At 35.2% G+C, this 57,671-nt stretch carries 57 protein-coding genes (1 of these 57 only partly in view); 40 read left to right on the top strand and 17 right to left on the bottom strand.

Going from position 1 to position 57,671, the window contains the following annotated elements; all coding sequences use genetic code 11:
- Together MKX78_RS13265 and sipW are read left to right on the top strand one after the other, a co-directional pair.
- On the top strand, positions 1 to 247 hold the 3' portion of the coding sequence (locus tag MKX78_RS13265) for a hypothetical protein (protein WP_341051294.1). It extends 182 nt beyond the left edge of the window; the window shows 247 of its 429 coding nt (coding positions 183-429); its start codon lies off the left edge, out of view; it ends in the stop codon at positions 245 to 247.
- Positions 248 to 793 carry a signal peptidase I SipW gene (gene sipW, locus MKX78_RS13260; RefSeq protein ID WP_341051292.1) on the top strand — a complete coding sequence of 182 codons (546 nt, stop codon included), beginning with the start codon at positions 248 to 250 and terminating at the stop codon, positions 791 to 793.
- 246 nt (positions 794 to 1,039) lie between these two features.
- Here sipW and MKX78_RS13255 read toward each other — a convergent pair whose 3' ends face one another.
- Positions 1,040 to 2,059 (bottom strand): AI-2E family transporter, encoded by a 1,020-nt coding sequence (locus MKX78_RS13255; RefSeq protein ID WP_341051290.1) that lies wholly within the window; start codon positions 2,057 to 2,059, stop codon positions 1,040 to 1,042.
- Positions 2,060 to 2,102: 43 nt separating this feature from the next.
- Complete coding sequence (locus MKX78_RS13250) at positions 2,103 to 2,417, bottom strand: hypothetical protein (protein ID WP_341051289.1); 315 nt, start codon at positions 2,415 to 2,417, stop codon at positions 2,103 to 2,105.
- A 234-nt stretch (positions 2,418 to 2,651) separates the two neighbouring features.
- Between MKX78_RS13250 and MKX78_RS13245 the strand changes: the two genes are divergently transcribed.
- Positions 2,652 to 3,779: a metallophosphoesterase gene (locus tag MKX78_RS13245; protein ID WP_341051286.1), complete on the top strand. Its 1,128-nt coding sequence runs from the start codon at positions 2,652 to 2,654 to the stop codon at positions 3,777 to 3,779.
- A gap of 287 nt (positions 3,780 to 4,066) precedes the next feature.
- Here MKX78_RS13245 and MKX78_RS13240 read toward each other — a convergent pair whose 3' ends face one another.
- Both MKX78_RS13240 and MKX78_RS13235 read right to left on the bottom strand, forming a co-directional pair.
- Positions 4,067 to 5,515 carry a spore germination protein gene (locus MKX78_RS13240; RefSeq protein WP_341051284.1) on the bottom strand — a complete coding sequence of 483 codons (1,449 nt, stop codon included), beginning with the start codon at positions 5,513 to 5,515 and terminating at the stop codon, positions 4,067 to 4,069.
- Between the two features lie 5 nt (positions 5,516 to 5,520).
- On the bottom strand, positions 5,521 to 6,597 hold the full coding sequence (locus MKX78_RS13235; protein WP_251161709.1) for an endospore germination permease: 1,077 nt from the start codon (positions 6,595 to 6,597) through the stop codon (positions 5,521 to 5,523).
- A gap of 153 nt (positions 6,598 to 6,750) precedes the next feature.
- Between MKX78_RS13235 and MKX78_RS13230 the strand changes: the two genes are divergently transcribed.
- From MKX78_RS13230 to MKX78_RS13185, 10 genes are all read left to right on the top strand, one after another.
- Positions 6,751 to 7,857 carry an ABC transporter ATP-binding protein gene (locus MKX78_RS13230; RefSeq protein ID WP_224936634.1) on the top strand — a complete coding sequence of 369 codons (1,107 nt, stop codon included), beginning with the start codon at positions 6,751 to 6,753 and terminating at the stop codon, positions 7,855 to 7,857.
- The gene (locus MKX78_RS13225; protein ID WP_341051281.1) at positions 7,847 to 8,653 is read left to right on the top strand and encodes an ABC transporter permease; all 807 of its coding nucleotides are present in this window, start codon (positions 7,847 to 7,849) and stop codon (positions 8,651 to 8,653) included. Before MKX78_RS13230 ends, MKX78_RS13225 begins: the two co-directional genes overlap by 11 nt.
- Positions 8,650 to 9,450 carry an ABC transporter permease gene (locus MKX78_RS13220; protein ID WP_224936633.1) on the top strand — a complete coding sequence of 267 codons (801 nt, stop codon included), beginning with the start codon at positions 8,650 to 8,652 and terminating at the stop codon, positions 9,448 to 9,450. Before MKX78_RS13225 ends, MKX78_RS13220 begins: the two co-directional genes overlap by 4 nt.
- Positions 9,447 to 10,523: an ABC transporter substrate-binding protein gene (locus MKX78_RS13215; RefSeq protein ID WP_328198024.1), complete on the top strand. Its 1,077-nt coding sequence runs from the start codon at positions 9,447 to 9,449 to the stop codon at positions 10,521 to 10,523. The genes MKX78_RS13220 and MKX78_RS13215 overlap by 4 nt, the downstream gene beginning before the upstream one ends.
- Before the next feature lie 406 nt (positions 10,524 to 10,929).
- Complete coding sequence (locus MKX78_RS13210; RefSeq protein WP_341051277.1) at positions 10,930 to 11,775, top strand: MurR/RpiR family transcriptional regulator; 846 nt, start codon at positions 10,930 to 10,932, stop codon at positions 11,773 to 11,775.
- Between the two features lie 12 nt (positions 11,776 to 11,787).
- The gene (locus tag MKX78_RS13205; protein WP_341051275.1) at positions 11,788 to 12,924 is read left to right on the top strand and encodes a M20 peptidase aminoacylase family protein; all 1,137 of its coding nucleotides are present in this window, start codon (positions 11,788 to 11,790) and stop codon (positions 12,922 to 12,924) included.
- Between the two features lie 3 nt (positions 12,925 to 12,927).
- Complete coding sequence (locus MKX78_RS13200; RefSeq protein ID WP_307313626.1) at positions 12,928 to 13,764, top strand: GNAT family N-acetyltransferase; 837 nt, start codon at positions 12,928 to 12,930, stop codon at positions 13,762 to 13,764.
- Positions 13,761 to 14,867, top strand: coding sequence for an o-succinylbenzoate synthase (gene menC, locus MKX78_RS13195; protein ID WP_341051271.1), 1,107 nt, complete (start codon positions 13,761 to 13,763; stop codon positions 14,865 to 14,867). Before MKX78_RS13200 ends, menC begins: the two co-directional genes overlap by 4 nt.
- An 89-nt stretch (positions 14,868 to 14,956) precedes the next feature.
- Positions 14,957 to 16,036: a YkvI family membrane protein gene (locus MKX78_RS13190; protein ID WP_341051269.1), complete on the top strand. Its 1,080-nt coding sequence runs from the start codon at positions 14,957 to 14,959 to the stop codon at positions 16,034 to 16,036.
- A 57-nt stretch (positions 16,037 to 16,093) separates the two neighbouring features.
- Entirely contained in the window at positions 16,094 to 16,873 is a 780-nt protein-coding gene (locus MKX78_RS13185) for a divergent polysaccharide deacetylase family protein (protein WP_095373121.1), read from the top strand.
- Between the two features lie 180 nt (positions 16,874 to 17,053).
- Here the strand turns inward: MKX78_RS13185 and MKX78_RS13180 are convergent, their stop codons facing one another.
- The gene (locus MKX78_RS13180) at positions 17,054 to 17,911 is read right to left on the bottom strand and encodes an ATP-binding protein (protein ID WP_180316964.1); all 858 of its coding nucleotides are present in this window, start codon (positions 17,909 to 17,911) and stop codon (positions 17,054 to 17,056) included.
- 559 nt (positions 17,912 to 18,470) lie between these two features.
- Positions 18,471 to 20,168, bottom strand: coding sequence for an AAA family ATPase (locus tag MKX78_RS13175; protein ID WP_341051267.1), 1,698 nt, complete (start codon positions 20,166 to 20,168; stop codon positions 18,471 to 18,473).
- 337 nt (positions 20,169 to 20,505) lie between these two features.
- Between MKX78_RS13175 and MKX78_RS13170 the strand changes: the two genes are divergently transcribed.
- Entirely contained in the window at positions 20,506 to 20,778 is a 273-nt protein-coding gene (locus MKX78_RS13170) for a hypothetical protein (protein WP_095373123.1), read from the top strand.
- A 31-nt stretch (positions 20,779 to 20,809) separates the two neighbouring features.
- Here MKX78_RS13170 and qoxD read toward each other — a convergent pair whose 3' ends face one another.
- The 4 genes from qoxD to qoxA are packed head-to-tail and all read right to left on the bottom strand — an operon-like array spanning position 20,810 to position 24,604.
- Entirely contained in the window at positions 20,810 to 21,100 is a 291-nt protein-coding gene (qoxD, locus tag MKX78_RS13165) for a cytochrome aa3 quinol oxidase subunit IV (RefSeq protein ID WP_095373680.1), read from the bottom strand.
- A gap of 2 nt (positions 21,101 to 21,102) precedes the next feature.
- The gene (qoxC, locus tag MKX78_RS13160) at positions 21,103 to 21,699 is read right to left on the bottom strand and encodes a cytochrome aa3 quinol oxidase subunit III (RefSeq protein ID WP_095373124.1); all 597 of its coding nucleotides are present in this window, start codon (positions 21,697 to 21,699) and stop codon (positions 21,103 to 21,105) included.
- A complete protein-coding gene (gene qoxB, locus MKX78_RS13155; protein WP_307313633.1) occupies positions 21,699 to 23,645 on the bottom strand; it encodes a cytochrome aa3 quinol oxidase subunit I in 1,947 nt (648 codons plus the stop codon). Before qoxB ends, qoxC begins: the two co-directional genes overlap by 1 nt.
- Positions 23,646 to 23,689: 44 nt before the next feature.
- Positions 23,690 to 24,604, bottom strand: a complete 915-nt coding sequence (gene qoxA, locus MKX78_RS13150; protein ID WP_095373125.1) for a cytochrome aa3 quinol oxidase subunit II — start codon at positions 24,602 to 24,604, stop codon at positions 23,690 to 23,692.
- An 869-nt stretch (positions 24,605 to 25,473) separates the two neighbouring features.
- Here qoxA and MKX78_RS13145 point away from each other — a divergent pair.
- Complete coding sequence (locus MKX78_RS13145; RefSeq protein WP_095373126.1) at positions 25,474 to 25,803, top strand: DUF3889 domain-containing protein; 330 nt, start codon at positions 25,474 to 25,476, stop codon at positions 25,801 to 25,803.
- On the opposite strand, the gene MKX78_RS13140 is transcribed toward MKX78_RS13145, so the two are convergent.
- On the bottom strand, positions 25,800 to 25,991 hold the full coding sequence (locus tag MKX78_RS13140) for a small, acid-soluble spore protein, H family (protein WP_095373127.1): 192 nt from the start codon (positions 25,989 to 25,991) through the stop codon (positions 25,800 to 25,802). The genes MKX78_RS13145 and MKX78_RS13140 overlap by 4 nt on opposite strands.
- A gap of 436 nt (positions 25,992 to 26,427) precedes the next feature.
- Here MKX78_RS13140 and MKX78_RS13135 point away from each other — a divergent pair, with 436 nt between their 5' ends.
- Together MKX78_RS13135 and odhB are read left to right on the top strand one after the other, a co-directional pair.
- On the top strand, positions 26,428 to 29,262 hold the full coding sequence (locus MKX78_RS13135; protein WP_095373128.1) for a 2-oxoglutarate dehydrogenase E1 component: 2,835 nt from the start codon (positions 26,428 to 26,430) through the stop codon (positions 29,260 to 29,262).
- A gap of 16 nt (positions 29,263 to 29,278) precedes the next feature.
- Positions 29,279 to 30,526, top strand: coding sequence for a 2-oxoglutarate dehydrogenase complex dihydrolipoyllysine-residue succinyltransferase (odhB, locus tag MKX78_RS13130; protein WP_341051264.1), 1,248 nt, complete (start codon positions 29,279 to 29,281; stop codon positions 30,524 to 30,526).
- A 684-nt stretch (positions 30,527 to 31,210) separates the two neighbouring features.
- On the opposite strand, the gene sda is transcribed toward odhB, so the two are convergent.
- Positions 31,211 to 31,342, bottom strand: a complete 132-nt coding sequence (gene sda / locus MKX78_RS13125; RefSeq protein ID WP_095373130.1) for a sporulation histidine kinase inhibitor Sda — start codon at positions 31,340 to 31,342, stop codon at positions 31,211 to 31,213.
- Positions 31,343 to 31,601: 259 nt separating this feature from the next.
- Between sda and MKX78_RS13120 the strand changes: the two genes are divergently transcribed.
- From MKX78_RS13120 to MKX78_RS13090, 7 genes are all read left to right on the top strand, one after another.
- Entirely contained in the window at positions 31,602 to 32,345 is a 744-nt protein-coding gene (locus tag MKX78_RS13120; protein WP_341051262.1) for a VOC family protein, read from the top strand.
- Between the two features lie 15 nt (positions 32,346 to 32,360).
- Entirely contained in the window at positions 32,361 to 32,864 is a 504-nt protein-coding gene (locus MKX78_RS13115) for a GNAT family N-acetyltransferase (RefSeq protein WP_095373132.1), read from the top strand.
- A gap of 89 nt (positions 32,865 to 32,953) precedes the next feature.
- Positions 32,954 to 33,361, top strand: coding sequence for a GNAT family N-acetyltransferase (locus tag MKX78_RS13110; RefSeq protein WP_341052753.1), 408 nt, complete (start codon positions 32,954 to 32,956; stop codon positions 33,359 to 33,361).
- Positions 33,362 to 33,603: 242 nt separating this feature from the next.
- Positions 33,604 to 35,247, top strand: a complete 1,644-nt coding sequence (locus MKX78_RS13105) for an AMP-binding protein (protein ID WP_341051260.1) — start codon at positions 33,604 to 33,606, stop codon at positions 35,245 to 35,247.
- A 242-nt stretch (positions 35,248 to 35,489) separates the two neighbouring features.
- Positions 35,490 to 36,359 carry a gamma-glutamylcyclotransferase gene (locus MKX78_RS13100; RefSeq protein WP_307313644.1) on the top strand — a complete coding sequence of 290 codons (870 nt, stop codon included), beginning with the start codon at positions 35,490 to 35,492 and terminating at the stop codon, positions 36,357 to 36,359.
- A gap of 72 nt (positions 36,360 to 36,431) precedes the next feature.
- Positions 36,432 to 36,620 (top strand): hypothetical protein, encoded by a 189-nt coding sequence (locus tag MKX78_RS13095; RefSeq protein ID WP_095373135.1) that lies wholly within the window; start codon positions 36,432 to 36,434, stop codon positions 36,618 to 36,620.
- 115 nt (positions 36,621 to 36,735) lie between these two features.
- Positions 36,736 to 36,939, top strand: coding sequence for a DUF6501 family protein (locus MKX78_RS13090; protein ID WP_095373136.1), 204 nt, complete (start codon positions 36,736 to 36,738; stop codon positions 36,937 to 36,939).
- A gap of 256 nt (positions 36,940 to 37,195) precedes the next feature.
- Here the strand turns inward: MKX78_RS13090 and MKX78_RS13085 are convergent, their stop codons facing one another.
- Entirely contained in the window at positions 37,196 to 37,738 is a 543-nt protein-coding gene (locus MKX78_RS13085; protein WP_095373137.1) for a YhcN/YlaJ family sporulation lipoprotein, read from the bottom strand.
- A 96-nt stretch (positions 37,739 to 37,834) separates the two neighbouring features.
- Here MKX78_RS13085 and crcB point away from each other — a divergent pair, with 96 nt between their 5' ends.
- From crcB to MKX78_RS13070, 3 genes are all read left to right on the top strand, one after another.
- On the top strand, positions 37,835 to 38,218 hold the full coding sequence (gene crcB / locus MKX78_RS13080; protein ID WP_341051258.1) for a fluoride efflux transporter CrcB: 384 nt from the start codon (positions 37,835 to 37,837) through the stop codon (positions 38,216 to 38,218).
- The gene (locus MKX78_RS13075) at positions 38,211 to 38,561 is read left to right on the top strand and encodes a fluoride efflux transporter FluC (RefSeq protein WP_307313648.1); all 351 of its coding nucleotides are present in this window, start codon (positions 38,211 to 38,213) and stop codon (positions 38,559 to 38,561) included. Before crcB ends, MKX78_RS13075 begins: the two co-directional genes overlap by 8 nt.
- A 103-nt stretch (positions 38,562 to 38,664) precedes the next feature.
- Positions 38,665 to 39,594 (top strand): lysylphosphatidylglycerol synthase domain-containing protein, encoded by a 930-nt coding sequence (locus MKX78_RS13070; RefSeq protein WP_307313650.1) that lies wholly within the window; start codon positions 38,665 to 38,667, stop codon positions 39,592 to 39,594.
- Positions 39,595 to 39,915: 321 nt separating this feature from the next.
- On the opposite strand, the gene MKX78_RS13065 is transcribed toward MKX78_RS13070, so the two are convergent.
- Together MKX78_RS13065 and MKX78_RS13060 are read right to left on the bottom strand one after the other, a co-directional pair.
- A complete protein-coding gene (locus tag MKX78_RS13065) occupies positions 39,916 to 40,506 on the bottom strand; it encodes a biotin transporter BioY (protein ID WP_095373139.1) in 591 nt (196 codons plus the stop codon).
- 95 nt (positions 40,507 to 40,601) lie between these two features.
- Entirely contained in the window at positions 40,602 to 41,093 is a 492-nt protein-coding gene (locus MKX78_RS13060; protein WP_307313652.1) for a DinB family protein, read from the bottom strand.
- A 157-nt stretch (positions 41,094 to 41,250) separates the two neighbouring features.
- On the opposite strand from MKX78_RS13060, the gene MKX78_RS13055 reads away from it, so the two are divergent.
- From MKX78_RS13055 to nadE, 4 genes are read left to right on the top strand one after another with little or no spacing between them, the layout of a single operon-like run.
- Positions 41,251 to 42,006 (top strand): NUDIX hydrolase, encoded by a 756-nt coding sequence (locus MKX78_RS13055; protein ID WP_095373140.1) that lies wholly within the window; start codon positions 41,251 to 41,253, stop codon positions 42,004 to 42,006.
- Positions 42,007 to 42,020: 14 nt separating this feature from the next.
- Entirely contained in the window at positions 42,021 to 42,563 is a 543-nt protein-coding gene (locus tag MKX78_RS13050; protein ID WP_307313655.1) for a cysteine hydrolase family protein, read from the top strand.
- A gap of 22 nt (positions 42,564 to 42,585) precedes the next feature.
- Complete coding sequence (locus tag MKX78_RS13045; protein WP_095373142.1) at positions 42,586 to 44,061, top strand: nicotinate phosphoribosyltransferase; 1,476 nt, start codon at positions 42,586 to 42,588, stop codon at positions 44,059 to 44,061.
- 17 nt (positions 44,062 to 44,078) lie between these two features.
- Positions 44,079 to 44,900 carry an ammonia-dependent NAD(+) synthetase gene (nadE, locus tag MKX78_RS13040; protein WP_307313659.1) on the top strand — a complete coding sequence of 274 codons (822 nt, stop codon included), beginning with the start codon at positions 44,079 to 44,081 and terminating at the stop codon, positions 44,898 to 44,900.
- Positions 44,901 to 45,249: 349 nt separating this feature from the next.
- Here the strand turns inward: nadE and MKX78_RS13035 are convergent, their stop codons facing one another.
- Positions 45,250 to 45,849: an undecaprenyl-diphosphatase gene (locus tag MKX78_RS13035; RefSeq protein ID WP_307313662.1), complete on the bottom strand. Its 600-nt coding sequence runs from the start codon at positions 45,847 to 45,849 to the stop codon at positions 45,250 to 45,252.
- A 372-nt stretch (positions 45,850 to 46,221) separates the two neighbouring features.
- On the opposite strand from MKX78_RS13035, the gene safA reads away from it, so the two are divergent.
- Positions 46,222 to 46,788, top strand: coding sequence for a SafA/ExsA family spore coat assembly protein (gene safA / locus MKX78_RS13030; protein WP_370873276.1), 567 nt, complete (start codon positions 46,222 to 46,224; stop codon positions 46,786 to 46,788).
- A 470-nt stretch (positions 46,789 to 47,258) separates the two neighbouring features.
- On the opposite strand, the gene MKX78_RS13025 is transcribed toward safA, so the two are convergent.
- Entirely contained in the window at positions 47,259 to 47,708 is a 450-nt protein-coding gene (locus MKX78_RS13025; RefSeq protein WP_095373146.1) for a cupredoxin domain-containing protein, read from the bottom strand.
- Positions 47,709 to 47,845: 137 nt separating this feature from the next.
- Here MKX78_RS13025 and MKX78_RS13020 point away from each other — a divergent pair, with 137 nt between their 5' ends.
- From MKX78_RS13020 to MKX78_RS12985, 8 genes are all read left to right on the top strand, one after another.
- The gene (locus MKX78_RS13020) at positions 47,846 to 49,300 is read left to right on the top strand and encodes a helix-turn-helix domain-containing protein (RefSeq protein WP_307313667.1); all 1,455 of its coding nucleotides are present in this window, start codon (positions 47,846 to 47,848) and stop codon (positions 49,298 to 49,300) included.
- A gap of 29 nt (positions 49,301 to 49,329) precedes the next feature.
- Entirely contained in the window at positions 49,330 to 49,899 is a 570-nt protein-coding gene (locus tag MKX78_RS13015) for an NAD(P)-dependent oxidoreductase (RefSeq protein WP_341051254.1), read from the top strand.
- Entirely contained in the window at positions 49,886 to 50,281 is a 396-nt protein-coding gene (locus MKX78_RS13010; RefSeq protein ID WP_341051253.1) for a 2-hydroxyacid dehydrogenase, read from the top strand. The genes MKX78_RS13015 and MKX78_RS13010 overlap by 14 nt, the downstream gene beginning before the upstream one ends.
- A 427-nt stretch (positions 50,282 to 50,708) precedes the next feature.
- The gene (gene hutU, locus MKX78_RS13005; RefSeq protein ID WP_095373150.1) at positions 50,709 to 52,385 is read left to right on the top strand and encodes a urocanate hydratase; all 1,677 of its coding nucleotides are present in this window, start codon (positions 50,709 to 50,711) and stop codon (positions 52,383 to 52,385) included.
- A gap of 22 nt (positions 52,386 to 52,407) precedes the next feature.
- Positions 52,408 to 53,706, top strand: coding sequence for an imidazolonepropionase (hutI, locus tag MKX78_RS13000; protein WP_095373151.1), 1,299 nt, complete (start codon positions 52,408 to 52,410; stop codon positions 53,704 to 53,706).
- Between the two features lie 78 nt (positions 53,707 to 53,784).
- Positions 53,785 to 55,116 carry a YjiH family protein gene (locus tag MKX78_RS12995; protein ID WP_341051249.1) on the top strand — a complete coding sequence of 444 codons (1,332 nt, stop codon included), beginning with the start codon at positions 53,785 to 53,787 and terminating at the stop codon, positions 55,114 to 55,116.
- A gap of 74 nt (positions 55,117 to 55,190) precedes the next feature.
- Positions 55,191 to 56,390, top strand: a complete 1,200-nt coding sequence (locus tag MKX78_RS12990; protein ID WP_307313672.1) for a DHH family phosphoesterase — start codon at positions 55,191 to 55,193, stop codon at positions 56,388 to 56,390.
- 199 nt (positions 56,391 to 56,589) lie between these two features.
- A complete protein-coding gene (locus MKX78_RS12985) occupies positions 56,590 to 57,534 on the top strand; it encodes a glycine-rich domain-containing protein (protein ID WP_341051247.1) in 945 nt (314 codons plus the stop codon).
- The last annotated feature ends 137 nt before the right edge of the window (positions 57,535 to 57,671 follow it).

Here is a 57,671-nt window from a genome sequence, read left to right as displayed (position 1 = left end):
AAAACGAGAGACAGAAAATGAGCATGAAAAGGAAAATGACCAAGGGATAGAAAAGCAAGAGGATGAAAAGATGCCAAAAGAAGATAAGCAACAGCAGGAGGAGCAAAACGAAAGTACTGAAGAAGAAGAAAAAAAAGTCGATGTTGAACATAACCAAGAAGAACTGGAAGAAGAGGAAGTTAGTAACGAAAAACCATCTTCTGATGACGAAATTGAACAAACACTGGAAGAAGAGGAAGTTGAATAAATGAGAAAGGTACTTAATTGGTTTAGTACGGCTTTGACAGTTTTCTTAATGGTGATAGTTATCGTGTTAGCGGTTGTTGTTGTTGTTGCTAAAGCATCAGGCGGGGAACCAACAATTTTAGGGTACCAATTAAAGTCTGTGTTATCTGGTTCTATGGAACCAACGTTTCAAACAGGTGCAGTTATTGCCGTTAAACCATTAGAGCAGGATGAAAAGCAATCTTTACAAAAGCAAGATATTATCACTTTTCAAAGTGAAGAAGGTCCTGTTACCCATCGTATTCATAATGTTATCCATAGTGGCGTGCACACCATGTATGAAACAAAAGGAGATAATAATAATACAATTGATAAAGATCTCGTACTTTCCGACAATGTAACAGCTAAGTATACCGGCTTTACTATCCCTTACGCAGGCTATTTTACACAATTCGCACAGTCTAGGGAGGGAAGCGCGTTATTATTAATTGTTCCAGGTGTTTTCTTACTTATATATGCTTTATTTTTAATTATAACGGGTTTAAAGTCCATTCAAAATCAACAGTAAGGAAACCTCACGAGAACAAATACCTAGGAGGTTTCTATTTTATATTTCTTATCGATTGTTACTAGGTATTGAGATCAATTTAAAGTAATAAATCGTGTTGAAGCAATATAAATGATGGAATAGACCACATTAATCGGGAGTGTATAAATTCAACTGATCTAACGATAATGTGTCATTCACAGCTAAAGGTTTCAGGAGAAAAATGAAGATAAACGCCGTGCTATATGCACGGCGTTTATCTTATATTTACACTTTTACCGACTTTTTTCCTGTCGTTTGCACATCTAATACATCTAGTAAGAAGACAAACACTGGTATACCGACAATAAGTCCCCATACGCCAAAGAAATGTTCGCCAAAAATCAATACGATAAAAGTATAGAAGACAGGTAAATTGGTTTTTGATGACATTAGCTTTGGATTAAGTATATATGCTTCGATTGCGTGAATAATCATAATAACGACTAATAAATAAATGACTAGCATGAATCCACCAATCGTATATCCGATTAAACTTAATGGCACCAATGATATAATCACGCCCGCAACTGGTATTAAGCCTAAAAAGAAAATAAGAATAGATAGTCCCATTAAATGGGGGAAATCCATTATCCATAGTGCAAATGTTGTTAATGCACAGTTCACAAGGGCAATAATAAATTGTGCCTCAATTACTTTGCCAAAAGTTTGAACAAACTTAGAACCAAAGTAAGCAATCTCATTATAAAATGGTGCAACTTTGCTATATTTGAATTTGTTTGTAAAGGCCATCAATTTCGGCTTCTCTAAAACGAAGAAAATACTTAAAATAAGTGAAATCAAAAATTGTATGCCAAATGAACTTATATCAGAGAAGTATTTCAGTAGAACCGTGACCCCTTGTTCTAAATAAGATGATATTTCATTTCGTTCATATAATTCAGTAATATAGTTCATGATAATATTGTCGTGCTTTTGGCTAAAGAAGCTTTGCATTTGTCCAATCAGTTGCGAGATTTCAAAAATAATAACTGGTAAATATCTGCTGATTCCAACAGTAAATATCGCAATAATGAATAAGTAAAGACCGATTACTGTGAATTTTCGATTTATGTTCACTTTCTTCAAGACAAGATTTACTAAGCGGTCCATTAGAAAGGAAATAATAAACGTAATAAGGATGACATTAATCATACTTCTCATTAAAAATAAAGCGAATACGAGAATTGCAAAAATAATAACTCTTTTAATCCCGCTACTTTGTAACCAATTCTTGAAATTTTCCATTTTCACATTCCCCCTATAAAATCTTCAACAATAAAGCATCTTTTTATATAAGGAGATTAGATAAATAACTGGATTGATACTGGACGGGTAGTTGAAATCGATCCTGTTTTGATTGTTGGTTCTCCTGAATGATGCTATGGGGTTCTTCTAAGCGAACAAAATCATTGATTTTATGTACAATAGGATTATTTTCTTCTGGTATAACCATCTCTGTAGGCCTTTTAAATGTAGCAAAAGTAGCCTTTATTTGAACATCATCATCATAATGTAAAGAACGATGCTCGTTTATATCCTCAGTTAAAAATGGCGTAATGAACATATAGCAAATGAACATCATTGATAAACATATCTTATACAAAACCTACATCCTCTCAGTATTTCCTTATATTTATTATTCTATCCTACTTTTTTTTAATTTCATATATTTTTCTTTAGATAAAAAAATATAATAGCTTGTTCTAACATATGCACAATACGTGTCATAAATGTACTAATTGGAATAAAGTGGTTTAGGACAATTCTACTTTCCATCGAATGATTTTAAGTAAGTCATGACAAAATAAGAATTCATCAAATGTGTTGAGGTGAAATGATGAAAAGTCATATGCGAAAGATAACTGTCGTTTTCTTTATACTTCCTATCATTGGATGGCTCTTGGGTTTATCGCTATTTCCTAGCGCTTATGCCACATCAGCAGCTCCAGTAAAATTACGGATTCTACAAACAACAGATATGCATGGTCATATGATGGATGAAAACGATGAAGGCGAATCTGTTAGCGATTTTGGACTCGTTAGAACCGCAACCTTAATTAAAAGTGAACGTAATGAAAACAAAAATGTCCTGTTATTTGATACTGGTGATATCTTAGAAGGAAATGCATTTGCAGATTATATATTTCAAACAAGATTGATGCATTTAGGACAAACTCACCCGGTTATTCATGTCATGAATACACTACGGTATGATGCCATGACACTCGGAAATCATGAATTCAATTATGGTATCGGCTTTTTAACAGAAAGCTTAAGAGATGTGACTTTTCCAATTGTAAGTAGCAATATATACAATGAGGATATGACGAAAAACATCTTTGATGATGTTTCATATATGAACCCATATGTGATTCTTGATCGGACATTGGTCGATGCAAATGGGGATGAACGTGCAATTAAAATTGGAGTGATTGGTTTTTTAACCCCCATTGTCGCCGATTGGAATAGTAATTACTTTAAGCAAAAGTTAAAAATGAGGACAATTACTGAAACGGCCAATCAGTATATTCCCCAAATGAAAGCAAAAGGAGCAGATATCATCATAGCTTTGGCTCATGTGGGTGTGAATGCGGATAAGGGCCTTGCGGAGCAAGAAGGGAATAGTGTCAATGAATTAAAATCAATTGAGAATATTGATGTGATTCTATTTGGACATAGTCATAATATTTTCCCAGAAAAACCGAATGAATGGCTTCAATCTCAGACAACACCATTCATTGTTCAAGCGGGGCATTGGGGAAATCATTTAGGAAGAATAGAACTTGAGTTAACTTATGATGGAGAACAATGGATTATTGAAGAAGGAGCTACTTCTGTAATCCCAATTTATAAGCAAGTTAAAGGAAAAAAAGTACCTAATGTCGCCAAAGATAAGCAAGTAGAGGCATTAATGAAGGGTCCCTATAATGAGTTAAAGAGTTTCCACAAGTGGCACGCGCATTGATTGTAAACGGAAGAATGGCAAATGAAAAATCAATATATAATAAAGTGAATATATGAAGGATTTCAGTTAAAAGTTGAGGAGTTTAAAACTCCTTTTTTCTTAGTCTCATTTTGTATAAATGATAACGCTATCGCAAATGTTGCAGTTTTTCCTAATTTTGATAATTTTAAAAACTGTAATCTTTGATAATCTGGCCCGATTTCTAAAGTATGCGCGGAGCCGAACTTCTCTACTTTGGCAACCACTAAAAATCAGGCAAGTAGTATGTTTGTGAATGAACACCTTCTTTAATCATTGTCACTATTTTTTCGTGTTTTGTCTTTAACACCGTAAGATAGATTTCTCTTTTTCTGAAGGCTAAAAGGAAGTGTAATGAACATTTTTAGTTCTTCTGACCACTTTCTTTGCCTTGCTAGAGTTAAAAAAGGCATACCAAAGGATTTGAGTGTAGATAAGTGGATAAATACACAAATTAATGAAAGGATAAAACCAAAAATACCAAAAGCATAACTTATTAATAGAACAGCCATTCTCAAGAAAAAGACATTACCCGTAAGACTGGCATTGACGAGAGTAAACCCTGCGATGGCCGTTATTCCTACAACAATGAGTAGCGTCGGCGAGGTTATACCAGCTCTGATTGCTGCATCACCAATGATTAATCCCCCTATAACTGCAACTGTTTGTCCAATTCCTTTTGGCAGTCTTGCACCCGCTTCTTTAAACAACTCAAACATAATAAAGATTGTAATCATTTCTAATAATGTAGAAAACGGCAAACCCATCTTTGCAATCGTAATAGTGGCAATAAACGGCAAAGGTAATTGTCCAACATTATGCATAACGAGTGCTGTATAAAAACCTGGTAAAAACACCGTCAGGAATAAGCTTAGTAATCGTATCATTCGTTCTACTGAGGAGTAATAAAAGCTAATATTACTATCTTCGGCTGTTTTAACAAGGAAGCTTAAGTTGATGGGGGCGATAATCACAGTCGGGGCACCATCAATAATAATCGAAAATCTTCCTTGATTGAGTGATTCAACAACAAAATCAGGCCGACCTGAGAAATTTGTAAGTGGTAGTAGGGAGAATTTATTATCCACAAGTAACTCTTCTAATTCATCACGACTCTGCAAAATATCGACATCAATGTGATTTAGTTTCTCTCGCACATTGTTAATTATTTGTTCATTCATCACATCTTTAATATACAGAAGTGCAACCCTCGTATTTGACCTACGCCCAATTACAAACTCTTCATTAACGAACGAGGGGGTTTTTAACCTTTTACGTACAAGTCCAAGGTTAGTGTCAATATTTTCGATAAAGCCGTCTTTTGGTCCCGTTACTGATACTTCAATAACAGATTCTTCGGGTTGTCTATTGGGCTCATCTTTCACATCATAATAATAAATACGTTCACGGAAGTTTGATAACACAGCTAATTTACCACAAAATACTTGATTTATTAATTCTTCTTTTGTTAATTTAGCTTTTAAACTGTAATCACTTTGTATGTAGTTATAAAGTTTTTCATTGTCATTATCCTCTTCCATAAAAAAAGGAATCACAAGAGAGTGGACTAACTTTATGTTTACAATGGGACGACAATAGATAATAATCAACTCTCCCTTAGGAGTATGCCGAACAGGAACGCTTTTGATCTGTATATCTGCAGAATGATTAAAAACTTCTGCTAACTTTTCTTTTGTAAAAAGGGATTGATCATACAAGCTCTTTAACCTCCTAGGAATAATTGTTTATTCTTAAAGATATATATAGAAACCATAATAAATTGAATAGGTAGAACAATCGTTGATATGGGTAAGAAATAACGAAAAACAAAATTATAAAATAGGTCTTGGTCTAACGGCATAACAACTGCAATGAATAACAAAATAAAGATGATAGAGATAGGTGTTCTGTTTTTCTCCCCTTTCGTAAGAATTTGAGAGGTGAGGTAGATAAAAAATCCAATTCGAATCGTAGCACCTGATAGCCATTGGAAAATTGCAAAAAAGTCTGTATGAGAAATATATCTTCCAATAGATATGATTCGCCACTCTTCAAATGCTGGGTACCTAAATTCGGAAGCGTATTTTGGACCAAATTCCACTATCGCTCCAATTGCCGGCCCAATCATTAATCCGATAATAAGTACACCCAGAATGATTAAATGTTTAATTTTAATCATTCCTTTCATATGGGGTAGGAAAAATAAAACAAAAGCAATCTCAATAATCGGTAAGCTTGTGTAAAACATCCCTTTTAGAATATCTAGTACACCCTCTTGGAATATGGGTAATAACAACTCATAATGTTTTTTCTTCATATTGGCGAAAGAAACAAAAAATCCTAAAAATACGACTACTGGAAGTAACAAGCGGCTAATAATGGCCATTGATTCTACACCGGAAAAACTACAATAGAAGCAGGCAATTAATAGTACACCACCAATGATCATACTGGAGAAATTCTGCATGAAACTTAACTGTGACCAATAGATAATTTCTTTTGTAGAGACAAAGGCAGAAATTATTAAATATAGGAGTAAAGGGAAGAATAAAATATAGAATTTGAATCTCCCTAATTGTTCACTAATAATTCGAATAAATGGTGTTCCTTTAACTGTTTGTCCCACTTTATAAATAAGAGGGGTGAATAGAATCAAAGGAATAATGGCAAGTAACATACTGATCCATGTATCGCGTCTAGAAGTAGACAATACAGCAGGAATAATTTCAACATGAGCAAACAAGCCGATGCCGAGAATCATAATATAGGCAATGCTAATAAAGCTTAGTTTTTGATTCAAAATTACTCACCTGTTTTTTTCCTTATTGTTTCAGCTATTCCAATTATTATGCGCAGATAAAAATATCTATATATATTTATTATTGTGTATTGATTATCAGTTTTTTTTAATCTAGAATTACTAAGGAATATCTTATAGAAGAAGGAGATTGGAATGTCAGACCAAACTATTATTCGTTTTGAAAACGTAACAAAGCAATATGACAATGACCCGGCTGTCTTAAATGATGTTTCATTTGAAATAGAGCGTGGGAAATTCTATACTTTGCTCGGTCCTTCTGGATGCGGAAAAACGACCATACTTCGCTTAATTGCCGGATTTATTTCGCCATCAAAAGGTAATATTTATTTTAATAATAAAAAGGTAAACGAAGTACCTGCAAATAAAAGACAAGTGAATACTGTCTTTCAGGATTATGCACTCTTTCCTCATTTAAATGTCTTTGAAAACGTGGCATTTGGACTTAGAATAAAAAAATTAAAATCTGAAATGATTAACCAAAAAGTGATAGAAGCTTTGAAATTTGTGAACTTAGAAGGATACGAAAAAAGAGAGATAAAAGAGATGTCAGGTGGGCAAAGGCAACGTGTTGCGATTGCACGAGCGATTGTTAATGAACCTGAGCTTATTCTTCTTGATGAACCATTATCTGCACTAGATTTAAAGTTACGAACAGAAATGCAATATGAATTGCGAGAATTACAAAGAAATTTAGGCATCACTTTTATTTTTGTGACACATGATCAAGAAGAGGCATTAGCGATGTCTGATGAAATTTTTGTTCTGAATAACGGTAAAATAGAACAGAGTGGTACGCCTAATGATATTTATGATGAGCCGATTAACCGTTTTGTTGCCGACTTTATCGGTGAATCTAATATTGTTGAAGGTGTAATGGTTGAAGATTATGTCGTTCAGTTTACGGGCAAAACATTCGATTGTGTCGATGGCGGTTTAAATCAAAATGAAACGGTCGAAATTGTCATTCGCCCAGAAGATTTAGAAATTACTAGCCCTAATGTAGGTAAGTTAAAGGTGAAAGTAGACTCACAATTATTTAGAGGCGTACATTATGAGATAAGTTGTTATGATGAAGATGGCAATGAGTGGCTCGTTCACTCGACAAAAAAAGCAATTGTCGGAAGTGAAATTGGTCTCAACTTTGAGCCAGAAGACATACATGTCATGCGTCTTGGTGAAACAGAAGAGGAATTCGATAAGCGTCTTGAAGCATATGAAGAGGGAAGTTATGAAAGCTAAATCTCGTAATTATTATTTAATTCCTTATGTTTTATGGATTGCTCTTTTTGTCATCACACCAATCGTCCTAGTCGTTTATTATTCTTTTTTTAATATAGAAGGTGAATTTTCGTTAGAGAATTACCAAAAATTCTTTACACCAGTTTATTTAAAAATGACACTTAGCTCCTTTTGGTACGCGTTTTTAATTACATTTTTCACGTTATTAATCGCTTATCCAACTGCTTATTTATTAACAAAAACAAAGCATAAACAACTATGGTTACTCCTTATTATCGTTCCTTCATGGATCAATTTATTATTAAAGGCTTATGCATTTATTGGTATTTTTGGCACATACGGAGCAGCGAATAAATTTCTTGAAGTGATGGGTGTAGCTGGAAAGCAAATTTTGTTTACAGACTTTAGTTTTGTGTTTGTCTCTGTTTATATCTTTTTACCGTTTATGATTTTACCAATATTTAATGCACTAGATGAACTGAACCCATCTTTTATTGATGCTTCAAAAGATTTAGGTGCTTCAAGCTGGCGAACCTTCTCTCGTGTCGTTTTCCCTTTGACTTTAGATGGGGTGAAATCTGGATGTCAAATCGTATTCATCCCTGCCTTATCTTTGTTCATGCTGACAAGGTTAATCGCAGGAAATCGAGTGATTACATTAGGAACAGCTATTGAGCAACATTTTCTCGTGACACAAGATTGGGGAATGGGGGCAACCATTGCTGTTTTCTTAATTATCTTTATGGTTGTCATTATGCTTCTTACTGGTAGAAGAAAGAGAGGCGAAATGAGATGAAGAAATTTAAATGGTCCTCTCTTTATTTAATCATTGTTTTTATGGTTTTATATGCACCAATTTTTTATTTGATTTTTTATTCTTTCAATAGTGGCGGTGACATGTATCACTTTGAAGGGTTTACATTGGATTGGTATAAAGAAATATTTAATGACACTAGGCTACTCATTATAGTATTAAATACAATTATTGTTGCCTTGCTTTCATCAGCAATATCAACAGTTTTAGGGGTAGCTGGCGCTATGGCCATTTATTATGCAAGAAGAAGAAGAACAAAAAATACTTTATTGTCGTTAAATAATGTTTTAATTGTTAGTCCCGATGTCATTATCGGCGCATCTTTTCTCATTTTTTTCACAATGATAGGTATAAAGCTTGGCTTTATTTCCGTCTTATTGGCACATATTGCCTTTAGTGTACCAATTGTTGTCCTAATGGTATTACCTAAGTTAGAAGAAATGAGTACGAGTATCATTTATGCGGCACTGGATTTAGGAGCAAGTCGATTAGATGTGTTAACAAAGGTTGTATTACCTTATATTACACCTGGTATATTTGCTGGTTTCTTCATGGCACTTACTTATTCTTTGGATGATTTCGCTGTCACCTTTTTTGTGACCGGTAATGGATTTTCAACTCTTTCAGTAGAAATTTATGCATTGGCGAGACAAGGGGTATCTCTAAGTATTAATGCTTTATCAGCCTTGTTATTTTTATTCACCATGCTTTTAGTTGTTGGTTATTACTTTATAACAAAGAAAACGAGCAAGATAGGTCGAATGGGGGTTAGAAAATGAAAAACCTCATACGTGCTTTGTCACTTGTATTAATTGTTTCTTTTGTCTTGTTGTATATCGTTCACCGCTTAAATACTGCACAAGGATATACAGGTGAGAACACGATTACTGTTTATAACTGGGGAGATTATATAGACCCTGAATTATTAGACCAATTTGAAGATGAAACAGGTATCAAAGTAATATACGAAACCTTTGATTCAAATGAAGCCATGTTAACAAAAATCGAACAAGGTGGAACTTCATACGATATAGCGGTACCTTCAGAATACATGATTGACAAAATGAAACAGGAGGATTTACTTCTCCCCATTGATCATGCACAACTGCCGAATTTGAAAAATATTGATCCACGTTTTCTTGATTTAGCTTTTGATGAGAACAATGAATATTCTATTCCTTATTTTTGGGGAACAGTAGGTATTCTCTATCATCCTGATAAAGTAAGTGATGAAATTGATTTTAAACAATGGGACGATCTTTGGCATCCAAGCTTGAAAAATGATGTATTACTTGTTGATGGAGCGAGAGAGGTCATAGGTTTTGGATTGAATAGTCTCGAGTATTCATTAAACGAAACAGATAAAGCAAGATTACTGGAAGCGAAGAATAAACTGGATACATTAACACCAAATATTAAAGCCATCGTTGGTGATGAAATTAAATTATTAATGCAAAATAATGAAGCGGCCGTTGCTGTTTTATGGTCTGGAACTGCCCAAGATGCGATGTGGGAAAATGAATCACTGGAATATATTGTTCCTGAAGAAGGATCGAACCTTTGGTTTGACAACATGGTCATCCCAAAAACAACAAAAAATAAAGAAGCGGCTCATCAATTTATTAATTTTATGCTAGATCCGAAAGTTGCTGCGCAAAACGCTGAATATGTAGGTTACTCAACACCGAATAAAGCAGCTCTTCCTCATATGGATGAGGAAACAACGAGTGATGAGCGCTTCTATCCAGATGAAGAGCAAACAGCTAAGTTAGAGGTATACGAGAACCTAGGTAAACAAATGCTTGCTTATTATAACGAACTATTTCTTGAATTTAAAATGCATCGTAAATAAACAATAAAATAAAAAAGAACAGAAAAGATCGTCATAGCAGCCGAAAAGCGGACAAATTTCAATGGTGGAATTTGTCCGCTTTTTTAATGGAAGAGTACAATGAAATGCTTATAAGCAACAAATGCTGTTCGTACTTTATGATTATTTTGGCGAAAACAATGGTGGCATTTAAAAATGCTGAGCCGTTAAATTTATAGGAAGGGTAACGGACGTGAGAGCTAGCCATGCTTGGATAAAGAATAAAGAACTTACTCTAAATATAAAAGAAATATATGGCAGTTGAAACTTTTTCTCTATAAAGCATTGAAATAACTGAAAAATTGTGATAATTTACTATAAATAAGAAGTTAACACTTCTAATATATTGCATAAAAAGTACAGACTTCATTTTGAGGTAGGTGTTCAGGTGAATCTGAAAGAAGTTATTACAGGGAGCTATGAAAAACTTTCGAAAACCCAGCAGAAATTAGCAAGTTATTTACTAGACAATTATCAAGATATAGCCGTATTGTCTGCAAGTGAATTAGGTAAAAAAGCAGGTGTGAGCGAAACCACTGTCATCCGTTTTTGTTATCGAATAGGATTATCAGGATATACTCAATTACAAAAAGAAGTTCGTGAGCAATTATTTCATGATAAAAGCAGTTTGGATTCTTATATTCAAATGAAGCAACCATTTGTTGGCGAACCACATTTTCTTGAAAAAGTGATGAACATGGATGCAGAGCGAATCACACAAGCCATTCAGACAATAGATGAAGCGAAATTTGATTTGACTATTGAGCAATTAAAATCAGCCCAAAAGATTTATATTATTGGTGCAAGAACATCATTTGCTGCTGCAAGCTGGTTAGCATTTACATTAGGGCTTGTGAAGGATGATGTCCATCTTATTCGAACAGAGTCCGATGATTTATTGAAAATCCTCCATTCGATGGATGAAACTTCAGTAGTGGTTTCAATCAGCTTTCATCGTTATGTGAAAAGCACGACTGATTTTACAAAGCAAGCAAAAAGCAGAAATGCCAAAGTTGTTGGCATTACTGATACGCCACTATCTCCATTAAAAAACAATGTCGACATTCTCATTCCACTTTTTTCAGGAAAGAAACCTACACTTGATTCTACTCCAGTGCTTTTTTCATTCTTGAATGCGTTGATTGCGGCAATGATGACAGAGAATAAAGCGTCATTTAAAGAAGAAAAGGATTACTACGATAAAGTATTCCATGATTATTTTGAGTCCAGTTAACAGATTAAAGAGGTGAAAGAATTGCAGGAACTTGAAGCACTAAAGCCAAAATTAACAAACATATTTAATCATCTCCATCAAAATCCGGAAATAAGTTGGCAAGAAACAAAAACGACAACATTTATTGCTGAAGTTTTAAAAAAAGAAGGGATCCTGTTTCAAACCTTGCCAAAAACGACAGGACTTGTTGCCGAAATAGGTAGCGGTGAAAATGCCATTGGCGTTAGAACTGATATAGATGCATTGTGGCAGGAAGTCGATGGAGTAATGCAGGCCAATCATTCGTGTGGGCATGATGCACATATGACCATGGCGATTGGTACATTACTTGTACTACATCGTTTGAATGCTCATAAAAAAGGCAGGGTTATATTTCTATTCCAACCAGCTGAAGAAAAAGGTACTGGTGCATTAAAGTTTATTGAAGAGGGATTAATAGACGATCTGAACTATTTATTCGGTGTACATCTAAGGCCGATTCAAGAGTTGAGAGATGGTCAATGTTCACCAGCAATTATGCACGGAGCTGGACGGTTCGTTACTGGAGAAATTATTGGTGAAGATGCCCATGGAGCGAGACCTCACCTCGGGCAAAGCGCGATTGAAATAGGTGCAGCGATTGTTCAAGAATTAAATCGGATTAAATTAAATCCTATGGTTCCGCATTCAGTTAAAATGACGAAGTTCCAAGCCGGTGGTGAGTCAAGTAATATTATCCCAGGTAAAGCACATTTCAGTTTAGATTTAAGGGCACAAACAAATGAAGTGATGCAACAATTAGCAACTAAAGTAGAAGCAATTTTTGCCCATATTTCTTCTCTTCACGAGGTAGAAATTCATTATAAAACAACGGCTGATATTGCTGCTGCACAAGTAGATACTGACGCAGTGCAATTAATGAGTCAGGCAATTGTTGATACAATCGGTAAAGACAAAATGATTCCACCAATTATCACATCTGGAGGAGAAGATTTTCATTTTTATACTTTGAAAAGACCTGAATTGAAAGCAACGATGCTCGGACTTGGTTGTGGATTATCTCCTGGCTTACATCATCCTGAAATGAATTTTAACCATGAAGCGATATTTACGGGTATCGAAATTCTTGTCAAAACCGTCTTAAATACGTTAGAAAAAGAAGGTGCGTAACCCATGCTCACTAGCTTAGAGATAAAAAAATTGACCACGATAGAAGAGATGGAAACAATCCAAAAGTTAGAGCGAGACGTATGGGGAATGGATCCCATTCCTGTTCATCAAACAGCAACAGCAATAAAAAACGGTGGTCTCATGCTAGGCGCCTTTGATGAAAATGAATTGATTGGGTTTAGCTATGGCTTTCCTGGTTATGCAAATGGAGAAGCTTTTCTTTGTTCTCATATGCTCGGTATCCATCAAAGCTATCGTGATAAAGGAATTGGTGCTCTACTAAAAGTTGCACAGAGGGAAGCTGCTGAGGAAATGGGATACAATCTGATTCGTTGGACATTTGATCCTTTACAAAGCAGGAATGCTTACTTGAATTTATCAAAACTAAATGGTATTTGTAATGATTATCTTGTGAATTGTTATGGTGAAATGGTAGATGGAATTAATAAAGGCTTACCAAGCGATCGTTTCAACATAGAGTGGCGAATCAGCAGTTCACATGTCAAACAACAACTTAACTATGATGTGACACCGATATATCCATTTGAAGTTTTGAATCGAAACGATTTTCCTGCGATAAACGATATGGAACAAACTTTACAAACCATTGATTATAATGAAATGAGTATTGCTGTCCCCATTCCCGCGGAGTTTATGGAAATTAAAAAACATAATCCTTCACTAGCTAAGGAATGGCGACAGGTGACAAGAAGAATTTTTCAGCAATTATTTCAGCATGGGTACACTGCGTATGATGTCCAAAAAAATAATCACGTAAGCTATATCATCACTATCAAAAGACAAAAATTACTATTAGATGTGAGGAGAAGAGATCAATGAAATTAAAGGAAGTAAAGTTACGCCATCTAAAAATGACAATGAAAGCACCATTTGCCACTAGCTTTGGATCTTTTCAAGATAAAGAGTTTATCTTATTAGAAGCAACTGATGAATTAGGTAATACTGGTTGGGGAGAATCTGTTGCTTTTGAGGTGCCTTGGTATAATGAAGAAACCTTTAAAACGAATTGGCATATGCTTGAGGATTTTCTCATTCCAGCATTATTAAATAAGGAAATTACTCATCCAGATGAAGTAAATGAAATCTTTTCTTCTATTAGAAAAAACAATATGGCCAAGTCTACTATAGAAGGCGCTGTTTGGGATCTATATGCAAAAAGAAATCAAATCACTTTGGCTAAGGCACTTGGTGGAGAAAAGAAGAAGATTGAAGTAGGTATCAGTATCGGTATACAGAAATCTGTAGAAGATTTACTACAATTAATAGAGGGCTATGTAAATGAAGGCTATAAAAGAATGAAAGTAAAAATTAAGCCGGGCTGGGACATAGATGTGATGAGACAAGTGAGAGAGAAGTTTCCTGACATTCTACTAATGGCTGATGCAAACTCTGCTTATCGTTTATCAGACATTCAGCATCTTAAACAATTAGATGAGTTCAATTTAATGATGATTGAGCAACCTTTAGCTTCGGATGATATTGTTGATCATGCTAAACTTCAAGCTGAAATGAAAACGCCGATATGTCTAGATGAAAGCATCCATTCGTTGGAGGATACACGAAAAGCTGTGGAGTTGGGTAGTTGCAAAATCATTAACATCAAAATTGGACGAGTAGGCGGCTTAACAGAAGCAAAGAAAATTCATGACTATTGTCAAGAACAAGGAATTGCTGTTTGGTGTGGAGGAATGTTAGAGTCAGGCGTTGGAAGAGCTCATAATGTTGCTTTAACCACTTTAGCCAATTTTATTATGCCTGGTGACACTGCAGGTTCCTCAAGATATTGGGAAAAGGATATCATAACACCTGAGGTTGTTGTCGAAGACGGATATATTACCGTACCTGAAAACGACGGAATAGGTTACGCCCCAGATTTAGCGGTCATTGAAAAATATACAATAATGGAAAAAACATATCAATAATGTCTAATAAGAAAGCCAGCTGTGTGTATATAGGCAGCTGCTTTCATTATGATGAAATATCAGAAAATTCAATATAAGGATGAGGTTTTATGAGAAAAATCATTCAAATAGCAGGTGCTTATATTGGTACAATCATTGGAGCTGGTTTTGCATCTGGACAAGAGGTATTGCAATTTTTCACTAATTTTGGCTGGTTAGGTTTTATTGGTACAATAGCCGCTACGATTTTATTCATTTTTCTCGGTATGAATATTACGCAAATAGGTAGTAGGCTACAAACAGAATCTCACAAAGATGTTGTTCACTATATTTGTGGAAAATATATAGGAAGAGTAGTGGATTTTATTATTACTTTCTTTTTATTCGGTGTGGCAACAATTATGTTTGCAGGTGCAGGTTCAACATTTGAACAACAATTTGGTATTGCGAGTCAAATAGGAAGTTTAATCATGGTCCTGTTAACAGTGTTCACTTGTTTTGTAAACGTGAATCGAGTCATGACTATAATCGGTAGTATCACTCCTTTTCTTCTCATGCTTGTCATGATTATTTCAGCGTATGCTCTATTTACAGCTGATGCAAACTTCTCACAATTGAGTCTCGTAGCTCAAGAAGGTAGTCCAGCAGCACCACATTGGTTACTAGGTGCAGTACTTTATGTTTCCTATAACATTACATGTGGAGTGGCGATGCTAGCGGTTATGGGTGGCACAACTAAAAACGCGAAACAAGCAGGTTGGGGCGGAGTTCTTGGTGGTCTGGGTCTTGGTCTTATGCTAATACTCATTAATGTCGGAATGTTCACAAGAATAGAAGATGTGGCAACACTCGATATTCCGATGCTCTATTTAGCAAATGAAATCTCTCCAATCATTGGTGTGTTGATGACAATTATTCTTTTAGGAATGATCTATAACACTGCCGTTGGAATGATCTATAGCTTTACTTCAAGGATAGTGAAAAGAGAAAGCAAACACTTTAAATGGGCAGTTCTTGCCATTAGTTTGACATCTTTTGTCTCTAGTTTCTTTGGATTTACTAACTTAGTTGGTATCCTGTATCCGATTACTGGTTATTTAGGTTTAGTTCTTATTACTGCTGTAATCATAGCGTGGGTTCGAAATAGAAAAACGTCCTACACGCAAGTAGAAAAAAAATCAGCTTTATAAAAAACAAATGCAATTTTCTTCAAAGTTATGGGAAATTTAACTTTGAGGAGTGATGAGATGAAACGATTATTGTTCATAAGCTTGCTAGTTCATATCATGTTATTTCCATTAATGAGTAAAGGCAGTTTCGCACAAGTTGATGAAGGGGGGAAGCCTTCTTTATCAATTGTGATTGATGATTTAGGTAACCATATGAATGGAACAGAAGATATTCTTAATTTACAGGCAAAGTTAACTGTTGCGATTATGCCGTTTATGCCTTCAACAACTGCAGATGCCAATGCAGCATTTGAAAAAGGTCACGAAGTAATCGTTCATATGCCGATGGAGCCCAAAGTAGGGAAAAAAAGTTGGTTAGGTCCAGGCGCGATTACTGCTGATCTGAGTGATGAAGAAATTCGCAAAAGGGTAGAGGACGCAATTGAGAATGTACCACATGCTGTTGGAATGAATCATCATATGGGGTCGAAAATCACTGAAGATAAAAGAATTATGCAAATTGTGCTAGAGGTTTGTGCTGAAAGGGGATTATATTATCTTGATAGTAAAACCACTGGCAAGAGTGTCATACCAGAAATAGCAGAAGAGCTACACTTACCTTATCTAGAGAACAATCTTTTTTTTGATGACACTTATTCCGTCAGTCACATTGAAAAACAAACTCAGAGACTGGAGAATAGACTTAAAACTGAAAACCGCCTAATTGCGATAGGGCATGTTGGCGTTTCGGGACCAATGATGGTTACCGTATTAAATCGACATATTGAGCATTTGAAAGAAAAGGCTCATATCATTCCTTTATCTGAACAGATTGAAGGAAGTGAATGGCTTCGTTAATAGAATGGTTCCGAGAAGTTAAGAACTAACTTATGAAAAGATATATTAGAAGTGATAATTTTAGATGAAGCGATTATCACTTCTAATATATAAGGAAATAAGGACTTTATTCTCTTGTTATTTCCTAGGCAAGCGCAAGAAGTGACATATTCCTTCTTCATTGAGGGAAATGCGACATCGTTAGACAGAATCTGATGTAGAAAAATACAAATGAATGGCTGTTCCTTCGTTCTCATTACTTTCTATTTCATATTTCCCATTCATTTTTTTAATAATATCAAAGGCAATCATTAAACCAAGGCCAGTTCCCCTTGTTTTTGTTGAAAAATACGGTTGTCCGATTCGTGATAACTCCTCTTTTGACATTCCTTTCCCATTATCTCGAACCGTAATTTTTACTTTGTTTTTTAAGGAAATAACCTCAATCTCTACCGTACCATTTTCATTAATGGCTTCAATAGCATTTTTAATAAAATTAATTAGCAGTTGTTTTAACTCATTAGCATTTCCATCTATATAAATGGGGTAGTGGGTTATTTTACACTGCAATTGAATATTAGACAGATGGGCATATGATTTCATAAATTCAGTTACATCTTGAATGTTAGGAATAAGATCAAATGTTATTACAGTGTTATTAGCAGGTTTTGATAAAGTGAGAAAATCATTAATCATTTGATTGGTTCGTTCTAGTTCTTTTAAAGAGACTTCGATGTACTGTATTTGTGTCTTAGTAAGATTTTGCTCAGCGTGCATTAATTGCATAAATCCTTTTACAGTAGTCATTGGGTTTCTTATTTCATGAGCGATGGATGCAGCTAATTGACTAATCGCATTGAGTTTATCTGCCGCTTGGATCGTCTCTCTCATTAATAAATGAGATTGGTGCATTTCAATCATATAAATAATCAATATTAATGTTAAAGCGTAAACGAAGACAAGAAATAATGCTTGAATAAAAAATTGTGTTTCTTGATTCTTAAAAAATATAATCATTCTAGTACTGGCGATAGGAATATAAAATAATAATCCTATCATTATTTTTTTTCTTAAAGAACTTTTTTGGTAAAATTTTGTTAGTAAATGAAATATGAAAGCGAGGACGAGATAATTGACTATGAGAAATACATCGCTAGTATCGCTTTCAATCAAACGGTAAATAAGAGCGAAAAATAATAAGCATAAGCCGGTATACTTATGAACATAGAAAAAACAAATAAAAATGGGTATGTACATTAAATCAAAAACAGTATGGTTAGAAAGATGCACTGGAAAAAGAATAGTTAAGGTTAAGGAAAGTAAAATAGAAACAAAAAAAATGCCAACTTTCTTTTTATGATGATATTTAGAAGGGACAATTATTTTTGTTATTGGTATAATCATTAAAATCAAAAAATGCAGTATAATATTTGTGATGAATTCATACAAAAGCATCATTCCTAACATGGTTATATATTCATATATAAACATTATACATTTAGTTGGATATTCCTGCTTCATTTTGTCGAATAATAGAATCGTTGAGGAGAGGGAAGAAGTAAAAAATGAACACTTTCAACAGGCGGTTGAAAGTGTTCATTTATATGTGTTGGCATTTTCATTTGTTTCGTACTAATTGTTCAATTACATCTCCATCTAATGTTTCATAAGACATGAGGGCGTGAACAATGTCTGCATGTGCCTTACTATGTTCGAGTAGTAAGGACTCTGCTCGTTTTAATGCTTGAAAATAAAGTGATTGTAATAATTCGTCTTTACGCTTTGATTCAAAAGAAAGGGTGAATCCATCTTCTAAGAGACCGTTTTCAACCATCTGTTCTAATAGTTGCTTTGCTTGTTGGACATCCCCGCTAACACCGATACTATGCTCTCCTAATAGTTGTCTTTCTGCTACTCCTCCACCTAAAATCATTGCCACTTGATCAAGCAGTTCGCTAAAAGTAGATAAATGGAGTTCTTTTTGAATAGGTGCAACATAACCCAATGCTTGGCCACGAGGAATAATGGTCGCTTTTCTAACTGAACCCGGTTTTGTCACAGCTGCAATGAGGGCATGGCCCGCTTCATGGATGGCTACTCTTCGCTTAATATTTACATCTTGTAAAGGTAGGCTGCTATTTCCTAGTATAGTTCGGTCCAATGCAAAATTGAGATCATCTTTTGTAATTTCTTTATGATTATTGAGTATTGCTTTTCTACTTGCTGTTTCAAACAGAGAATGGAGATCAGCTCCAGAAAAACCGGATGTTGATTCAGCTAAAACAGTAAGTGAAGCTGAGACATCACTGGCAAGTTGTCGATTTTTTGCATGAATATCAATGATTTCTTTTCTTCCTTTCAAATCAGGTAACTGAATATGAAAGCTGAAGTCAATTCTGCCTGGTCGAAGAAAGGCATCATCTAGCATATCTTTTCTGTTCGTTGCTGCAATAAATAAAATACCATCATTTGATAGCCCGCCATCCAATTGAACGAGTAATTCCGTTAATGTTTTTTCACTTTCTTCCCCGCCATGAGGCTTTCTTTTGCCTGCTAAAGCATCTACCTCGTCAATAAAAATAACAGCAGGTTGATTCTTGCGGGCATTTTGAAAAAGTGAACGTACCCTTGCAGCACCAATACCAACAAACATTTCATTAAAAGCAGAACCACTTGAAGAGTAAAATTTCGCATTTAATTCCTTAGCTATTGCTTGTGCAAGCAATGTTTTACCAGTGCCAGGAGGGCCATAAAGAAGAATCCCTTTAGGAGGCTTAATCCCTAATTCTACTGCTTTAGCTGGCGACTTTAAGGATGATATGGTTTGTAATAATTCATCCTTCATTTCTGGTTGCAAGCCTCCAACATCATTTAATGTTGTCGAGGGGAGCGGTTTCGCTTTAGATACAGATTGTTTTAGTTGATTGGTTGCACCCATTTTTCCTGATTTAAACAAATAAATAACTGTTGCAATTAATAATGATAAGAAAGCAATAATAATCCATATACTATATGAGTTAGTCGCAGAATATTTATATTCTATTGGATAAGTAGCGACAAGGTTTTCAACTTTATCACTATTAGGTGTGATATGAGAAATAAATTTTTTCTCGTCTATTACCACTTCTATTTTTCCGTTTTTATATTCCTTCATTTCAATGTCAGCTTGGGAATAATTTTGTATATTGGCTTCTAATTGAGAGAAGGGGATTGTATGAGTGGTTGGTTTATTCATCAAATAATAGGTGATAAAAATAGCTAACATAAATAACAGTGATATAAGAATGAGAGTTGCACGTTTTATTTTATGTGACAAATTTATAACCCCCAAAAAAATTAATATCAAACATGTTTTGGTAATGTAAATATATGTCCATTATAAAGGGAGAGAAAAACTATTTTTAGTATAAAACGTTGTTAACATAGGAATATAATGCATAATTTGTGAAGAAAATAAGTGGTGAAACCGTTATTTTTGTCAAAAATAAGGCTAAAAGTAAAATCAAACTATAATTATTTGCATAATATAATAAAAAATAACTAATTAATCGAAAAGTCAACCCGAAAAAAGAGATAATTTTGTCAAATTCGCGAAAAAATATTGACATAATTGTGAACAGGGTGGATAATGGATGAAAAGGAGGATGATGGAAATGAATACATCAAAAGCTATGTTAAAAGCAGTTAAGTATTATGGAGGTACATTATTGATTGCCGGAATCATCATCTTTTCGATCGGATTCTTTGGAAACGTTTCCAGTACGTTAACTGGTATTGGTATTGGTACGGTAATGGGAGCCATTTTTGTCTTTTTAATGGGCGTCTTTTTTGTAGCTACAGAGGAAGTATTAGAAAAGACAGGTAGAAGAAAATCTAAACTAGATACATTAGCAAAAGTAACAGCAACATCTATTAAAACAAAGTAGGAGCGCCCGAAAGAGGACGCTCCTTTTTTATTTATTGAATTTGGTAAGTCCAAACCATTGTTAGTAGGGAACCAAGAATGGTGAAGATTGCAATTAATACACCATAGTAAATTGTAATATAGATGGCGTTTTTATCTTCTGATTCACCAGCATGCATGAATAGTACTAATTGTAACCCTGCTTGAATAAAAGCAGTTACAAGTAAGATTGTCATTCCAACTGCAAATGACATATCAAAGAAGTAAACCATTAGGGCAACAGCTGTTAGCACGAGTGAAAAGATAAATCCCATCACTTGTTTCATCGGGAATAATTCTTTCATCATTACATCATTCCTTTCAGATAGACGAAGCTGAAGATGAAGATCCAAACAACGTCTAGGAAGTGCCAGTAAAGAGAGAAGATAAATGACTTATTCGTTGTTCTTGGTGTTAAGCCATATTTCTTTACTTGAATTAGGATACATGTTCCCCAGAATAACCCGAAAGTTACGTGCGCGCCGTGTGTTCCTAAAGTGGTTAATAGGATTGCACTAAATGCACTTGTTTGTAGTCCTGCGCCAACATGAACATAATGAACGAATTCATAAATTTCAACACCGAGGAAGATAGCCCCAAGTACGATTGTTGCAATAAAGAATCCCATCATTGCTTTTTGGCGACCAAGTCTCATCGCGTGAACCATGAGGCCAATTGTGAAACTACTTGTTAATAGAACAAGTGTTTCAATTAATACAGGTGTGATTTCAAAAATTTCAGCACCCGATGGGCCATCACCTGTACCACCTGACAAAATAAAGTAAGATGCAAATAATGTTGCAAATAACATAACTTCCGCACCGAGGAAAATCCAGAAGCCAAGAATCTTTAAGCGATTTTCATCAGTACTGTACTCAAGAGGGAGAGAGTGATCAATCTTCATTATCTTTTACCTCCCAATTCTTTTTCTGTTTCTTCTATTTCTTCAATAGAAATATATCTTCCATGATCATTTTCAAATGATTGATAAGCCATACAAGCGAAAATACCTAGTGTACAAATAATTAACGGAATCCACATTGCAAAGACGAACGAGAATCCCCACATGAAGAAGATAATTCCCATAATGAATGGAATACCACTGTTGTTCGGCATGTGAATCTTTTCAATTTTATCTGGGAATAACGGTGTGCCTTTTTTCTTTGAATCCCAGAATGTTTCATAGGAATCGATCTTAGGCATAGTTGCAAAATTATACTCAGGAACTGGCGTATGTGTAGCCCATTCAAGTGTACGTGCATCCCAAGGATCTGATCCAATATCTCTTGGTGCATAACGGAAACTATAGTAAATATTATAAACGATTAACGCAAATCCAGCTGCTAACATAAGGGCGCCAACCATAGAAATCATATTCCAAATACCAAATCCACTTGCTTCAGAATAAGTGTACATACGTCTAGCTTGACCATCTAAACCAGAGATGAACATTGGCATAAAGGCAACTAATGTACCAATCGCAATAATCCAAGCGCCGATTTTACCAAGACGATCATTTAACATGAAGCCGAACATTTTTGGCCAGTAGTAATAAAGGGCAGCTAGCATTGCGAACACAACCCCAGGAATGATTACCATATGGAAGTGAGCAACTAAGAACATTGTATTATGGTATTGATAGTCAGCTGCTGACATACCAAGCATAACCCCTGTTACACCACCAAGTGTGAAAAGTGGGATAAACAACATTGAGTAAAGCATTGGCGTTGTCATCACGATTTTACCTTTATACAGTGTTAACAACCAGTTGAATATTTTTACACCGGTAGGTACTGCTATTGCCATCGTTGTAATAGAGAAAATACTGTTAACGAAAGCGCCTTGACCCATTGTAAAGAAGTGGTGAACCCATACAACGAATGATAATAGTGAAATGATTACCATTGAAGCAACCATTGATTTATAACCATATAGGTTACGTCTAGCGAAAGTAGAGATTACCTCACTGTAAATACCGAATGCAGGCAAGATTAAGATATATACTTCAGGGTGTCCCCAAACCCAGAAAAGGTTGGCCCATAACATATCCATACCGCCATTTGTTGATGCAAAGAAATGTGTACCGAATAAACGATCTAATGTACCCATTGCAAGCGCAACTGTTAATACAGGGAAAGCAAATACGATAATAACGTTCGTAATTAATGCTGACCAAGTAAACATTGGCATTTTCATTAATGTCATGCCTGGAGCACGCATTTTCAAGATTGTCGTCATAAAGTTGATACCTGTTGCTAATGTACCTAGACCGGCAATCTGTATCGCAATCATATAATAGTTCGTACCGACAGAGGTACTAAATTCATTATCTGCTAACGGGAAGTAAGATGTCCAACCCGCATCTGGTGATCCTCCGATAACGAAAGAGATATTAAATAACATTGCACCGGCAAAGAATAACCAGAAGCTAAGTGCATTAAGACGTGGGAACGCAACATCGCGAGCCCCAATTTGCAGTGGAACAACAAAGTTCATAAACCCGATAATAAATGGCATAGCCATGAAGAGAATCATAACAACACCATGTGTAGTGAATATCTCGTTATAATGCTGTGCATCAAGCAATTTGTTCTCAGGTGCTGATAATTGCGCACGCATCATAATTGCGTCAGCGCCTCCTCGGAATAGCATGAGGATCGCTGCAATAATATACATAATACCTAATCGTTTATGGTCAACAGTTGTTAACCATTCACGCCATAAATAACCCCATTTTTTAAAATATGTTATCCCAACTACAATGGCAATAGAAACAATTGCAATTGCTACCATTGAAGCATAAATAGCTGGACTTGGATGTGGTATGGCAAAACGTTCAAAGAACTCCATCCTGTATACTCCTTTCAGAAGATGTCAATAGACACTTCATCTAATTAATGGCTACTGTGGTCAGTGTGACCTTCGTGCTCATCATGATTTTCATGATTTTCTTCTGAATCTTCATCATTTGATTGATGATGTTCATGCCCTTCAGGTGCTGGGCTAAAGTCTAAATGAGTGCCAGTAAAGGTCATCTTACCTAAGTGACCTGGCTCTAGTAACTCTTCAAATTTATCTTCAGTAATTGGATCAGCTGTTTGATGAACTTCATCTACCCATTCCTCAAATTCAACTGGAGACATTGCTGTTACATCAAACGTATTTTCAGCAAAACCTTTTCCGCTGAAGTTTGCATTTCTACCCATGAATTCACCAGGGTGATCAGCAGCTAAATGTAATGTTGTTACCATATCGGCCATTGCATATTTCTGTCCGCCAAGTTGTGGAATCCAGAAGCTGGTAATTGGACCGAATGAGTAAAGTTTAAATTCAAGTGCTCGATCTGTAGGTATATATAAGTAATTTACTGTTTCAATATCTTCTTCAGGATAGCTGAAGTGCCATTTCCAGTTAGATGATGATGCATATACAACTAATGGCTCCTTATCTTCATACCCTGGTGGTGTTGCTTCAACTTTATAGTTACTTTGGACAGAAACAAATGATAGATAAGCAACAATTAGTACAGGTATTCCGACACAAACTGCCTCCACCCATTTATTTCCCTCGATGTGAGGTGGTTCATAATCTTTTCCTTGTTTAGATGAACGAAATTTAATGAGCATATATGCAAGCATTGCAAAAACTACAATAACAATGCCAGACATTAACCATATGGACATCATAATATCGTTAGCCTGGACTTCGGCCTGTGGACCTTTAGGATTTAGAACAGTAAGTGGTTCACACCCAGCAAGTACAGCGGCAATGGCAACTATAGCCAATAAAAGAGCCCTTTTCAATTTCATTGATGTACCCCTTTCTATCTTTCTAAAAATCTATTGTTTTATTTGAACGTGAATATCACGCCTGTAACCCTATGTTAGTATCATAAATGGTTAAAAACAATTGAATGTGATAGGTGTCACAAAATGTTCATGAACAAATGATGAATTTGGTCACAAAATGTTCATGAAACTGAAAGTAAAAAGAAAAAATAATATTATTTAAATACTCTATTTTAAGAAAAAACTGAAAAATGAATATTGTATCGTTCAATAAATTTTAAAGGTTGCTTCTTTATTTATTATATTAATATAAATGATATTGCGTATTTGACTAACAGTACCCACAAAAAAAGTGTGAAGTCTTCGAATGGTTTTGAAACGGATGAAAAAAGAGGAGGGTTATCTTGTTAAAGAAATTTGATATTGATCAATTTTTAGACGGTGTATATAACCCGACTGATGATATTCATCATTTAATAGAAATAATTGAAATAGATGATTTACTTGAGAGAACAAAATAGGCCTTTATGTCTTCCACTTTTTGTTTTAGATGTTGTACGATTACTTTTATTAAAATAATCATAACTAAAACTAATCAAATGAAATAATAATGAACATTTTCTTATATTTTTTAAAGGCTATGTTGACATTTACGATATAAGGGTTAATGGAACAATAGATAAAGAAAAGCGGGCAAGTTTTAACCATTAACTTGCCCGCTTTTCTTTATCTATTGATATTTACTTTTGCACTAGCAAGTTTTGCTTTGAATTTTTCTTTCATTATATAACCCATTTCCCAAAAAAACTTTCATAAAGAATAAACATTGAAAAGATAGTAAAACTATAAATATTTCCATCAAAAAATAAAAGTGAAGAGGTGAGGAGAAAATGGAGAAAAGAGTGTTTCTCTCAATTGTCATAGTGTTGTTTAGCTATATATTTATTTCAAGCCCTCAAACAAGCTTTGCCGTTTATGATGCACCTTCTTATGCGAAATGGGGTAAAGAAGCGATGATGATCGCAAAGGAAAAATACCCATCAGCAGATATTGTTGATTATCAGCATCTTGGAAAAGAAGTAAAGGATGAGACAGAAATAGAAAAGTTTAAACTTTGGATGCGTCAACAGGAGATAGAATATGGGCTCTATGTGTTTATTGAATATGATAAAGATTCGGAGAAAATCGTCCGTATTTTAACGAAAAAAACGGACCGTTAACGTATTGTATTTTCTTCTATTAATTGTGCGAGTGGAACAACTTGATTCTTATCTACGTTGTTTCTTTCGCACACCCTTGCCATTTTAGTTAATTCATAGAGATCGACAATGACGATATTTACGCCATCGAAAGTTACTTCATATTCGTTTTGACTTTTTAGTAGTTCCCTCGCTCTAGCTAAATCCATAAGTTCACATCCTCTCTCGTAGTATTTTATTCAGTTTGAATATTTAGTGCACAATTCTACCAATAATAAGGCTTTTGATATATACTTAAATAGGCAAACGGTTTAGAAGTTGAATGATTATCAACTTGTAGACGTTAGTTCATCTTTCCAATTTATTACACTAATAGGCGTGATATAGGAATTAAATTAATTCACTTTTTTAATATAAGTATTTTTTCTAAAAATATTAGCTGTATTTTCGTGATTTTCTCTTTTTTCCCTTTGTATATGCGCCTTTAACGTGGTAAAATGGCTTAGGAAACATTTCGTCCTCTGGAAATTAACATTATTCGGAATTTTAATATACGAAATAATATTGTTACTATCCTAGAATGGATATGGGGCGGAAATAAATTATCCAAATATATTTAAAAAAGAGTTGTGGAGGTAATTTTCCATGAAGAAGCCTTCAGAGGGTAGCGGACCTTTAGAACAAAGTTTTTATGGTCCTAACCTTGGCTATGTAATCGAGCTTTATGAGATGTATTTAGAAAATCCAGAATCAGTTGACCAAGAAATGAGAGAGTATTTTGAGGTTAATGGTTCACCATTGCAACAAACAGGGGTAGCTCCTGTAAGTTTAGGAGCAGAAAGCACTGGCGTAAGTCCAGCACAAATTGAAAAAACTTTATCAGCTATTCGTCTTGCCGATTTTATTCGTTCAAACGGACATAAAGCTGCTGATATTTATCCCCTAGTTAATAGGGAAGAAAAGAATGTTGCTATTTTTGATTTAAGTAATTATGGATTAACAGAAGCAGATTTACGTGCAATACCAGCTCATCTTATATGTACAGATGCGAATATTCCGTTAAGAGATGGATTAGAAGCATTTGAATACTTAAAAAATGCTTATATGGATACGTTAGCATTTGAGTTCACTCATGTTGACAATTTAGAAGAAAAGGATTGGCTTCGTCGCAAGGTTGAAACAAATAGCCTTAAACTTAACTTGCAAAAACCTGAAAAAGCGAAAGTGTACAAAAGATTAACGGAAGTAGAAGAGTTTGAAAAATTCTTACACCGTACTTTCGTCGGTCAAAAACGCTTCTCTATTGAAGGTTTAGATACGATGGTACCAATGTTAGATGAAATTGTATCAGGTTCAGTGGCGAATGGCACAAAAACAATAAATATTGGAATGGCACACCGCGGACGTTTAAATGTGCTTGCTCATGTACTTGGTAAGCCTTATGAGATGATATTCGCGGAATTTCAGCATGCGCCAAACAAAGATCTTGTCCCATCTGAAGGTTCTATTGGTATCAGCTATGGATGGACAGGCGATGTAAAATACCATCTGGGATTAGACAAACAAATCAAGGCTGAAAATACAACAGTTGCAAACTTAACACTTGCGAACAACCCAAGCCATTTAGAGTTCGTTGGTCCTGTAGTTGAAGGATATACAAGAGCGGCTCAAGATAAACGTACTACTGGTGGTTTCCCAGAAGTTAATTACGACGAAGCACTTTCCATCATTATTCACGGAGACGCTGCTTTTCCAGGGCAAGGTGTTGTCGCTGAAACATTAAATCTAGGTCAATTAAATGGCTATAATACTGGTGGTTCCATCCATATTATTGCTAATAACACGATTGGCTTTACAACAGAATCTTATGATTCTAGATCGACTAGATATGCAAGTGATTTAGCCAAAGGCTATGAGGTTCCAATCGTGCATGTAAATGCAGATGATCCCGAAGCAGTCATCAATGCCGCTAAATTAGCTATTGAATATAGAGATAAATTCCATAAAGATTTCTTAATTGACTTAATTGGGTATCGCCGCTTTGGTCACAATGAAATGGACGAGCCGATGACCACAAACCCAGCGATGTATAATATTATCCATAAAAGACCAACGATTAAAGAGCTTTATGGTGAGAAATTAAAAAAAGATCAATACTTATCAGAAGAAGAGGTTACTGCTATTCATTCGGAAGTAGCTGAAAAACTTCAGCAAGCTTACGATAAAGTGCCGGATAAACAAGAAGATGCAACTGAATTAAATCCACCTGAGACAGTGGAAAATGGTATACCAAGCATTCAGACTGCTGTGCCATTAGAGTCTTTACAGCAATTGAATGAAGAACTTCTAAAATGGCCGGAAGAATATAAAGTCTTTAGAAAGCTAAGTAAAATATTACAACGTCGTAAAAATGGACTAGAAGAGGTTGGGAAAATTGATTGGGGTCACGCTGAAACATTAGCATTCGCTTCAATTATTTCAGATGGTACGCCGGTAAGACTTACAGGTCAAGATTCAGAGCGTGGAACATTTGCCCATAGAAATATCATGTTACATGATGAAGTGACAGGTAAATCGTTCTCACCTTTACATCAAATCTCAACAGCTAAAGCTTCATTTGCTGTTCATAATAGCCCGTTGTCAGAAATGGCTGTTCTAGGCTTTGAATATGGTTATAATGTGTCAGCTCCAGAAACTTTAGTTCTTTGGGAAGCACAGTTTGGTGACTTTGCGAACTCTGCACAAGTTATGTTTGATCAATTCATTTCTGCTGGTCGCGCGAAATGGGGACAAAAATCTGGTCTAGTAATGCTTCTTCCACATGGATATGAAGGACAAGGTCCAGAGCATTCAAGTGCAAGATTAGAAAGATTCCTGCAGCTGGCAGCTGAAAACAACTGGACAGTAGCTAACCTTTCTTCAGCAGCACAGTACTTCCATATTTTAAGAAGACAAGCAGCGATTTTGAATCAGGAAGAAGTAAGACCATTGGTCATAATGTCACCTAAGAGTCTTTTACGTAACCCTACAGTTGCTGCAACTGCTAAAGATTTATCAGAAGGACAGTTTAACTCGATTCTCGAGCAATCTGGCCTTGGTGAGAAAAAAGAGCAAGTGAAAAGAATTGTTTTCACATCAGGAAAAATGGCTATTGATTTAGAAGATAAATTAAAAGATATTGAAGATAAAGAGTGGTTCCATATTGTACGTGTAGAAGAGATTTATCCGTTCCCATTTGCTGACATTACGGAAGTAGTAAAACGTTATCCAAATCTTGAAGAAATGATCTGGGTGCAAGAGGAACCGAAGAATATGGGCGCATGGAATTTTGTTGAACCAAGGTTAAAACATATTGCCCCTGACGGAGTAGAGGTAAATTATATCGGTAGACGCCGCCGCTCAAGCACAGCAGAAGGCGATCCAGTCGTGCATAAAAAAGAGCAGCAGAGAATTATTGAAGAATCTTTAACACGTAAGTAATAAGGAGGAAATTATTGTGGCAGATATTAAAGTTCCTGAATTAGCAGAATCAATTACAGAAGGTACGGTCGCTCAGTGGCTAAAACAACCTGGTGATACAGTCAATAAAGGTGATTATGTTGTTGAGCTTGAAACAGACAAAGTAAATGTAGAAATCATTTCTGAATATAGTGGTGTACTTGCAGAATTAAAAGCAGAAGAAGGAGACACTGTGAATGTAGGGGATACCATCGCAGTTGTAAGTGAAGGTGGAGAAGCTCCTGCTCCTAAAGCAGAAGAGAAAAAAGAGGAAGCACCTCAAGAGGTTAAAGAAGAAGCGAAACCAGCTGATTCCAAACCAGCGGAAGATAATAAACAACGCACAATTGCTTCACCGGCAGCTAGAAAAATGGCGCGTGAAAAAGGAATCGATTTAAGTGAAGTTCCAACAACAGATCCTATGGGAAGAGTACGTTCACAAGATGTTGCGAACTACGATCCAAATCAAGCGACACAAGCAGCGCAGCCACAAGCTGCATCTAAGCCAGCTCCTAAGCCAGCAGCAACTGATGGCAATAGTGAAAAACCAGTAGAACGCATCCGTATGAGCCGTCGTCGTCAAACAATTGCGAAAAGACTTGTAGAAGTTCAACAAACATCTGCTATGTTAACAACATTCAATGAAATTGATATGACAAATGTAATGAACTTACGTAAAAAACGTAAAGATAAATTCCAAGAAGAAAATGATGTTAAACTTGGGTTTATGTCTTTCTTCACAAAAGCGGTTGTCGCAGCACTTAAACGTAGCCCGTTATTAAACGCTGAAATTGACGGCGACCAACTAGTTCTTAAAAAATTCTATGACATTGGTATCGCTGTTTCAACAGATGAAGGTTTAGTAGTTCCAGTTGTTAGAGATGCTGACCGTAAAAACTTTGCAGAAATTGAAAAGGATATTATGGGCCTTGGTAAAAAAGCAAGAGATAATAAACTAGCTATTTCTGACTTACAAGGTGGAACATTTACTATTACTAATGGTGGTGTGTTTGGTTCATTATTATCAACACCAATCCTTAATGGACCACAAGTAGGTATCCTAGGGATGCATTCTATCCAAACTCGTCCAGTAGCTATTGATGCTGAAAGAATGGAAAACCGCCCAATGATGTATGTTGCACTTTCTTATGACCACCGTATTGTTGATGGTAAAGAAGCAGTAACATTCCTTAAACGTGTGAAAGAATTAATTGAAGACCCTGAGTCTTTATTATTTGAAGCTTAATTTAAAATAAAAAATAAACTAATACTCAAAAGGGTTTAAAGCGAGGAAGTGAAGCGATTTATTGTTCACTTCCTCGCTTTTTGTTGTAAGTCACCCTTGGTTGAAGCCTTCATCTGAATCTCGAGGGGTATTGTAAAAGGGGAATATCCCTCTATAAGAGAAGAAATCAAAGCTTTGATCCTGTCACAAAAGGAAGAATCACAGCCCTTTAGCAGTAAAACAAGATTGGTGATGGTAACAAATAATATTCACATTTTCCTATATCATTCTTCAACATGCTACTCACACCTTTTATTGTTGCATTAAAAAAAAATCATGTATTCTTCACTATTAATCATAAATTCAAGCACTATAGGAAATAGTAAGGGATATACACTTGATAAAAAGATTTTTAGATATGTAAAAATGTTGCGTGAAGGAAACTTTATTGATAAAATGCATATTATGATAGAAAAGCAGGAGTGATTACTATGAGAGGAAGGAAAAATAGGATATTGAAATATTCCGTACTGTTCAAAAAGCTAGGTGTTATTTCTGATATGGACTATAAACAGATACTACAAAATAATGAAATTCAAACCACTAAGGAAATAAAGCAAAGATAATTAAAATGAGATGGATATCTTCCGCGTCACCGAAAGGATAAAAATAAAAAGGCGAGCAAATATTTGCTCGCCTTATGCTTTACTCTTTAAATGGTTTTAATCCCCGTTTTTGAATTTCATCTTTAAGTATCCGAATCCATTCCTTTTCAGAACCTGACTTTAATGCATCACGATACGAGACGACCAACTGTTCATTACTCATTATCTTCATTTGATACATACCTCCTAGGTAAAGGATTGAATATTCTTTTATTTATTGTAAACGTTATCCCCTGTTTTGAAAAGGAGAAATGTATAAAAATTTTAATTGTTAAGGAAATGTAAAATGTTTATAAAGGACACACAATTCATTTAAGAAGTAAAAGTTGAGTGAAAAAAACATTCATAGATAAGTAGAAAAGTTATGGTAAACTAATCTTAGCTAAGGTAAAGTTGGATGAATTTTCTTTTGATGAAAGGGGTATCCTTCAATGCAACTTGATCATATCGTTCATTTTATTAAACGAAATCCGCAAGAGATTATCGATTACTTATCTGTTAGGAATATAAAAGCGGTTCAGGGTGGTAGGCATGAAAAATGGGGAACATATAATAGTTTATTGTACTTAAACTCATCTTATATAGAATTTTTAGCAATAGAAAATAAAGCGAAGGCTATGCAATCAGATAACCCTTTAGTACAACAAGCTGTACAGGATTTAGCTACTTTTGAGGGGTTAGGTCAAGTATGTTTTCGCACAGAAAATATTGAAGCGTTAAAGCAAGAATTAAATGAAAAGGGATATAAAACCTATCCGATCTTTCCTGGTGAACGGATGAGGGCAGATGGGCAAATGATTAAATGGAAGATGCTATTTTTGCAAGCAAAACGAGAAGTGCCTTTTCCTTTTTTTATTCAATGGGAACAAGATGACCATACGAGATATGAAGAATTCAAATCATTAGGTATGATAGATCAACAACTTATCCATACAAAAATAAAGGGCATTAAGTATAATGTAGAGTCACCTGAAGAAACAGCTGCAGAATGGCGTGAGTTGTTTCAAGGAAAACAACACGGTACAAACGTTATGATTGCAGACGTATCCTTTGAGTTTGCAGCATATAACAAAAAATACGCTAATAAGAACCGTCCCGTTCATATCACATTACAACCTTTTTTGAACAACGAGGAAACAATACAACTCTTTGGCTCTTCTTATCATTCGTTATAGAAAGAGGGGTGTCATATGCACATATATGAAACGAAACGAATGTCATTCTTTGTATTTAAAAAAGAGTATATTAAGCAAATGAATGAAATTTGGGGCAATCAGGAAGTGATGGCCAGAAGTGGAGGAGCAGTTGCTTCCGTCAAGATTCCTAAAATCGTCAAATGGTATGAAGACTGTCATAAAGAATACGGCCTATCGGTATATAGTTTAAAAGATAAGAAAAACAATGAAGTTATTGGAGCGGCTGGATTTAATATTGATGCATCAGTAAAACGAATTGAATTAATTGCCCATTTCAGGAAATCGTATTGGCATAAAGGCTATGCGACAGAAGCTATCACAGGTTGTATCAAATTAGCTAAAAGGCATAAAAAAGTAAAATATATTCAAGCCTCATGTGATCCAAAAAACGAAGCATCCATAAGAATTATGGAAAAATTAGGGTTTACGTTATTAGGAAAAGAGTGGTTTGAAGACACTCGCCAAGAAGAACTTGTATATGAGTTGAAATTATTTTAATAACGATAAACTGGAGGAAAATGATATGGAAACTACTACGTTTAATAAAGTAAAAGAATACGAGGCAGTCATCCTCAGTTCTTGGACATATCCATCTCCTTACGATTTTTTATAATCACGCTCAAACAGAAGACAGTAAACAAGAGTGGCTAACGGGAAACTACTTTTGTATATATAAACAGGAAGAAATGATTGGTTTTTTTTGTTACGGTGAATCAGCAAGAGTACCGGTGAATAGCAGTCATCTATATATAGATGATTGCATTGATATTGGCATAGGGATGAGACCGGATTTAACAGGAAAGGGATTGGGAAGCAGTTTTTTAACCACGATCCTTATGGAAATAGAAGGGCTCTTCCCAAGCACCCCAATAAGGTTAACAGTGGCTTCCTTTAATCAACGAGCCATCCATCTCTATGAAAAACTCGGTTTTAGAATTCAACACCATTTTCAAAGAAAAAGTACAAACTTTTATATAATGGTAAGAAAAAAATAAAGGAAATTATACGAGAAGGTTCGAATATATAAATATTCGAGCTTTTTTATTTTTATTAGAATAAATCTACATTTGTTTTTAACTGTTGGACATAAAGCACCATCGGAATATGAAAATTTAGAAACTTGGGTTGGTTCATTTTGAAATTGACTTTAAAATGATAAGGACTAAAATAATACATTCAAAATTCGCATAAAAAAAATGAAAGCGTTTCAATTTTAATTTTCTGAGGAGGAAAAAAATTGTCTGAATTATTAAATATAACGATTGGCGATTTATTAGAAAAAAGAGCAGAAGAAAATCCTAATCATGAAGCATTAGTCTATGCAGATAGAGGTTTGAGGTACACATATCATAGCTTTAATGAGTATTGTCGTACAGTTGCTAAAGGTTTCATGAAGCTCGGCTTAGAAAAAGGAGAACATGTAGCGATTTGGGCTTCTAATACACCTGAATGGGTAAGTGCTCAGTTTGCAACAGGTAAAATCGGATCTGTGTTAGTAACTGTCAATACGAATTATCAAGCCGCTGAACTTGAATACTTATTACAACAATCTGATGCTACCACTATTATTTTAATGGAAAAATACCGCGACCAATCATATATTGATATTCTCTATAAAATCGCACCAGAATTAAAAACATCGCAGCCGGGCCAGTTAAAATGTAGCAAGCTTCCCTTTTTAAAAAACGTCATCGTGTTAGGAGAGAAGCGCTTTGCTGGCACCTACAGTTGGGAAGATGTTGTAGCTCTTGGTGAAGGATGTAGTGATGAGAGTTTAAATGAGCGTTTGCTTTCACTTCAGCCGGATGATGTGATTAACATGCAGTATACCTCAGGAACAACTGGATTTCCGAAAGGCGTTATGCTCACACATAGTAATGTCGTGAATAACGCATTAAATATTGCCGCTTGTATGAAGCTCACAAAAGATGATCGACTATGTATTCCTGTACCATTCTTCCATTGCTTTGGTTGTGTCATAGGCGCCTTGGCTTGTGTGTCAGTTGGAGCAACGATGGTACCTGTACAGGAATTTCAACCTGATACCGTTTTACAAACGGTTGAACAAGAGAAATGTACGGCCCTTCATGGAGTGCCAACAATGTTTATAGCTGAAATCAATAGCAAAAATTTCACAAAATATAATTTACAATCATTGCGAACAGGTGTGATGGCTGGTTCCAATTGTCCGATTGAAGTAATGAAGGCTGTTATTGAAAAAATGGGTATTGAAGAGATTACAATTTGTTATGGCCAAACGGAATCTTCACCAGTTATTACACAAACACGCACTGATGATCCTATTAATTTACGCGTGGAATCAGTTGGTCGAGCATTGCCAGAAGTTGAAGTGAAAATTGTTGAACCTGGGACAGCACATGAAGTGCCAATTGGTACTCAAGGGGAACTATGCACAAAAGGATATCATGTTATGAAAGGTTATTATAACAATCCCGAAGCGACAGAACAAGCTATCGACAAAGAGGGATGGTTGCACACTGGGGATTTAGCTATTATGGATGAGAATGGTTATTGTAAAATAACAGGTCGCCTGAAAGATATGATTATAAGAGGGGGAGAAAACGTATACCCTAGAGAAATTGAAGAATTTCTCTATAGTCATCCAGATATTTTAGATGTTCAAGTTGTAGGTGTTCCTGATGAGATATACGGTGAAGAGGTAATGGCATGGATTATTTTAAGAGACTATGCCAACATTACGGCTGAAGAAGTTAAAGAATATTGTAAAGGCAGAATATCCAAGCATAAAATACCTAAACATATTACTTTTACGAAAGAATATCCAATGACTGCTTCTGGTAAAATACAAAAATTCAAATTAAAGGAACAAGCGATTCAATCCATTACTGCACAGAAATGATGAGTGAAAAGAAGAAATCAAATATAAAAAGTGGAGAGAAAAGAACAAGAGACAAGGCAAATCGTTTGCCTTGTCTCTTATTCACCCAAATGCTTAGCTTTATTGGATATTGGTGATATTTAGTTAAGGTAAAAATATGGTAAAAAATTGTTAATATGGAGGGAATCACTTTCGAATTGTTGAATATTGTAGGAGGAGGAAGAATAAGTATATTACTATAGTGACAATAAAGGAGCGCATTTATGGGTATGGCAACGATTCACCTCTTTGTGTATGGCACATTACGAAAAAATGAGATCCATCATGATTATTTAACTGAAGCTCGTTTAGTGGCCGAACAAGCTTGGATAAATGGAGTCATGTTTGATACGGGTGATGGTTATCCGAGAGTCGAATTATCAGATAAACTAGCTGAAAAAGTATATGGAGAATTATACGTTTTAAGTGCCGAACATTTAGAGGCAATTGATGTTTTAGAAGGGTATGTAAAAGATGACAAGCATTCATTATCTGTAAGAAAAAAAGTACACGTATATACGGATCAGGGAGTGCGACAAGGTTTTATTTATGTTTCCCCCGCTGAAGGTCTACAGCAAGATGCAATTAAAGTTTCAGACTGGAAGGTATACAATCTGCAAATGAATTCCCCAAAGACATTTTACTATTTTGCATATGGGTCTTGTATGGATACTGAAAGATTTATGAAAGCTGGAGTTGGCCATTTTTTTAAAAATGTCGTCGGTATAGGTGTATTAAAAGGCTATCAAATGGGCTATTATTTCTATGCACCTGATGGGAATCGAGCGGACATCATTGAAGGTTCTGGTGAAACAGAAGGTATTGTTTATCAATTACCGATAGAAGCAATAGATTATTTATTCCAAAGAGAAGGAGTCACTGTTGGTCACTATCGACCGACTTTTGTTAATTTGACAATTGAAGGGGAAATATATAAAGATGTGTTAACCTTCCATGTTTATGATAAAAATCCCCAGTCTTCACCACCATCCTTTTATGCGAGGGAGATTTTGCGTGCAGCTGAAGGGAGACTCAGTTATAAATATGTTCAGCATTTAAAAGAAGAGATAAATAAGCTTGGAGTCGTGAATTAAACAAAGAAGTTTACTATAAGCTACTTTGGTGGTATATAACAATGTCACCAAAGATGAAAGAAGGTCGTCTAAATGAAACAATTGACGAAAACATGCTTCTTTGAGATTGTTTATGATAAGCAACATTATCAATACTTGGAAATGATTAGAGTCGATTATATTTGTGATATACTATATATAACATTTAAAGATTTTTTCACAAGTGAAATGTATACTTTTGAAAAGGAAAAAATTTCTTTTTTACAAAAAGTATTTCTATAAAAACACATTTCAAATAAGTATTTACCATCCTAAATAGAAAAAAATCACTATACAGCTTGCAGAACACATTTAATTTTTTTACACTGTATAAGAGAACACATAAGGAGTGGCAAAAATGATTCATCAAACATGGCATGAAAGTGACACGTTAAAAAAGGTAAAATGTGTACATACGAATGCAGCAAAATATATTGTTAATCGTGCTTTAACTGAAGGAAAAATCTATGATGTGAAAAATGAAACAGAAGAGTTTTTCTTCATTGTTGACAACTCTGGTAAAGTTAGTGGTTTTTATAAAGACTATTTTAAAGAAGTTTAAGGCAAAAAGCTGTCAGATTGACTGACAGCTTTTTCGTGTGCAAAAAAATAACTAAGTTCTTAATATATGTAAAATGTACCTTTGAGAATTCTTGCAGGTGGTGAAAGAACTGGGACCATAGAGGAAAGCATTGAACCGAATTTTTATCATTACTTGAATGGATGGGAATAGGTTTTTTTATGATTAATACTTACAAAATCTGTTATGTATAATTAGGACTGATAGGGATATTCCCTACCAGACCATAAATTGACCATTATTCATGATTAGGAAACATTCGTTTCACTGTTTCACTAAATTCATCGAAGAAGCCTTCAATTGGTTTTCCATTGCGAACATCTTTTGCATATGTGTCCACACGGTTGTAGAAATCAGGGTTTACTGATACATAGACATCATCAATGTTCTGGTCAGTTGATTTTACTTGATCAGCGATTTTCTTTTCTAGATCTTGTGTTAATTCATTACCATTCGCTAAGGTTGCTGCCACATAGGCATTGTCGCCAGTAAGTAAAACCCTTGCTCTTTTAACTTCGTCCATTTGTGTAATATTATCTGCTGTTTTATCGGCAAACCTCATTGAATGTTGTGTTCCATCATAATCGACATTACGAGTATGAATATTGTTGTCAATACTTGGTCTATCATTGTTACCATTTCTTTCATATCCAACTTTTGCGGGGTCATGCATATCTGGTGCTCTATAAGCAGTGTCGTTCGTATCTTGTCCATTATTCATTCCACAAGCTGTTAATAGTAGAGAACTTGAAAGAGCAACAGCAATGATTGTACCTTTCATCTTTTAACATCCTTTCTTTTTTTCTTTCACTGTTAGCTTGGCTCATTTAATCGATAGTATGCATAAACAATTTTTTTTGAAGCAAGGAGGTAAAGGATGAAGTATCTATATATTGGAATTGGCGGGATGATAGGTGCAAGCATGAGGTTTGCTATCACAATTGTCATCGGACAGTTTTGGCAGAGTGCATTTCCTTTAGATATTTTAATAATTAATGTGTTTGGTGCCTTTATTCTCGGTTATTTATCGTCCATCACATTACCGATTGATCCTAATCTTAAACAAGCAATCACTGTAGGGGTAATTGGATCATTTACCACATTATCGACTGTTAGTGTGGATACGGTTTTATTAGTTGAAAATGGATTTATCATTCAAGCTTTTGTATATATCGTATTTAATATCGCACTAGGTTTAGTGATGGCCTATCTTGGTATTGTTTTTGGTAAACGTAAAGAGGTGAGGGGAACAAATGAGTGAAATACTTTATGTGATGATAGGTGGATTTTTTGGTGCAATAGCCCGTTTCTCCTTATCAACGTTGATAAATAGCAAAACCAACTCACTCTTTCCCTATGGAACGGTTATCGTTAATTTACTTGGTTGTTTCTTAATGGGTGTGGTTGTTCACTTTCTACATTGGGAAAATGTATCAGCTTTACTTGTAGTTGGTTTTTTGGGGGCATTTACAACTTTTTCATCTGTTCAGTTGGAGATGGTGGAATTAATTGTGAAGAAACAAAAGATGGCATTTATATATTTTTTTGTTACTTATATAGGCGGTATAGCCCTTTTCATGTTAGGCTTAATAATGTTGCCATAAATCGGTTGTTCATTTATGGACAAGTATTGAATACATATTTAATAGGATCGAAACAAAAGGGGAATGAAAATGGTTGTAAAAGTAGTGAATAAGGTGAATTATCGTGTCAATTTTTTCTAATCAAAAATTAATTCAAATAGTAAAATATGTTATGCCATGTATTATTTTGCTCATTGTAATAATGGAAGCAAATAAATTTTTTAAAGATTTCAACTGGGCTTTACTTGAGCATTATTTGGATGAGCTTTCATTTTGGCGGATTTTTTTCATTATTATTCTAGGATTAATTTGTTTGTCTCCAATGTTTTTTTATGATGTTATTTTAAATCGATTACTGCAGGTTAAAATTCCGATGCAAAAACTGTTAGGGTATTCGTTATCTGCAAATGCTTACTCAAACTTAATTGGGTTTGGCGGGGTAGCCGGCGCAACATTAAGAACGGTTTATTACCGCCCCTACTTAGACAATAATATCCCATATATTAAGGTAATCGCTAAACTGTCATTATTTTATCTTTGTGGTTTATCCATCTTGTCTTGGATTGTATTATTCAATGGATCTGAACTTTTCTCAGAGTTAAGATTAGCTCATCTTGCTATTTGGATTGTTGCGCTTTATACCCCTCTACTACTTTTTGTCTATTTTATTAAAAGAAAACTGCAAAGTTTGCCTATCAAGAGGGAGTTTATAACGGAACTATTAATGATCTCTGTGTTTGAATGGATATTTGTCGTTATTTGTATTTGGGGTATTTTAAATATAGTCGGTGTCAATTTTTCTTTATTTTCTGTTTTCCCAATTGTCATTGTAGCTGCTTGTGCTGGCATAATAAGTATGTTACCGGGGGGAATTGGTTCGTTTGATTTAGTTATTCTAATCGGTTTTGAATCTCACGGAATACCTGCAGAATTAACATTTATGGTTTTAATGTTTTATCGCCTTAGCTATTACTTTATTCCTGCGGTAGTTGGTACACCGGTTGTTTTGACTACTATTTGTGGACATTTAAAAACAAAAAATTTTTTCAGCTAAGGATGAAATAATAAAAAATCGACTATTTAGATTTAAACTGCATGCATACTGGAATGTGGGCAAATATATAAAGTTGGTTAGACTAGAGATAAGAGGGCTTAAAAAGGGCGGTGTTAATCAATCATATTAAATGTGATTGTGGAGATAGAAAAAAATCAAAGAGAAAGTAGTAAGCTTAGGAGTGAGAAATGGACTAAGACCAGTGTCGATTTAAATCCAATGTATATATAGAGGGAATGTAAGATTATAATATTGAAAAGTAAAATGCGCACACAATTTAGATGTATGCGCATTCGTTCACTTTTTAAAAAGATAATATCATTAAGAGGCTCTTTTATCGACTACCTTAGTTGATAATTGATTCGTAAAAAGTAATCGAGCACTAATGAGTCGTTTTCTAACTAGCAATCCAATCCATGCTGCCATCAACGCTTTAATAAAACCACCGATAATAAATGGAGCGAACCCTGACAGAAATGCTGCGGTCCAACTTAAGTCAGCCATCCACTTTAACCACGCCGTTCCAATAATTAACGTAATAAACATACCTATGATATTTGCTGTAAGCGCATGTGCAAATGTGAATTTTGTTTTCTCAAGGTATTTAGCCATAATCCATACTACTGGTATATAGCTAATTAAATAGCCACCAGTCGGTCCGACAATAACTGAGAAACCTGCAGAAAACTCTGCAAAAACGGGCACGCCAGCACATCCTAGGGCTAAATATAAGAGTACGGAAAAAGTGCCATATTTCGACCCTAAAATGACGGCTGCTAATCCAATGGCTAATGTTTGTCCAGTAATTGGGACAAGTGGCAAAGGGATAATTAATTGTGCCATAATCCCAATAATAGCTGCGAATAATGCTGTCGTAAGGAGCGATCTTAATCGTAATTGTTCTTTCGTCAATTCTTCCACCTCATTTATAATGTTAACCTTATGTATAATATAGTTTACATTATAATTTGGAGGGTTTTTTATGTCAACTATGTTTTATTTTTGGTTTACTTATTTTTCGTGCTTTTATATATTCTTTTAATTGTTTCTAAATGCATCCCTTCATGAAAGGTAGAAAAAAGGATACATTCGCCAACTGTTTGAAAAGTAATCCCCATTTTATTGGTGAATGGGGTTGGCAAGGTTTTAGTAAATTTGTTTTTGGTAACGGAAATGACTCTCTCTGTCTGTTCTTGTAATACACCTTTGATTTCTAAAATAGATGGCGGATTCCCTTGCCAAAGATGTGGTGCAGTACCTGCAGCAAAAAATGTTTCATACTCACTTCCAATCCCCATTCGCTCTCCTGTTAGTTCAAATACAAGTCTCTCCTGTATATAAGCGATATGACCGAAATTCCAGTGAATATTATTATTAAATCCTTTTGGTACAGTCGAAATGAATGCTGGATTTATTTTATCAAGTGATTGGATTGTTAATAAACGTACTGTTTGTATATGATTCGAGACATTTTCAATCATGGTTTCTTTCCTTTCCAAAAAAAGTATTATTCCTCCTCTCATATATTCTTTAGGAAAAAAGAAAACTCCTGCAATCAAATAAATCATTAGAGTTGAAGTTTCTTTAAAGTAGGGTAAAATATAATTAACAATTATCAAGTTGTTAATTAATTCATGGTGGTGGGGCAATTACCTTATGACTAAAAAATATCGAACACCAGATGGCTATACAGCAGATATTGCTGTTTTTACCATCGTAACAGAAGAATCTAAACCATTTACTCCACCCGATATGAGCTTAAACCTTTTGTTAATTGAAAGAGCTAAGTGGAATACAGAAGGGGAGTTAAACACAGAGGGAGGGAAATGGGCGCTGCCAGGCGGCTTTGTTGGCGTTCATGAAAACGCCTTACAAGCAGCTGTTAGGGAATTAAAAGAGGAAACTGGGATTGATTGTGTGCATATGAAGCATTTTGGTATATACGATGAACCCGGTCGTGATAATAGAGGTTGGATCATATCCAATGCGCATTATGCAATTATCTCTGAGGAAGACTTAAGGGAAATGAATGCAAATGATGACGCATCTGCCGTTAAATTAGTGAATATTCATGATGTCCTGCAATTAGAACTTGCATTTGATCACCGACAGATTATTTGTGATGCATTGAGCGTAATAAAAAGAGAGCTGTTACAAACAACAGCTGCAAAAAATTTATTACAAGATGAATTTACATATTCAGAATTACAAGCCGTATTATCAACAGTTACAAAAGATCCCGCTATACTAAATGAGCAAGCATTTGCTAGAAAAATTAAATCCCTTCCTTTTATAGAAAAGGTTGAGGGTAAAACCACGCAAAGAACGTCAAAAAAAGCAACGCAATTATATAGGTTTAATGAAGTCGAAGTAGTGAAACCTATATATACAGGTCGATACCAAGAAAGATAACGGGGGAGATACTAGTGGCAAGGGCTTTGATTAATATCGATTATACCAATGATTTTGTTAACGGAGCATTACCTTGTGGGGAACCGGCAATTGCTATTGAAGATGAAATTGTACGAATAACAGCTGATTTTATCAAAAATGGTGATTTAACGATCTTGGCTATCGATAGACACGAAAAAAATGATCATTTTCATCCTGAAACAAGGCTATACCCGCCTCATAATATAAACGGCACAGTAGGTAGAGAGCTATATGGTAATTTAAAACAAGTTTATGAGGAAAATAAGGGTTTAGAGCATGTAAAGTGGTTAGATAAAACAAGGTACAGTGCATTCTGCGGGACGAATTTAGAACTTTTACTAAGAGAACGAAACATTAACGAATTGCATTTAGTTGGCGTTTGTACAGATATATGTGTGTTACACACTGCTGTAGATGCCTATAACAAAGGGTTTTCAATTGTTGTCTATGAAAGAGCTACAGCAAGTTTTAACGAAATAGGTCATAAATGGGCACTCGAACATTTTAGTGGTTCTCTGAATGCAATAGTTAAATAACGAAAAAGGGGTATAAAATAGTATGAACAAGCCATATCCAGATGACAGCATGGCATTACACACAGACTTATATCAAATTAATATGGCACAAACCTATTGGCAAGATGGTATCCATGATAGAAAAGCGGTTTTTGATATTTATTTTAGGAAACTACCTTTTGGGAATGGCTATGGCGTGTTCGCTGGTCTTGAGCGCATCATTGATTACCTGCAAGGGTTCGAATTTTCTAAAAGTGATATTGCTTATTTGCGAGATGAATTACACTATCCAGAAGCGTTTCTTGATTATTTAGCGGATTTGCGTTTTACAGGTAATATTCGTTCAATGATTGAAGGAGAGCTTGTTTTTGCCAACGAACCAATTGTACGAATTGAAGCACCGCTTGCTCAAGCGCAATTAATAGAAACAGCATTATTAAATATCATCAACTTCCAAACATTAATTGCTACGAAAGCTGCACGGATTATGGAAGTGTTAGATGATGGTGTGGCAATGGAGTTCGGTTCCCGAAGAGCCCAAGAAATGGATGCCGGTGTTTGGGGAGCAAGAGCAGCTGTAATTGGCGGGTTTGGGGCTACGTCAAATACGCGTGCTGGTAAAATGTTTAATATCCCAGTAGCTGGGACACATGCTCACTCACTTGTACAAGCATATAAAAATGAATATATCGCTTTTCATAAATATGCACAAACACATAAAGATTGTACCTTCCTTGTTGATACATACGATACGCTTCGTTCTGGTGTACCAACGGCTATTAAGGTAGCAAAAGAGTTAGGTGATCGTATTAATTTTGTCGGTATTCGAATTGATAGCGGGGACTTAGCTTATTTATCTAAAGAAGCTAGAAAAATGTTAGATGAAGCTGGATTTACTAACACAAAAATTGTTGCTTCTAACGATTTAGATGAATATACAATTATGAATCTTAAAGCACAAGGTGCCAAAATTGATTCTTGGGGTATTGGGACAAAGTTGATTACAGGTTATGACCAACCTGCACTGGGTGCTGTGTATAAAATGGTGTCTATAGAAAATGAAGCTGGGGAAATGGAAGATACAATTAAAATTAGTGGGAATCCAGAAAAAGTAACAACCCCAGGTTTGAAACGTGTTTATCGAATTATAAATAGGGAAAATCACAAATCAGAGGGTGATTATATCGCGCTTGAGAGTGAAAATCCTAAAGAAGAAGAACGTTTAAAAATGTTCCACCCTGTCCACACCTATATTAGTAAGTTTGTCACCAATTTCGAAGCGAAAGACTTACATCAGGACATTTTTAGTGATGGAAAATTAGTTTATGAAAAGCCTAGTCTTCAAGAGATACAAGGATATGTGAAAGAAAACCTATCTCTATTATGGCATGAGTATAGAAGGTCATTAAATCCGGAAGAATATCCTGTAGATTTAAGTCCAAATTGCTGGAATAACAAAATAGAACTGATTGATTCAATAAAGAAAAAAATTAAAGATAGCCTAAATGCTAAAGCTTGATGAAAGGATGAGGAATGATGTCCATACAAGAAAAGATTCGCGCTGCTTTAAATGTCAAATCATTGATTGATCCGAAAGAAGAGATCATTGAACGAATCAATTTTTTAAAAAATTATGTCAAGCAGGCTCGTGCAAAAGGATTTGTATTGGGTATAAGTGGTGGTCAAGATTCTTCACTAGCCGGACGATTAGCACAGATAGCAGTAGAAGAATTACGGGCGGAAGGATATGAAGCCAAGTTCGTGGCGATTCGATTACCATACGGAGAACAGCATGATGAAGATGACGCACGAAAAGCATTGCGATTTATTCAACCGGATGAAACATATGTTTATAATGTGAAATCACCAGTCGATGAGATTCAAAAAGTATATAATGAAGTGGCCGATATTGCTGAGCTAAAAGATTTCCATAAAGGGAATGTGAAAGCAAGAACACGTATGATTGCCCAATATATTTTCGGTGGAGAAATGGGTCTTTTAGTAATTGGTACGGACCACGCTGCAGAAGCAGTTACAGGATTTTATACAAAGTACGGTGATGGAGGAGCAGACTTATTGCCACTAGCAGGCTTATCTAAGCGACAAGGTAAAGCTCTATTAAAAGAACTAGGTGCAGAAGAGAGCATCTATATGAAAGTGCCGACAGCAGATTTACTTGATCAAACACCAGGACAAGCTGATGAGACAGAACTAGGAATTACTTATGATGAGCTTGATGACTATTTAGAAGGAAAAGAAGTCAGTGCGGAAGCTGCAAAGAAAATTGAGCAAAGGTATATCATAACGGAACATAAAAGACAAATGCCAGCATCTATGCATGACGATTGGTGGAAATAATCTTGTAGGCAGACTGCTAGTTGGCAGTCTGTTTTTTTAACAGGTAAGTGTAATTAACCAACATGATTAGGGGGATAACCAATCTACTGAATTTAAAAGCTAATAAACAACTAAATAAGTAGACAGTGTTAACATATCACGAAGATAAAACGAAGGTAAAAGTCGGGCCAAAACGGTTTGCGTTACTTCAAATAGAAAACCTGAATGAATACCGAGTATAAGTCGTTTTCACCGAATCATTGTGCATTTTCGCTAAATTATTGAGCAAATGCTACATAATCTCCCCTTATTTTTGTTCAATAACAGAAAGGAAAAAAAAGAATGGATCTAAAAAAGATCCATCCCGCTTCTATCGATTTACATGTCTACCTTTATTTTTTCTTGGCCATACTTTTTCTTCTATTTTTTCGTATACTTCTAAAAGTGTCGTGAACAATTGCATTCTACCTATAAGGTTATACATGATAATCGCACAAATGATGGCAATGAGTGCCCCTGTTATCACATCAAATGGATAATGAACACCAACCCATATTCGTGAAATCCCTACTAATACAGCAAGAATGGGCCACAATACATTTTTCTTATTAAATAACCAAAAGACGATACAGAATGAAAAGAATAATATCGTATGATCACTTGGAAAAGAATTATTTGCCGTTTTATCTATAAGCTGATTGACATTATCCAATTCGACAAAAGGTTGGTAGTTAAAGTGAAGTTTGCTAACAACGAACTTACCAATAATTTCAGCTAAAATAAATGTGAATCCTGCCGTCATCACCATATAGCGATGTTTTGTTTTACGTGTAAACCAATACATCAAAGTTATTAAGGCTAATAATATTACGGTATATTCGGCAATAAAAACAATTATTGGGTTCAAATCTGGATATTCAAAGCCTAGGTCATTTATTCCTCTAAATAAACTAATATTGATTTCGTTCATCTCTCAATACCTTTCTATTCTATCAGTTTCTAGTGTCATTACTCCATTATAATCATTTTTCCTATTGCTGTCATCTGATTCTAACAAGTAACTAACATTATCATAAGAATAGACGAGAATAAAGGCAAATTCCCTACACCATTGTTCAATAAAAGTTTTAATGACGTAAAAAAGTAAATTCAGAGCAGATTTCAAATTTATAGGTAATGATTTTTCCTGCATTACCTTTCATTTACTATCTAAGCTTCTTTTACCCAATGTAGGCAACAATTACCGCTATAATAGTTTAATAGATTTTGGTTTAATATGAATATGAAAAAAATAACTAAATACTTATCATTATTTTTGTTAACTGTTACTCTTGTCTTTGGAATGAAAAATATAGCAAGTGCTCAAACCATACATACAGTGCAATCCGGAGATACAATGTGGAAAATAGCGGTGAAGTATCAAGTAGGGGTGCAAGAGATTATTCAAGCTAATAAACAAATTGGGAATCCCAACCTAATTTACCCTGGTCAAACAGTTCAAATTCCATCCACTGCTCAAGCAACAATATCAATGGAATCTCAAGTCGTTCAGCTTGTAAACGAAGAGCGCGCTAAAGTGGGTTTAAAACCATTAAAAGAAAATTGGGAGCTCGCGCGAGTGGCACGCTTTAAATCTCAAGACATGATCGATCATCGTTACTTTAGTCATCAATCTCCTACATATGGCACTCCTTTTCAAATGATAAAAGATTTTGGTCTAACATACAATGCAGCAGGGGAAAACATTGCAGCTGGCCAAACAAGTGCACAAGCTGTTGTAACAGCATGGATGAATAGCGATGGACACCGTAAAAATATCTTATCTAGTCAGTTCACTGAGATTGGTGTTGGCTATGTTAAAGGTGGTTCTCACGGTCATTATTGGACACAAATGTTTATTTCAAAATAATAATATAGAAGGAAATTCTACTGTCGTACGAGTTACGGCAGTTTTTTTATGAAGCATATTGCGATTACCGAATTGTGTTTTTTAAGGCTATGTTTTAGCGCTCTTTAACTAGTTTACTGTATTGAATTTATTATCGAATAAATTCTTGAAAACAGAATACTGGTAAAAATAATAAAGGCTATGTATCTCTTTTGCAGGTTTGATAAGTTCGTTGGAGAAGAAACCCAATCATAGATACGATAGCACCAAAAAGAAAAACCATATCTTTAGACACCTTTGTCCCTCCTGAAAATTAAATTATAAGAAAATAGAATCGTTGTTTATGATTTTTGATTTTTCCAAGCGATATTCTCTGGATACATAAAGGAGATTATAATAGGAAAACGAACAAATCAAAAGTATATTCAATTTGTTCGCTTCATTATTCATTGGCTATTGTCTATGTTGAATATTCTTAGAGAAAATGATAATTATTGTACAACAATGTAAGCAATCATTTTTCCGTGATCTTCCTCTTGGGAATGGTTATGGCAGATGAGTTGATAGGTACCTTTTTCGTCAAATTGGAGGGGGACTTTAGTTTCTTCTCCTTTTTGAACCACACCTTTAATATCAGTTCCCTCTATATAAAAGGAATGTTCCTTACCCATCACACCTAGTATGTTTAAATTGACCTTTTCTCCGACCTCTAAAAATACAGTTCCTGGATCCCAGCGATAGACTTCCATTTCTTCCCCATTTTCCATTGTTGTTTTATATTCCGTTGTTACCATTTCAATCTCCCTTGTCGTTTCTGTCGTATTCCCAAACACCGCTAAACTCCCATTTTTTGATATAAGCCATACCGAAGCAGATGCAATAAGGGCAATTAATAATAAAACAGTGATTATCGTTTGCTTTGTAATAATTAGAAACTTCATTCTATCTCTCCTCATTATTAGGTTGTACTTCATATGTATGCAGGTTGAACAGCAGAACTTGTCTCATTTTTATCTTTTTTTTCAAAATTGTTTACTTTTGCATTTTAAGCTAACATAATAAAAAGGAGATGATTTTAATGTATAAAATTTTGATTGCTGATCGAGATAACGTCGATGCAGAGGGATTAAAATGGTTAATTAAAACCGTATATCCTACTTGGCAAATTGAAATAAGATCATCTACAAATGCAGTATTTACAACCTTGGAAAAACAAAGTCCGGATCTCTTATTGTTGGAAATGGAAATGTTCGATTCAGTGGGATATAAGAAATTAAAACAGCTTGTGCCTATCTTAAACATAAAAATTTTAGCAATGACGATTGAACCTACTTTTGATCAAGCAAAGAAAGCCATTGAAATAGGAGTGAGTGATTTATTAGTAAAACCTGTGTCACCAGAGGATGTGCTTCGATCACTTCAGATTCTTTATCGTATGCATAGCAAAAGCCTGAACCATGCGCAAATAGCAGAAGACAATACTGAAGATAGAACCTTACTGCAAAAAAATCAAGCCCATCATGTAAAGGTCATAGGAATGAGAACTATTCATCCAAATGAAATATTTAAGTTATATACATATGTAATGGGTCATTCATGGGCAAATGTCAAAAAAGTATTTCTTTTACCTGAGATGATTTTGTGCCTTGTAGAGGAGAATGACCAAGATCTTTTAAGAAAATGCCATACCTTTATTCGTGGATGGGAAAAAGAATCAAATGAAGCGATTATTTTAGCCGAAGGAAATACAAATGATACAGGTCTACTGCAATCACAGTACGGTAAGATTAAGCAACGAATGGAGCTTTCTTTTTACACTGGTCTAAATAAGCTTATTCCATGGTCAGCAAACGAATGGGTGAGTATTGACCCTTTTTTAACACCAAAAGAGCAGGAGTTTTGGATTGATTATTTACGGCGAGGGGATATAAAAGCAATCAAAACATGGCTATATGAGCAATTTTTAAGTCTAACTTCGCCTTACCCTGATCCAGCTATTATTAGAATTAGGTTAACGAGTATTTTGGCACAAATTAGACGATACATGATTTCAAGGCATTTAATTGATAAAGAAAAGGAAGAAAAATATCAAGCGTTATTCCAAACGATTCTATACTCACCACTTATTTATCGAGTAATAGAAGAAATGATCAAGCTGATAGCTAGTTTAATAGATACAGACATGCAAATAGACTCGAAGTCCGAGAAGTTAGCCAAGCAAATATATCATTATCTAGAAGAACATTATCATGAGAAAGAGATAAGCTTAGATATGATTGCTGCCAAATTTAATCGTAATACAAGCTATATTAGCTCCTTATTAACGAAGTATTATAAGCAATCCTTTAGAGAGATTGTTACGATGCGTCGTATAAAAAAGGCGACCCAGCAATTGACGGAAACAAATCTTCCTATTAAAATAATTGCGAAAGAATGTGGTTATCGTAATCAACAATATTTTAATAAAGTATTTAATCAAATCATGAAGTGCTCTCCAAGTACTTTTCGTGCAAACACCAGTCGTACGTACTAACAAAAATGAACATAAAGGTGAAGATGAAAATGAAAGTTTTATATTTAATTAGAGATCCCTTTATCGAGGAATATCCGACAATCATAGAAGAAGCGAAGCAGTTAAATGCAGAAGTGAAGTTCGTTCATAGTGATAGTGGACTTACAAAATCACAGTTATTAAAAGAAGTCGAAGATGTTGATATCATCGTCGTTGCTATTGTGAAAATTGATCAAGAAGTCATTGACCATGCCCCCAATTTAAAGTACATTATTAAATTCGGAGCAGGGTACGATAACATCGATGTGAACTATGCTGAGAAAAAAGGAATTGTTGTTACAAATGCACCAGGGGAAAATGCACATTCCGCAGCAGATCTTGGCTTTTCGTTATTATTGTCAATTTCAAGACAAATTGCGCAAAAAGATCATGAGATGAAAAATGGTAAATGGCAGCTCTCTATGGGGAACGAAGTTTACGGGAAAAAGTTAGGGATTATTGGTTTCGGTGCAATCGGACAAGCAATTGCTAAAAGAGCAAGTGGTTTTGATATGTCAGTCATTGCTTTCGGCCATTACCGAAACGAGGAAAAAGCGAAAGAGCTGAATGTTACCTACTGAACTTGACGATTTACTATCAACTGCCGACTACATTATTCTCTCTACGTCGTTATCTGAGAAAAATCGCCATCTAATAAATGAAAAAACGTTAGCAAAAATGAAGCCGAGTGCGTTTCTTATTAATATCTCACGCGGCGGATTAGTCAATGAAGTGGACCTGCTTGCAGCATTAAAAAATCATGTGATTAAAGGTGCTGCATTAGATGTTTTTGAAAAAGAGCCTTCTATTACGGAGTTGTCAAAACAAGCAAATGTGATAGCAACTCCTCATATAGGTGGGGCTACTTTTGAAGCAGTCCAAAGAATTAACCAGCTGACGCTTAAAAATATACAACGATTTATTAATGACGAACAGCTAGAACATCTCGTCTCGAAATCATAAACAAAACTCAATCTGAACAATCATTCAATTTTTCCTTAAAACCTAGAATGATTGTTTGGATTTTTTTGTTTTGGCCGATTAATCAATCCATGGAAAGTCTCATTAAACATATTGTCGAGTCTGGCATGAAGAGAGCAGAATCAACATTAATTAAAAGAGGCAATTCTACCGTGAAAGAAACGGAATTGGTTCAGATCAAAAAAGAATTAGATGGTTTATAAATAGAAGAATAATAAAAATAGAACGGCAGAATTAAAATGGTTTAGTTATATAATCTTTATATTTTTATATAAATCAAATAAATGAATAAATAACTATATAAATCAAAGTAACAAATCACAAAAAAATATAAATAATCCAATATTAATAGACGGTTTATTCTGAAAATTCTAAGTTAAAATAAACTTATGAATGAGTTGGAGGGATAATGATGGAAAAAGTGAAGAGAGAAATTATTAATTATACAGGTAGTGAACTTCATGCAAAAGGTTGGATTCAAGAGGCTGCTATTCGTATGTTAAGAAATAATTTAAATAAAGAAGTCGCAGAAAAGCCTGATGAATTAATTGTATATGGCGGGATTGGTAAAGCGGCTCGAAATTGGGAGAGCTACGATAGTTTGATGGAAACTCTTCACCAGCTTGAAAATGACGAAACATTGCTTGTGCAATCAGGGAAACCTGTTGCGGTTTTTAAAACACATGAAGATGCACCCAAAGTATTAATTGCCAATTCTAACATTGTTCCTGCATGGGCAAATTGGGATCACTTTCATGAACTAGACAAAAAAGGTTTAATAATGTACGGCCAAATGACTGCAGGTAGTTGGATATATATTGGCAGCCAAGGAATTGTGCAAGGAACGTATGAAACATTTTCAGAACTGGCAAAGCAACATTTTAATGGTTCTTTAAAGCAAACGATTACACTTACATCGGGCCTTGGGGGTATGGGAGGGGCGCAGCCATTAGCAGTGACAATGGCAGGGGGTGTTTGTATTGCAATAGATAAAGATGAGACGAGAATAGACCGAAGATTAGAAACAAAATATTTGGATAAAAAAGTTTACGATATGAAAGAAGCGATTGTGCTTGCACAGGAAGCAAAAGCAGAGGGAAAGTCACTGTCAATTGGCTTGCTTGGAAATGCAGCTGAAATCCTCCCTCAAATGTTGGACGACGGTTTCATCCCTGATATATTAACAGATCAAACATCCGCGCATGATCCGTTAAATGGTTATATTCCAATTGCTTATTCAATGGAAGAAGCAGCCAAGTTAAGAATTGAAAATCCACAAGATTATGTTCAAAAAGCTAAGAAGTCAATTGCCATTCATGTGGCTGCTATGCTTGAAATGCAGAATAAAGGTGCGATTACATTTGATTACGGTAACAATATTCGTCAAGTCGCGCATGATGAAGGTGTGGAAGATGCTTTTGCCTTTCCAGGATTCGTCCCTGCTTATATTCGTCCACAATTTTGTGAGGGGAAAGGCCCTTTTAGATGGGTAGCACTTTCGGGAGATCCAGAGGATATTTATAAAACAGATGAAGTCATCTTAAGAGAGTTTGCAGATAATAAGCATTTATGTAACTGGATTAAAATGGCTAGAGAAAGAATTCAATTTCAAGGGTTACCTTCAAGAATTTGTTGGTTAGGTTATGGCGAAAGAGCAAGGTTTGGAAAAATAATTAATGATATGGTTGCATCTGGTGAATTAAAAGCACCAATCGTAATTGGGCGAGATCATCTTGACTCAGGCTCTGTTGCCTCACCTAATAGGGAAACAGAGGCCATGAAGGACGGCAGTGATGCAGTAGCAGATTGGCCAATTTTGAATGCTTTAATTAATAGTGTTGGTGGTGCTAGTTGGGTGTCAGTACATCATGGCGGTGGAGTAGGTATGGGCTATTCCTTACACGCTGGCATGGTGATAGTTGCTGATGGAACGGAACAAGCAGAGAAGAGATTACAGCGAGTGCTAACAACAGATCCTGGTATGGGTGTAGTTCGACATGCTGATGCTGGTTATGATCTTGCGAAACAAACGGCCATAGATAAAGGCATTCATATACCAATGTTGAAGAGGGGTACCGAAAAATAATCGATAGAGGAGAGGTGAGGTAATGAGCTCAACTTATTTGTTTATAAAGCATGCGAATGAACTACTTACATTAAAGGGACATTCACAACAACCAGCAGTTAAAGCAGCAATGAATCAATTACACGTCATTAATGATGGGGCGATACTAATGAAAGATGAACAAATAGTCGCCATCGGTGAAACAGATGAATTGCTCAGCCAATTTCATCAGGAAATAAATTTAGCAGAGATAATTGATGCGAGTGGTAAAGTGGTCATGCCTGGATTAGTGGACCCACATACACATTTAGTTTATGCAGGGAGCCGTGAAGAAGAATTTAATATGAGGTTAAATGGTGCCACCTATATGGAAATCATGAACAACGGAGGTGGCATTCATGCCACCACAACTAAAACGAGAGCAGCGACAATAGATGAATTAAAGGAGGAGAGTATAAAACGGTTAGATCGCTTTTTAATACACGGTGTAACAACGATTGAAGCAAAAAGTGGCTACGGCCTTGACTGGGAAACTGAGTATAAGCAATTGTTTGTAGCTAAAGAACTCAATCATCTTCATGCAATCGATATTGTCAGCACCTTTATGGGCGCACATGCCATACCTGTAGAATACAAGGAGCGTCCAGATGTTTTTATTGATCTAATCATCGATGAGATGCTCCCGCTTGTGGTAGAGGAAGAGTTAGCTGTTTTTAATGATGTATTTTGTGAACGAGGAGTGTTTACGCCTGAACAATCGAAGAGGTTACTGTTAGCTGGTAAAAATCTTGGATTAATACCAAAAATTCATGCAGATGAAATTGAACCGTATGGTGGAGCAGAATTAGCAGCAGCAGTAGGTGCCATATCAGCTGACCATTTATTGAAAGCATCAGATGAAGGGATTAAAAAAATGGCGGAAGCAGGTGTCATTGCTGTTCTTCTTCCTGGTACAGCCTTTTTCTTAATGGAAGCAGCAGCAAATGGTCGTAAAATGATTGATGAAGGAGTAGCAGTTGCTTTGTCTACAGATTGTAATCCTGGTTCCTCACCAACAGCTTCATTACCTTTTATGATGAATCTCGCTTGTATGCATATGGGCTTAACGCCTGCTGAAGCGATTTACGCGGCAACAATCAATGCTGCCCATGCGATTGGGAAGGGCCATGAGATTGGCAGTCTGGAAGAAGGGAAAAAGGCAGATGTTCTTATACTTGATGTACCTAATTATATGCAAACGCAATATTTATATGGAATGAACCATACGCATTCGGTAATTAAAGCTGGAAGAATAGTTATTGACAATGGTGCCCTAGTAACAAACAAGCTTAAAAGTCACTAATAGTAAGGGAGAGATTGGTATGTGCCAGTCTCTTTTTATAAAAAATAACATTTAAAGGAAGATAGGATGTGAGGAAATATGGAAACTGAACTGAGTAATCCAAAAACCAAATCTCAAATGAAAAACGCCAATAGTCATGTATGGAAGTTTTTCATATACAGTATGATTGGTATATTTATGTTTTTTATTCCGATAACATTGAACGGGCAATCTTCCATCATGATCGATCATATTGTGAGTGGGTTGCGCCACCTTCTAGGTAATGTTGTTCCTTATTATTTGCTATTGATTATCATGATAGGAGGCCTATATCCTTTTATAAAAGGTAATTGGAAAGAAACGATTGTGACAACAGTATTTTCCTTCTTAAAACTTTTGGGTGTAGTTATTGCATTTATGGTTTATTTTAACTTGGGTCCCGCATTCATATTTGACCCAAATATGGGTCCTTTTTTATTTAATAGTCTTGTTACGCCTGTCGGTTTATTAGTTCCAATTGGTTCTGTCTTCTTAGCTTTATTAGTAGGCTATGGTCTGCTTGAATTTATCGGAGTGATAATGAAACCGGTTATGAGACCGATTTTCCAAACACCTGGACGGTCTGCGATTGATGCCGTTGCCTCTTTTGTCGGTAGTTATTCTGTCGGTATTTTAATTACTAATCGTATCTTTAAAGAAGGTAAGTACTCAATGAAAGAAGCAGCAATTATAGTGACTGGGTTTTCCACTGTTTCTGTTACTTTTATGATTGTCGTGGCTAAAGCGTTAGACTTAATGTCTATGTGGGCGATTTATTTTTGGACATCCTTCATAATTACATTTGTAGTAACAGCAATTACGGTAAGAATTTGGCCAATTAGAAACATGTCAAATGAGTATTATCAAGGTGTGAGGAGAGAGAAAGATGCATATGATAAACCTCTGCTAAAAACTGCGTGGAAAGAAGCCATGGAAGCTGCTGCTTCAGCACCATCAATATTTGAAAATGTGAAACAAAATTTAAAAGATGGTGTATTAATGACGATGTCCATTCTGCCTTCAATTATGTCTATTGGGCTTATTGGCTTGGTATTAGTCGAATACACGCCAGTTTTTGATTGGCTTGCATATTTATTTTATCCATTTACAGCTATATTAGGATTACCAGAAGCAATGCTAACAGCAAAAGCGACATCGGTTGGGATTGTTGAAATGTTCTTACCTTCTATGGTAGTGACAGAAGCCGCTTTGATGACAAAATTTATTATTGGTGTTGTATCTGTTAGCGGCATTATTTTCTTTTCGGCTTTAGTTCCTTGCATTTTATCAACTGATATTCCTATTACCATTAGGCAAATGGTGATTATTTGGTTTGAACGAACAGTGCTTGCTCTTATTCTTGTCACACCTATTGCATACCTTCTGTTTTAATTTAATGCCCTGCGGTTTCATGCAGGGTTCTTTTCATATATAATAGTACTAACTCTTTTGGGAGAGCATACATATTGAAATATTCTAGAACAGCGGGTGAAGTAATGTATAAATTATATTCTCATAACGACTTAGATGGTGTTGGTTGTGGTATTATAATCAAGCTAGCATTAGGAGAAGAAGGGCAAGTTTATTATAATTCTGTCGGAGGCTTAGACTATAAAGTCGAGAAGTTTTTTTCTGAAAAGGACCATAAAGATACCAAGCTTTACATAACAGACTTATCGATCAATGAAGATAACACGAAAAGAGTAGATGATTTTGTCAATCAGGGTGGTCATGCACAACTAATTGATCATCATAAAACGGCCCTACACTTTAATGAATATGAATGGGCTACAGTAACAGTACAATATGATGATGGTAGACAAACTTGTGCTACGTCATTATTATATGAGTATTTTGTTGAGCAAAAAAAACTATCTCCAAAAAGGTCCATTGAACAATTCATTGAATTGGTTCGACAATATGATACTTGGGAATGGGACGAAAATAATAATGTAAAAGCGAAGCAGTTGAATGATTTATTTTATATGTTTTCTATAGAAGAATTTGAAGAAATGATACTGCAAAGATTAAAAACCGCAGATGATTTTGAATTTGATGAGCTTGAAGCGAAATTATTATCAATGGAAGAAGCTAAAATTGAACGCTATATTAAGCGTAAAAAAAGAGAACTTATCCAAGCGTCGATTGATAAGCATATTGTTGGTGTTGTTCATGCGGAATCTTATCATTCCGAACTCGGCAATGAGCTGGGAAAAGAATACCCTCATTTAGATTATATTGCAATTCTTAATACGGGTGGTCGCAAAGTCAGCTTCAGAACGATTCACAATCACATTGATGTTTCGGCTGTTGCAGGCACGTACGGTGGGGGTGGTCATGCGAAAGCATCAGGCTGTACGATGAATGAAGAGGCGTTTAGAAAATTTGTTGTAGAATTATTCACAGAAGAATCATTAAAAATTGATGCACCTAAAAATAAATTCAACCAAAAAGAAAATAGCCATGGTACGATTTATGAAGGACGCTCTGGTGACATTTATCGTATCTACCAAAAACAAGAGCAGTGGAAAATAGAAAAGAATCATCAAGAAAATGCGACAGTATTTAAAGATTTCCAATCGGCAGTGAATGCAATTAAGATAGCTGATTTTGCTTGGTTAGCGAAAGATGATGTATACGATAATTATATGAAAAAGAATAAGTAAGTCATAGCTCCTCGAAAGATAGCAAACCTTTCGAGGAGTTTTTTATTATGATTAATCATTGAATGAAAAAACCTAACGATAAAATTTTTTTGAAAAATTTGGGGTAAAGCATCGCTTTTGAATGCTTGGTTATAATCTTCCAAATTTATGGTGGGGTGCCAATATCTTGTGTATAATGAGCGAGAGGGGGGAAGAGAGAATGTTGTACTTATTTATAATTTTATTTATCATCATGATTCTCGTATTTGCCAAATTCTTAAAACCGACTGTAAAACCTTTAAAGGAATTGCCAATCCCGAATAATCTTGGTTTTGTTCAGCCGATAGCACATTCTTTAGTTCATCAAGTAGAGAATTCATTTACTGAAAGTGATAAAAGGCAGTTAAGAAATCGTGTGCTAAAAGAACATCCAAAATGGAAAGATCATGAATTTGATTGGCTTTTCATGGAATTGAAAAGATATTTCTTTTTATGTAGCTTGTTTAAAACAGTACCCATGTATAGTAGCAAAGTAGATGCATTATGGCATGAAATGATTTTGTTTACACAAAAATATGCTGATTTTTGCCAGCAATTATTTGGTCAATATTTACACCATACCCCTAACATTGGTGGCAATCAATCTGCACATAATGAAAGAGCATTTTTTGACTTTTTGTATTTAAGTTATTTCCAACCATCTGAGAATAGTGTGAAAATATGGGGATCTTTTATGAGAAAACCTTTGCACCCGCAAATTATAGCTGATTTTAAAGCTTTAAGTGAAAAAGAATTGTTAATGACTTATTTTCGGACTCATTCTAAATGGAAGAATATCCAATTGGAATTAATTCAATCGATAAAAGAAAATATTAAATTAGCAACTGATTTTCATGAAAATCAAGATAAGAGTTTGCAATCAAAGTCCGTATTTCCCCACCAAAGTATTCTTTTTATAAGCATTTATTTTTCAATGTATGATTATGACAATTTTGAGGAAGCGGTAAGTAGTTATTTACCTGAAGAGATAGCTAAGAATAGCTTTACTTCTTCTTCATGTAGTGGTTTTGCCTGTGCTAGTGATGCATCGTCACCTTCCAATGATAGTTCTTGTTCTAGTGGTGATTCAGGTGGGAGTTGCGGTGGAGGCTGCGGCAGTAGTTAAAATCATATAATTAGTAAATTAGGGCATCTAAATAAAGGATGCTCTTTTTTATGACAAAAAATTAGGTGCGTAATAAGTTTAGTTCTGATCACTAGTATTAGTTAAGTTATTACAAAATACGACAATGTTCTTTCAAT

Source organism: Cytobacillus sp. FSL R5-0569, assembly GCF_038007265.1.
GTDB classification, from domain to species: Bacteria; Bacillota; Bacilli; order Bacillales; family Cytobacillaceae; genus Cytobacillus; species Cytobacillus kochii.
Note: the sequence above shows the minus strand (reverse complement) of the source record. Positions and strands in the feature narration are given on the sequence as shown.

Bases quoted from the DNA above. Each gene is read 5' to 3' on its own strand.
- sipW (WP_341051292.1), top strand. From the start codon at position 248: ATGAGAAAGGTACTTAATTGGTTTAGTACGGCTTTGACAGTTTTCTTA.
- MKX78_RS13255 (WP_341051290.1), bottom strand. From the start codon at position 2,059: ATGGAAAATTTCAAGAATTGGTTACAAAGTAGCGGGATTAAAAGAGTT.
- MKX78_RS13245 (WP_341051286.1), top strand. From the start codon at position 2,652: ATGAAAAGTCATATGCGAAAGATAACTGTCGTTTTCTTTATACTTCCT.
- MKX78_RS13230 (WP_224936634.1), top strand. From the start codon at position 6,751: ATGTCAGACCAAACTATTATTCGTTTTGAAAACGTAACAAAGCAATAT.
- MKX78_RS13225 (WP_341051281.1), top strand. From the start codon at position 7,847: ATGAAAGCTAAATCTCGTAATTATTATTTAATTCCTTATGTTTTATGG.
- MKX78_RS13220 (WP_224936633.1), top strand. From the start codon at position 8,650: ATGAAGAAATTTAAATGGTCCTCTCTTTATTTAATCATTGTTTTTATG.
- MKX78_RS13215 (WP_328198024.1), top strand. From the start codon at position 9,447: ATGAAAAACCTCATACGTGCTTTGTCACTTGTATTAATTGTTTCTTTT.
- MKX78_RS13200 (WP_307313626.1), top strand. From the start codon at position 12,928: ATGCTCACTAGCTTAGAGATAAAAAAATTGACCACGATAGAAGAGATG.
- menC (WP_341051271.1), top strand. From the start codon at position 13,761: ATGAAATTAAAGGAAGTAAAGTTACGCCATCTAAAAATGACAATGAAA.
- MKX78_RS13190 (WP_341051269.1), top strand. From the start codon at position 14,957: ATGAGAAAAATCATTCAAATAGCAGGTGCTTATATTGGTACAATCATT.
- MKX78_RS13185 (WP_095373121.1), top strand. From the start codon at position 16,094: ATGAAACGATTATTGTTCATAAGCTTGCTAGTTCATATCATGTTATTT.
- MKX78_RS13180 (WP_180316964.1), bottom strand. From the start codon at position 17,911: ATGATAGGATTATTATTTTATATTCCTATCGCCAGTACTAGAATGATT.
- MKX78_RS13170 (WP_095373123.1), top strand. From the start codon at position 20,506: ATGAATACATCAAAAGCTATGTTAAAAGCAGTTAAGTATTATGGAGGT.
- qoxD (WP_095373680.1), bottom strand. From the start codon at position 21,100: ATGAAAGAATTATTCCCGATGAAACAAGTGATGGGATTTATCTTTTCA.
- qoxC (WP_095373124.1), bottom strand. From the start codon at position 21,699: ATGAAGATTGATCACTCTCTCCCTCTTGAGTACAGTACTGATGAAAAT.
- qoxB (WP_307313633.1), bottom strand. From the start codon at position 23,645: ATGGAGTTCTTTGAACGTTTTGCCATACCACATCCAAGTCCAGCTATT.
- qoxA (WP_095373125.1), bottom strand. From the start codon at position 24,604: ATGAAATTGAAAAGGGCTCTTTTATTGGCTATAGTTGCCATTGCCGCT.
- MKX78_RS13145 (WP_095373126.1), top strand. From the start codon at position 25,474: ATGGAGAAAAGAGTGTTTCTCTCAATTGTCATAGTGTTGTTTAGCTAT.
- MKX78_RS13140 (WP_095373127.1), bottom strand. From the start codon at position 25,991: ATGGATTTAGCTAGAGCGAGGGAACTACTAAAAAGTCAAAACGAATAT.
- MKX78_RS13135 (WP_095373128.1), top strand. From the start codon at position 26,428: ATGAAGAAGCCTTCAGAGGGTAGCGGACCTTTAGAACAAAGTTTTTAT.
- sda (WP_095373130.1), bottom strand. From the start codon at position 31,342: ATGAAGATAATGAGTAATGAACAGTTGGTCGTCTCGTATCGTGATGCA.
- MKX78_RS13120 (WP_341051262.1), top strand. From the start codon at position 31,602: ATGCAACTTGATCATATCGTTCATTTTATTAAACGAAATCCGCAAGAG.
- MKX78_RS13115 (WP_095373132.1), top strand. From the start codon at position 32,361: ATGCACATATATGAAACGAAACGAATGTCATTCTTTGTATTTAAAAAA.
- MKX78_RS13100 (WP_307313644.1), top strand. From the start codon at position 35,490: ATGGGTATGGCAACGATTCACCTCTTTGTGTATGGCACATTACGAAAA.
- MKX78_RS13095 (WP_095373135.1), top strand. From the start codon at position 36,432: ATGAAACAATTGACGAAAACATGCTTCTTTGAGATTGTTTATGATAAG.
- MKX78_RS13090 (WP_095373136.1), top strand. From the start codon at position 36,736: ATGATTCATCAAACATGGCATGAAAGTGACACGTTAAAAAAGGTAAAA.
- MKX78_RS13085 (WP_095373137.1), bottom strand. From the start codon at position 37,738: ATGAAAGGTACAATCATTGCTGTTGCTCTTTCAAGTTCTCTACTATTA.
- crcB (WP_341051258.1), top strand. From the start codon at position 37,835: ATGAAGTATCTATATATTGGAATTGGCGGGATGATAGGTGCAAGCATG.
- MKX78_RS13075 (WP_307313648.1), top strand. From the start codon at position 38,211: ATGAGTGAAATACTTTATGTGATGATAGGTGGATTTTTTGGTGCAATA.
- MKX78_RS13055 (WP_095373140.1), top strand. From the start codon at position 41,251: ATGACTAAAAAATATCGAACACCAGATGGCTATACAGCAGATATTGCT.
- MKX78_RS13045 (WP_095373142.1), top strand. From the start codon at position 42,586: ATGAACAAGCCATATCCAGATGACAGCATGGCATTACACACAGACTTA.
- nadE (WP_307313659.1), top strand. From the start codon at position 44,079: ATGTCCATACAAGAAAAGATTCGCGCTGCTTTAAATGTCAAATCATTG.
- MKX78_RS13035 (WP_307313662.1), bottom strand. From the start codon at position 45,849: ATGAACGAAATCAATATTAGTTTATTTAGAGGAATAAATGACCTAGGC.
- safA (WP_370873276.1), top strand. From the start codon at position 46,222: ATGAAAAATATAGCAAGTGCTCAAACCATACATACAGTGCAATCCGGA.
- MKX78_RS13025 (WP_095373146.1), bottom strand. From the start codon at position 47,708: ATGAAGTTTCTAATTATTACAAAGCAAACGATAATCACTGTTTTATTA.
- MKX78_RS13020 (WP_307313667.1), top strand. From the start codon at position 47,846: ATGTATAAAATTTTGATTGCTGATCGAGATAACGTCGATGCAGAGGGA.
- MKX78_RS13015 (WP_341051254.1), top strand. From the start codon at position 49,330: ATGAAAGTTTTATATTTAATTAGAGATCCCTTTATCGAGGAATATCCG.
- MKX78_RS13010 (WP_341051253.1), top strand. From the start codon at position 49,886: ATGTTACCTACTGAACTTGACGATTTACTATCAACTGCCGACTACATT.
- hutU (WP_095373150.1), top strand. From the start codon at position 50,709: ATGATGGAAAAAGTGAAGAGAGAAATTATTAATTATACAGGTAGTGAA.
- hutI (WP_095373151.1), top strand. From the start codon at position 52,408: ATGAGCTCAACTTATTTGTTTATAAAGCATGCGAATGAACTACTTACA.
- MKX78_RS12995 (WP_341051249.1), top strand. From the start codon at position 53,785: ATGGAAACTGAACTGAGTAATCCAAAAACCAAATCTCAAATGAAAAAC.
- MKX78_RS12985 (WP_341051247.1), top strand. From the start codon at position 56,590: ATGTTGTACTTATTTATAATTTTATTTATCATCATGATTCTCGTATTT.